55 protein-coding genes (1 of these 55 cut by a window edge) are annotated in these 55,045 nt (G+C 72.8%); 32 read left to right on the top strand and 23 right to left on the bottom strand.

The genetic code is table 11. The annotated features are described in order from the left end of the window. Positions 1 to 809, top strand: an 809-nt coding sequence (locus ACFQW6_RS19165; RefSeq protein ID WP_378549217.1) for a DUF222 domain-containing protein, incomplete at its 5' end; no start/stop codon positions are given. 9 nt (positions 810 to 818) lie between these two features. Here the strand turns inward: ACFQW6_RS19165 and ACFQW6_RS19170 are convergent. Together ACFQW6_RS19170 and ACFQW6_RS19175 are read right to left on the bottom strand one after the other, a co-directional pair. Continuing rightward, entirely contained in the window at positions 819 to 1,106 is a 288-nt protein-coding gene (locus tag ACFQW6_RS19170) for a hypothetical protein (RefSeq protein ID WP_378549219.1), read from the bottom strand. Positions 1,107 to 1,203: 97 nt separating this feature from the next. After that, on the bottom strand, positions 1,204 to 1,623 hold the full coding sequence (locus tag ACFQW6_RS19175; protein ID WP_378549221.1) for a hypothetical protein: 420 nt from the start codon (positions 1,621 to 1,623) through the stop codon (positions 1,204 to 1,206). Positions 1,624 to 1,743: 120 nt separating this feature from the next. Here ACFQW6_RS19175 and ACFQW6_RS19180 point away from each other — a divergent pair, with 120 nt between their 5' ends. Then, positions 1,744 to 2,913 (top strand): hypothetical protein, encoded by a 1,170-nt coding sequence (locus ACFQW6_RS19180; RefSeq protein WP_378549224.1) that lies wholly within the window; start codon positions 1,744 to 1,746, stop codon positions 2,911 to 2,913. A gap of 10 nt (positions 2,914 to 2,923) precedes the next feature. Here the strand turns inward: ACFQW6_RS19180 and ACFQW6_RS19185 are convergent, their stop codons facing one another. Together ACFQW6_RS19185 and ACFQW6_RS19190 are read right to left on the bottom strand one after the other, a co-directional pair. Further along, a complete protein-coding gene (locus tag ACFQW6_RS19185) occupies positions 2,924 to 3,751 on the bottom strand; it encodes an oxidoreductase (protein WP_378549227.1) in 828 nt (275 codons plus the stop codon). Between the two features lie 40 nt (positions 3,752 to 3,791). After that, positions 3,792 to 4,160: a hypothetical protein gene (locus ACFQW6_RS19190; RefSeq protein ID WP_378549230.1), complete on the bottom strand. Its 369-nt coding sequence runs from the start codon at positions 4,158 to 4,160 to the stop codon at positions 3,792 to 3,794. A gap of 66 nt (positions 4,161 to 4,226) precedes the next feature. On the opposite strand from ACFQW6_RS19190, the gene ACFQW6_RS19195 reads away from it, so the two are divergent. Genes ACFQW6_RS19195 through ACFQW6_RS19220 form a run of 6 tightly spaced genes read left to right on the top strand, consistent with a single transcriptional unit; the run spans position 4,227 to position 8,684 of the window. After that, on the top strand, positions 4,227 to 5,357 hold the full coding sequence (locus ACFQW6_RS19195) for a serine hydrolase domain-containing protein (protein WP_378549233.1): 1,131 nt from the start codon (positions 4,227 to 4,229) through the stop codon (positions 5,355 to 5,357). Between the two features lie 41 nt (positions 5,358 to 5,398). Then, complete coding sequence (locus ACFQW6_RS19200; RefSeq protein WP_378549236.1) at positions 5,399 to 6,073, top strand: hypothetical protein; 675 nt, start codon at positions 5,399 to 5,401, stop codon at positions 6,071 to 6,073. Positions 6,074 to 6,132: 59 nt separating this feature from the next. After that, the gene (locus tag ACFQW6_RS19205) at positions 6,133 to 6,372 is read left to right on the top strand and encodes a hypothetical protein (protein ID WP_378549239.1); all 240 of its coding nucleotides are present in this window, start codon (positions 6,133 to 6,135) and stop codon (positions 6,370 to 6,372) included. Between the two features lie 4 nt (positions 6,373 to 6,376). Continuing rightward, positions 6,377 to 6,877: a DUF664 domain-containing protein gene (locus ACFQW6_RS19210; RefSeq protein WP_378549242.1), complete on the top strand. Its 501-nt coding sequence runs from the start codon at positions 6,377 to 6,379 to the stop codon at positions 6,875 to 6,877. A gap of 60 nt (positions 6,878 to 6,937) precedes the next feature. After that, a complete protein-coding gene (locus tag ACFQW6_RS19215; RefSeq protein ID WP_378549245.1) occupies positions 6,938 to 7,159 on the top strand; it encodes a hypothetical protein in 222 nt (73 codons plus the stop codon). Between the two features lie 40 nt (positions 7,160 to 7,199). Beyond that, entirely contained in the window at positions 7,200 to 8,684 is a 1,485-nt protein-coding gene (locus tag ACFQW6_RS19220) for a cryptochrome/photolyase family protein (protein WP_378549248.1), read from the top strand. Between the two features lie 16 nt (positions 8,685 to 8,700). Here the strand turns inward: ACFQW6_RS19220 and ACFQW6_RS19225 are convergent, their stop codons facing one another. Next, positions 8,701 to 9,432 (bottom strand): matrixin family metalloprotease, encoded by a 732-nt coding sequence (locus ACFQW6_RS19225; RefSeq protein WP_378549251.1) that lies wholly within the window; start codon positions 9,430 to 9,432, stop codon positions 8,701 to 8,703. Between the two features lie 60 nt (positions 9,433 to 9,492). Here ACFQW6_RS19225 and ACFQW6_RS19230 point away from each other — a divergent pair, with 60 nt between their 5' ends. Continuing rightward, positions 9,493 to 10,251 (top strand): MOSC domain-containing protein, encoded by a 759-nt coding sequence (locus ACFQW6_RS19230; protein ID WP_378549254.1) that lies wholly within the window; start codon positions 9,493 to 9,495, stop codon positions 10,249 to 10,251. Positions 10,252 to 10,265: 14 nt separating this feature from the next. Here ACFQW6_RS19230 and ACFQW6_RS19235 read toward each other — a convergent pair whose 3' ends face one another. Next, positions 10,266 to 10,586 (bottom strand): WXG100 family type VII secretion target, encoded by a 321-nt coding sequence (locus ACFQW6_RS19235; RefSeq protein WP_378549256.1) that lies wholly within the window; start codon positions 10,584 to 10,586, stop codon positions 10,266 to 10,268. Between the two features lie 167 nt (positions 10,587 to 10,753). Here ACFQW6_RS19235 and ACFQW6_RS19240 point away from each other — a divergent pair, with 167 nt between their 5' ends. After that, positions 10,754 to 12,121: a GntP family permease gene (locus ACFQW6_RS19240; RefSeq protein ID WP_378549434.1), complete on the top strand. Its 1,368-nt coding sequence runs from the start codon at positions 10,754 to 10,756 to the stop codon at positions 12,119 to 12,121. Between the two features lie 70 nt (positions 12,122 to 12,191). Beyond that, positions 12,192 to 12,710 (top strand): gluconokinase, encoded by a 519-nt coding sequence (locus tag ACFQW6_RS19245; RefSeq protein ID WP_378549259.1) that lies wholly within the window; start codon positions 12,192 to 12,194, stop codon positions 12,708 to 12,710. A 12-nt stretch (positions 12,711 to 12,722) separates the two neighbouring features. Here the strand turns inward: ACFQW6_RS19245 and ACFQW6_RS19250 are convergent, their stop codons facing one another. Further along, positions 12,723 to 14,291 (bottom strand): methyltransferase domain-containing protein, encoded by a 1,569-nt coding sequence (locus tag ACFQW6_RS19250; RefSeq protein ID WP_378549262.1) that lies wholly within the window; start codon positions 14,289 to 14,291, stop codon positions 12,723 to 12,725. A 66-nt stretch (positions 14,292 to 14,357) separates the two neighbouring features. Here ACFQW6_RS19250 and ACFQW6_RS19255 point away from each other — a divergent pair, with 66 nt between their 5' ends. From ACFQW6_RS19255 to ACFQW6_RS19285, 7 genes are all read left to right on the top strand, one after another. After that, positions 14,358 to 14,918, top strand: a complete 561-nt coding sequence (locus ACFQW6_RS19255) for a helix-turn-helix domain-containing protein (protein WP_378549265.1) — start codon at positions 14,358 to 14,360, stop codon at positions 14,916 to 14,918. A gap of 41 nt (positions 14,919 to 14,959) precedes the next feature. Next, positions 14,960 to 15,172, top strand: a complete 213-nt coding sequence (locus ACFQW6_RS19260; RefSeq protein WP_378549268.1) for a DUF2945 domain-containing protein — start codon at positions 14,960 to 14,962, stop codon at positions 15,170 to 15,172. A gap of 225 nt (positions 15,173 to 15,397) precedes the next feature. After that, complete coding sequence (locus tag ACFQW6_RS19265; protein WP_378549271.1) at positions 15,398 to 18,718, top strand: ATP-binding protein; 3,321 nt, start codon at positions 15,398 to 15,400, stop codon at positions 18,716 to 18,718. Further along, positions 18,715 to 19,152, top strand: coding sequence for a roadblock/LC7 domain-containing protein (locus ACFQW6_RS19270; RefSeq protein ID WP_172255993.1), 438 nt, complete (start codon positions 18,715 to 18,717; stop codon positions 19,150 to 19,152). Before ACFQW6_RS19265 ends, ACFQW6_RS19270 begins: the two co-directional genes overlap by 4 nt. A 13-nt stretch (positions 19,153 to 19,165) precedes the next feature. Further along, positions 19,166 to 19,534, top strand: coding sequence for a DUF742 domain-containing protein (locus ACFQW6_RS19275; RefSeq protein WP_378549275.1), 369 nt, complete (start codon positions 19,166 to 19,168; stop codon positions 19,532 to 19,534). Next, positions 19,515 to 20,111, top strand: a complete 597-nt coding sequence (locus ACFQW6_RS19280; RefSeq protein ID WP_056906137.1) for an ATP/GTP-binding protein — start codon at positions 19,515 to 19,517, stop codon at positions 20,109 to 20,111. Before ACFQW6_RS19275 ends, ACFQW6_RS19280 begins: the two co-directional genes overlap by 20 nt. A 4-nt stretch (positions 20,112 to 20,115) precedes the next feature. Then, entirely contained in the window at positions 20,116 to 20,931 is an 816-nt protein-coding gene (locus ACFQW6_RS19285; protein ID WP_378549279.1) for an ABC transporter substrate-binding protein, read from the top strand. A gap of 89 nt (positions 20,932 to 21,020) precedes the next feature. Here the strand turns inward: ACFQW6_RS19285 and ACFQW6_RS19290 are convergent, their stop codons facing one another. Then, positions 21,021 to 22,190, bottom strand: a complete 1,170-nt coding sequence (locus tag ACFQW6_RS19290) for a calcium:proton antiporter (RefSeq protein ID WP_378549282.1) — start codon at positions 22,188 to 22,190, stop codon at positions 21,021 to 21,023. A gap of 45 nt (positions 22,191 to 22,235) precedes the next feature. Next, positions 22,236 to 23,240 (bottom strand): GTP pyrophosphokinase family protein, encoded by a 1,005-nt coding sequence (locus ACFQW6_RS19295; RefSeq protein WP_378549285.1) that lies wholly within the window; start codon positions 23,238 to 23,240, stop codon positions 22,236 to 22,238. 99 nt (positions 23,241 to 23,339) lie between these two features. Between ACFQW6_RS19295 and ACFQW6_RS19300 the strand changes: the two genes are divergently transcribed. After that, complete coding sequence (locus ACFQW6_RS19300) at positions 23,340 to 23,924, top strand: hypothetical protein (RefSeq protein ID WP_378549288.1); 585 nt, start codon at positions 23,340 to 23,342, stop codon at positions 23,922 to 23,924. A gap of 13 nt (positions 23,925 to 23,937) precedes the next feature. On the opposite strand, the gene ACFQW6_RS19305 is transcribed toward ACFQW6_RS19300, so the two are convergent. From ACFQW6_RS19305 to ACFQW6_RS19320, 4 genes are all read right to left on the bottom strand, one after another. Beyond that, a complete protein-coding gene (locus tag ACFQW6_RS19305; protein WP_378549291.1) occupies positions 23,938 to 25,380 on the bottom strand; it encodes a phosphodiester glycosidase family protein in 1,443 nt (480 codons plus the stop codon). Between the two features lie 46 nt (positions 25,381 to 25,426). Further along, a complete protein-coding gene (locus tag ACFQW6_RS19310; protein WP_378549294.1) occupies positions 25,427 to 26,635 on the bottom strand; it encodes a site-specific DNA-methyltransferase in 1,209 nt (402 codons plus the stop codon). Positions 26,636 to 26,645: 10 nt separating this feature from the next. Next, entirely contained in the window at positions 26,646 to 28,049 is a 1,404-nt protein-coding gene (locus tag ACFQW6_RS19315) for a wax ester/triacylglycerol synthase family O-acyltransferase (RefSeq protein WP_378549296.1), read from the bottom strand. Between the two features lie 104 nt (positions 28,050 to 28,153). Further along, positions 28,154 to 29,287 carry a glutamate--cysteine ligase gene (locus ACFQW6_RS19320; protein ID WP_378549299.1) on the bottom strand — a complete coding sequence of 378 codons (1,134 nt, stop codon included), beginning with the start codon at positions 29,285 to 29,287 and terminating at the stop codon, positions 28,154 to 28,156. Between the two features lie 106 nt (positions 29,288 to 29,393). On the opposite strand from ACFQW6_RS19320, the gene ACFQW6_RS19325 reads away from it, so the two are divergent. Continuing rightward, complete coding sequence (locus tag ACFQW6_RS19325; RefSeq protein ID WP_378549302.1) at positions 29,394 to 30,788, top strand: threonine/serine exporter ThrE family protein; 1,395 nt, start codon at positions 29,394 to 29,396, stop codon at positions 30,786 to 30,788. Here the strand turns inward: ACFQW6_RS19325 and ACFQW6_RS19330 are convergent. From ACFQW6_RS19330 to ACFQW6_RS19355, 6 genes are read right to left on the bottom strand one after another with little or no spacing between them, the layout of a single operon-like run. Further along, positions 30,766 to 31,335: a DUF402 domain-containing protein gene (locus tag ACFQW6_RS19330; RefSeq protein WP_378549305.1), complete on the bottom strand. Its 570-nt coding sequence runs from the start codon at positions 31,333 to 31,335 to the stop codon at positions 30,766 to 30,768. The two genes, ACFQW6_RS19325 and ACFQW6_RS19330, sit on opposite strands and share 23 nt — an antisense overlap. Before the next feature lie 46 nt (positions 31,336 to 31,381). Further along, positions 31,382 to 32,209 (bottom strand): SDR family NAD(P)-dependent oxidoreductase, encoded by an 828-nt coding sequence (locus tag ACFQW6_RS19335; RefSeq protein ID WP_378549308.1) that lies wholly within the window; start codon positions 32,207 to 32,209, stop codon positions 31,382 to 31,384. A 20-nt stretch (positions 32,210 to 32,229) separates the two neighbouring features. After that, positions 32,230 to 33,678: a sensor histidine kinase gene (locus ACFQW6_RS19340; RefSeq protein WP_378549311.1), complete on the bottom strand. Its 1,449-nt coding sequence runs from the start codon at positions 33,676 to 33,678 to the stop codon at positions 32,230 to 32,232. Next, positions 33,675 to 34,391, bottom strand: a complete 717-nt coding sequence (locus ACFQW6_RS19345; protein WP_378549314.1) for a response regulator transcription factor — start codon at positions 34,389 to 34,391, stop codon at positions 33,675 to 33,677. The genes ACFQW6_RS19340 and ACFQW6_RS19345 overlap by 4 nt, the downstream gene beginning before the upstream one ends. Before the next feature lie 48 nt (positions 34,392 to 34,439). Further along, complete coding sequence (locus ACFQW6_RS19350) at positions 34,440 to 35,639, bottom strand: RNA polymerase sigma factor (protein WP_378549317.1); 1,200 nt, start codon at positions 35,637 to 35,639, stop codon at positions 34,440 to 34,442. Positions 35,640 to 35,643: 4 nt separating this feature from the next. Continuing rightward, on the bottom strand, positions 35,644 to 36,048 hold the full coding sequence (locus tag ACFQW6_RS19355; protein WP_378549320.1) for a YciI family protein: 405 nt from the start codon (positions 36,046 to 36,048) through the stop codon (positions 35,644 to 35,646). Positions 36,049 to 36,214: 166 nt separating this feature from the next. Here ACFQW6_RS19355 and ACFQW6_RS19360 point away from each other — a divergent pair, with 166 nt between their 5' ends. The 5 genes from ACFQW6_RS19360 (at position 36,215) to ACFQW6_RS19380 (ending at position 43,357) form a co-directional block, all read left to right on the top strand. After that, positions 36,215 to 36,679 carry a hypothetical protein gene (locus tag ACFQW6_RS19360; RefSeq protein WP_378549323.1) on the top strand — a complete coding sequence of 155 codons (465 nt, stop codon included), beginning with the start codon at positions 36,215 to 36,217 and terminating at the stop codon, positions 36,677 to 36,679. A gap of 155 nt (positions 36,680 to 36,834) precedes the next feature. Beyond that, on the top strand, positions 36,835 to 40,713 hold the full coding sequence (hrpA, locus tag ACFQW6_RS19365) for an ATP-dependent RNA helicase HrpA (protein WP_378549437.1): 3,879 nt from the start codon (positions 36,835 to 36,837) through the stop codon (positions 40,711 to 40,713). Between the two features lie 30 nt (positions 40,714 to 40,743). Then, positions 40,744 to 41,340, top strand: a complete 597-nt coding sequence (locus ACFQW6_RS19370; RefSeq protein ID WP_378549326.1) for a hypothetical protein — start codon at positions 40,744 to 40,746, stop codon at positions 41,338 to 41,340. 133 nt (positions 41,341 to 41,473) lie between these two features. Further along, a complete protein-coding gene (locus ACFQW6_RS19375; protein ID WP_378549329.1) occupies positions 41,474 to 41,932 on the top strand; it encodes a type II toxin-antitoxin system PemK/MazF family toxin in 459 nt (152 codons plus the stop codon). 9 nt (positions 41,933 to 41,941) lie between these two features. Next, positions 41,942 to 43,357: an extracellular solute-binding protein gene (locus ACFQW6_RS19380; RefSeq protein WP_378549332.1), complete on the top strand. Its 1,416-nt coding sequence runs from the start codon at positions 41,942 to 41,944 to the stop codon at positions 43,355 to 43,357. 6 nt (positions 43,358 to 43,363) lie between these two features. Here the strand turns inward: ACFQW6_RS19380 and ACFQW6_RS19385 are convergent, their stop codons facing one another. Both ACFQW6_RS19385 and ACFQW6_RS19390 read right to left on the bottom strand, forming a co-directional pair. Further along, positions 43,364 to 44,707, bottom strand: a complete 1,344-nt coding sequence (locus ACFQW6_RS19385; RefSeq protein ID WP_378549335.1) for a ribonuclease D — start codon at positions 44,705 to 44,707, stop codon at positions 43,364 to 43,366. 4 nt (positions 44,708 to 44,711) lie between these two features. Continuing rightward, positions 44,712 to 45,332 carry a DUF3000 domain-containing protein gene (locus ACFQW6_RS19390; RefSeq protein ID WP_378549338.1) on the bottom strand — a complete coding sequence of 207 codons (621 nt, stop codon included), beginning with the start codon at positions 45,330 to 45,332 and terminating at the stop codon, positions 44,712 to 44,714. 71 nt (positions 45,333 to 45,403) lie between these two features. Between ACFQW6_RS19390 and hemE the strand changes: the two genes are divergently transcribed. After that, on the top strand, positions 45,404 to 46,465 hold the full coding sequence (gene hemE / locus ACFQW6_RS19395) for a uroporphyrinogen decarboxylase (RefSeq protein ID WP_378549341.1): 1,062 nt from the start codon (positions 45,404 to 45,406) through the stop codon (positions 46,463 to 46,465). Here hemE and ACFQW6_RS19400 read toward each other — a convergent pair. Next, a complete protein-coding gene (locus ACFQW6_RS19400) occupies positions 46,416 to 47,444 on the bottom strand; it encodes a LysR family transcriptional regulator (RefSeq protein ID WP_378549344.1) in 1,029 nt (342 codons plus the stop codon). The two genes, hemE and ACFQW6_RS19400, sit on opposite strands and share 50 nt — an antisense overlap. 166 nt (positions 47,445 to 47,610) lie before the next feature. Here ACFQW6_RS19400 and ACFQW6_RS19405 point away from each other — a divergent pair, with 166 nt between their 5' ends. The 5 genes from ACFQW6_RS19405 (at position 47,611) to ACFQW6_RS19425 (ending at position 52,802) form a co-directional block, all read left to right on the top strand. Further along, a complete protein-coding gene (locus tag ACFQW6_RS19405; protein WP_378549347.1) occupies positions 47,611 to 48,990 on the top strand; it encodes an acyl-CoA dehydrogenase family protein in 1,380 nt (459 codons plus the stop codon). Positions 48,991 to 49,163: 173 nt separating this feature from the next. Continuing rightward, positions 49,164 to 50,306: an LLM class flavin-dependent oxidoreductase gene (locus tag ACFQW6_RS19410; RefSeq protein WP_378549350.1), complete on the top strand. Its 1,143-nt coding sequence runs from the start codon at positions 49,164 to 49,166 to the stop codon at positions 50,304 to 50,306. Then, a complete protein-coding gene (locus ACFQW6_RS19415) occupies positions 50,303 to 50,830 on the top strand; it encodes an NADPH-dependent FMN reductase (protein WP_378549353.1) in 528 nt (175 codons plus the stop codon). Before ACFQW6_RS19410 ends, ACFQW6_RS19415 begins: the two co-directional genes overlap by 4 nt. Then, entirely contained in the window at positions 50,827 to 51,456 is a 630-nt protein-coding gene (locus tag ACFQW6_RS19420) for a flavin reductase family protein (protein ID WP_378549356.1), read from the top strand. Before ACFQW6_RS19415 ends, ACFQW6_RS19420 begins: the two co-directional genes overlap by 4 nt. Then, positions 51,453 to 52,802: an MFS transporter gene (locus ACFQW6_RS19425; RefSeq protein ID WP_378549359.1), complete on the top strand. Its 1,350-nt coding sequence runs from the start codon at positions 51,453 to 51,455 to the stop codon at positions 52,800 to 52,802. The genes ACFQW6_RS19420 and ACFQW6_RS19425 overlap by 4 nt, the downstream gene beginning before the upstream one ends. 137 nt (positions 52,803 to 52,939) lie before the next feature. Here ACFQW6_RS19425 and ACFQW6_RS19430 read toward each other — a convergent pair whose 3' ends face one another. Next, on the bottom strand, positions 52,940 to 53,812 hold the full coding sequence (locus ACFQW6_RS19430; protein WP_378549362.1) for an NYN domain-containing protein: 873 nt from the start codon (positions 53,810 to 53,812) through the stop codon (positions 52,940 to 52,942). Between the two features lie 56 nt (positions 53,813 to 53,868). Between ACFQW6_RS19430 and ACFQW6_RS19435 the strand changes: the two genes are divergently transcribed. Continuing rightward, a protein-coding gene (locus ACFQW6_RS19435; protein ID WP_378549365.1) for a protoporphyrinogen/coproporphyrinogen oxidase crosses the window boundary here: on the top strand, positions 53,869 to 55,045 show its 5' portion. 173 nt of this gene lie beyond the right edge of the window; 1,177 of the gene's 1,350 nt are visible here — the first part of the coding sequence; the start codon lies at positions 53,869 to 53,871; its stop codon lies beyond the right edge, outside the window.

Raw genomic sequence — 55,045 nt, forward strand, 5'->3', positions numbered from 1 at the left:
TCCTCGACGTCGTCGCCCCCGAGGTCGCCGAGGCCGCCGAAGCCGCCCGCCTGGCCGACCTCGAGGCCCACGCCGAGCAGCAGACCCGGTTGACGATGCGTCGCCTCGGTGACGGCACCACCCGGATCTGCTCCCGGGTCCCGGACGCCGCCGCGACCCGGTTCGCGACCTACCTCGAAGCGTTCAGCAACCCCCGCGTCGAGCGCGAGCAGCACGCCCCGTCGACTCCCCACCCCGGGCCCACGCCGGGTGACCCGGTGGCGCGGCCGGCGTATCCCAAGCGGATGGGCCACGCGTTCGTCCAGCTCCTCGAGTCCCTCAACCCGACCCGCCTCCCGATCCACGGCGGGGACGCCACCACGCTCGTGGTGACCGTCTCCCATGACGCGCTGAAGGCGGACCTCGCCACCGCCGACCTCCTGGGCGCCGGCCTCGTCCCCGGCGACGACCTCACCGGTGACCGCATCACCGCCGCCCAGGCCCGACGCCTGGCCTGCACCGCGAAGATCCTGCCCGTCGTCCTCGGCGGAGACAGTCTCCCCCTCGACCTCGGCCGGACCAGACGCCTCTTCACCCCGACCCAACGCAAGGCCCTTCTCGTCCGTGACCGGACCTGTCGTGCCGAGGGCTGCGACATCCCAGCCACCTGGTGCGAGGCCCACCACCTCGACCCTTGGCAGCGTGGCGGCCGCACCGACCTCGCCGACGGCGTCCTGCTCTGCAGTCATCACCACCATCGCGTGCATGACGCGAGGTACCGGGTCGAGCGCTCGCCGGGAGGCGCCTTCGCCTTCCACCTTCGCAGATAGGCCGGCGCTTCAGTTCCCGTCGTCGGTCCACCTCGCTCGACGTGCGTCCAGGGTCTCGCGTGCCAGCACGTCGTAGTGGTCGGGCGGCAGGTCGAGCGCCCGCCGGACGCGCGAGCGGCCCATGAGCGCGTACTCCTCCTCGAAGGCGGGAAGGTCCTGCTGCGGGTCGAGATCGCGAAGCCCGATCGTGAACCACCGCATCGCCTCGCGCAGCCGACCGACTTCCTCGAGGGCATCGGCGACCCTCTCGAGGGCCTTGTCTCCGCGGCCACCGCAGGCGAGGTACGCGACATGCACGGCCCTCAGGAATCGTCGTCCGAGGTGGGGCCAGCCTGGTCGAGCAGCGCGAGCGCCTCGTCGACCAAGAGCGGCATGGGCTCCTGGTCCTCAACTCTCACGCCGACGACTGCCGGATCCCGACCACATCGGCGGGGATCGGGCGGATCACCCCACGGGTGGCGAGGTGCACGACCTCGCACGGCACGGATGCGCGGCGTGCGGCGGCGTACAGGCTCGTCGCCCAGGCGCGGTCGGTGTCGGTGATGGTGTCCTTGCCCGGCCGGGAGCGGAGGAACGCGACGCGGAGGCCGGGTGCGACCTCGCGGTCGAGCATGGCCAGGAGCTTCGCGAGGCCGTCGAGCTCCTCGGGATGGGGTGGGTGCGCCGCGTCTGCGATCTCGGTGAGCTGTGGCAGCGGGCGGTCGTCGACGATGAGCATCATCCAGACGCTGTGGCCGCCGTAGCTCCACGGGCCCATCAGCTTGCGCCACGCGCGCTCCAGCTGCGACTGGGTGGTGAGGACTGGTTCGTACATGACGTCGAGAGTGCCCGCGGAAGAGGCGGGTGGCGAACGAGTCTCCACAGGGTCCGCGGCTGTCCACAGATCCGGTCGAGCGGGTTGTGGCGGCTATCGGCACGGGCCTTGGGTGGAGGCATGTCTCGGAACCACACTCCCGGCTTTCGCCGGCTGCCCCGCGTCGCCGACCGGATGACCAAAGCCCACCTCGACCTCGTGGCGCAGTCCCTCGCTGCCGAGCGGAGCGGCGATGCCGCCCGCGCCCTGGAGCTGCACTCCTCCGTCCCGGCGCTCAACCTCCGCAGTCGGCACCACGTGCTGCTCACCCAGCTCGCCTCGCTCGGCGATCACGTCCCGGAGTGGGTGTGGGCGCGCTGGATCGCCTACCAGGCCATCCGCTGCGAGGATCCCGACACGGAGACGGGGACCATGCAGCGGCTGGCGCTGAAGTACGCCATCGAGACCTTTCACGACGACCAGCTCGCAGACTGCCACGCCGATGGGGGCGACCCGGTCAGGGTGATCGCATGGGTCGCCTCGGAGTCGTGGCTGTTCCACCAGGTCCTCGTCCATGAGATGGGCGGGCTGGAGCGTTTCGTGGACGAGCTCGCGACGGGTCGCCTCGCCGAGCACGCCGAGCTGGCGCGGTCCTGGGTGGGAGCACGACTCGGCGGCTACGAGGTCGGCGCGAGCCTGCCCGGCGGGCGCCTGCGCGTCCACGACCCGGCTGCCGGCGCCTGGCTCGAGGTGCTCGACCTCGGCGCCCGGTCGAACGCCGGTGACGAGGGGTGGGTCCTCGGGCGTCTGGTGCCGAGCGGTGTCGACGACCTGCTCATGTTCGACACCCCGCCGCTCGCTGTGGCCGAGCACGTGGCCCGAGACGTGGCCGGAGCGCCGCAACCGTGGATGCGCATCAAGGAGGCGCTCGACGAGGGCAGGTTCGTGGAGCGTGACCTCATGCGCGCCGACCACGAGCTGGTGACCGACGTCCTGGGGATCGACCTGCTCAGGATCGGCACGGCGCCCGCCGACCTCGAGCGGGTCACCGCGCAGCTCAGGTCGGGACGCGACGAGATCCCGCGGGCGGCCTTCCGCATCCTGCGGCGGGCCGCCGACGGCGGCGTGAAGCAGTCCGACGCGTCGCACGTCGCGGCGGCGGTCCTCCAGCCAGGCGCGCGGTCCGACGCGCGCAGGATGCTCGTGCGCGAGGGCCAGTACGACGTCTGGGCGCGGTGGGCGACGCTGGTGCACGAGCCCGCGCGTGGCCTGCTCCTCGACTTCGCCGAGGCGTGCCGGGCCGCTGGATGAGAGCGGGCGGCTACCGCGTCCCGTAGGTCCGGCTGACGACCTCGTCGAAGACCCGGTCGGGCAGCAGGTCGCGCGACGTCGTGATCATCCGCGCGCCGCGGCCGACGGGGTAACGCGCGGCCGGCCGCTTCGCCAGCGCGGCCTTCACGATCTTGTCCGCCACCTCCTCGGGGGTCGAGGCACGAGACGGTTCGTCGAAGCGCTCCATGACGCCGTGGGCGTGACGGGCGTACGACGCGTACGGCCCGTCACCGGACCGCTCGAGCAGCGAGTCGCGGGCGATCTCGTTCCACTCCGTGCGGATCGGGCCGGGCTCGATGAGAACGACCTGGATGCCGAAGGGCCGCAGCTCCATGCGGAGGCTGTCGCTGAAGCCCTCCACGGCGAACTTGGTGGCGTGGTACCACGCGCCGAACGGCTCGTAGAACTTCCCGCCGATCGAGGAGATGTTGATGATCCGCCCCGACCCCTGGGCGCGCATGTGCGGCGTGACGAGCTGGACAAGACGGGCGAGGCCGAAGACGTTGACCTCGAACTGTCGCCGCGCCTCGTCGATCGGCACGTCCTCGACGGCGCCGTACGAGCCGTAGCCGGCGTTGTTGACCAGGACGTCGATGCGGCCCTGCTCGTCGACGATCCGGTCGATGCCGGCCACCATCGAGGCGTCGTCGGTGACGTCCATCGCGTAGGTGTGCACCCCGAGCTCGGACAGGGCGGCCATCCGGTCGACGCGGCGGGCGACGGCGTACACGACGAAGCCCTTGGCCAGCAGGGCGCGTGCGGTGCTCTCGCCGATGCCGGACGAGCCACCAGTGACGAGGGCGACGGGGGAGGTCATGGAGCGATCGTAGGCGCGCGTCCCACGGTCGTCCGTCGTGTCAGTCGCGCTCCCACGGGGCGTCGTCGCCCATTTTGGCGTAGTACTTCGCGAGGTGGCTCTTGACGCGGTCGACGTCCTTCGACGGCAGGTCGACCCCACCGCGCCCGCCCGCCATCACGTTGCCGGCCGCCATCACGCCACGCGGCACGGCGCGCAGCCGGCCGTCCACCACGTCGGCGACGAGCAGCTTGTAGGCGGTGAAGTTGTCCTTCTTGTCGGCGTCGTACCAGACGTGGGCGTCGCGGTACTTCTCGTTGGGCCCGTCCTCGGCGCCCGCCCACTCGCGCACGCGCTTCTCGGCGGCGTCGCCGTCCCACTCGCGATCGCGGTCGGCCAGCGGCAGGTCCTGGAAGCTCGTCACAGCCATGCCTCCACCGTGCTCCGCCGTCACAGGAGCAGCCACACCCGGAGGGACGGGCGTACGGTGCGGACCATGGCGGACCTCGAGGCGACGCTCCAACCGTTCGTGGACTCCGGTGACATCCCTGGCCTCGTCGCCCTCGTGGCGCGGGGCGCGGACGTCGAGGTCGTCACCCTCGGCACCCGGGACTCGAGCGGTACGCCGATGGGGCGCGACTCGCTGTTCCGCGGGGCCTCGATCACCAAGCCGGTGACGGCCGCGCTGACGATGGCACTGGTCGAGGACGGCCGCATCGACCTCGACGCCCCGGTCGCCGACCTGCTCCCCGAGCTCGCGGAGCCGCGGGTGCTGCGGACCCTGGCGAGCCCGCTCGACGACACGGTCGGGTGCGACCGGCCGATCACCGCCCGGCACCTGCTCGCCGGGACCGCGGGTCACGGCTTCTGCACGTGGGAGTCGGCGGTGACGTCGCTGCTGATGGAGCGGCTGCACCAGGCGGCGGACGACATCCACGAGGTCCCGGCGCCGGACGAGTGGATGCGCCGGCTCGCGACGATCCCGCTGATGCACCAGCCGGGCGACGGCTGGACCTACAACGCCTCCTACGACGTGCTCGGCGTCCTCGTCGCGCGCGCGACCGGGCAGGGCCTCGCCGACGTGATGGCCGAGCGGCTGCTCGACCCGCTCGGCATGGCGGACACGGGCTTCCACGTGCCCGCCGACAAGGTCGACCGCCTCACGACGATGTACGGCGCCGTCGACGGCGGGCTCGTCGTGCGCGACGAGCCAGAGGGGTTCTTCACGCGCCCGCCGGCCTTTCCCTCCGGGTCGGGCGGGTTGGTCACCACCGCGGACGACTGGCTGGCCTTCGGGCGGATGCTGCTCTCCGGGGGCGGCGACGTGCTGAGCGAGGAGTCGGTGCGCCAGATGACGACCGACCACACGACGCCGCGACACCGGGAGATGGGCGGCTTCTTCCTCGACGGCCAGGGGTGGGGGTTCGGTGGCGGTGTCGACACCGAGCTGATCGACCCGTGGAACGTCGTCGGTCGCTACGGATGGGTCGGCGGCACCGGCACGTCGGCGTACGTCCATCCCGACGGGACCGTCGCGGTCCTCCTGACCCAGGTGGTGCTCGGCTCGCCCGGCGTCGAGGAGCTGCTGAAGGCGTTCTGGACGGCCACGCTGGACACGCACGGCTGACCGGGGCGGGGGGTACTCTCCCGGCACGAGAGGGGGAGCCCATGCTGCGGAGCACGCTCGCGACGGCGGCGGTCGCGCTGGTGCTCGCGGGCTGCGGTGGTGAGGATCCCGAGAGCGGCGCGACGTCGGCGGTGACGTCGACACCGACAGCCACGCCGACCCCGTCGCCCCCGGCCGACGCCCCTCTGCCCTGCGTCCCCGGCGCCGAGCCGTTCACCGGCCCGGCAGCAGAGGAGTTCGGTGCGGAGCAGGTGATGGCGGCGTACTGCATGCTCGCGGACCTGGCGCTCGAGCAGACCCGGACCTCGCTCGCCCTCCCGGTCCCGGAGCAGGACGGGCGCGACCTGAGGAGCGTCCGGGTGATCCTGACCGACGCCGCGCGGAGGAAGCACGACGACCTGACCGGCCTGACGCTGCACGACGTCAGCCGCGTGCCCCGCGGCTACCGGCGCGCGGACGACCTGCCCCACGTCTTCGGCACCCGCGTGGGTCCGGCGACGGCCGACCTCGACGGGCAGGCGCTGGTGCTGGCCTTCGACCTGCAGACGGGGCTGGTGCTCGAGGAGCGCGGTGACGACAGTGGCCGACACCTGCTGCTGCCGGTCACCCGCTCCGGGAGGTACGTGCTGGTGCCGGATGGTGACGGGTGGCTGGTCGACGACTGGCGGGCGTCCTTCGAGCAGGGTCAGGTGGGGCTCGTGAGCGGGTGGTCGTGAGCCGCTGACACACCCCGTTGGACGGTTGTCCCGCCCTCGAGGCTAACTACCGTGGTGGCATGACCGACGAGAAGCAGCAGGCAGCGATCGAGGCCGCGCAGCGGGTGGTCGAGGAGGTCAGCTCCTGGCAGTACAGCGCCGACGACCCGATGATCGCCGACCAGCTCGACGAGGGACTCCGCAAGGCCGGCGTCCGGCTGGACGACGACGAGCGCTCGCGCATCCTTTCCGAGATCGACGACATGAAGGACGAGAAGTCCTCGGCTCCGCAGGTCCGGTCCGCGGCGCCGGTGGAGTGACGTCGTGGACGTGCGCGGGCTGCTGACCGAGGGCTTCGGTCGCATCACGGAGCTGTACGCCGGCATCACCGACGACCTCGACGACGAGACCCTCCACTACCGTCCGGGCGGCACCGGCAACCCGGTCGGGTGGCTGCTGTGGCACCTGGCGCGGGTGCAGGACGACCACGTCGCCGACCTCGCCGGGCAGCCGCAGGTCTGGGAGCGGTTCCAGGACCGCTTCGGCCTGCCCAACGGCACCGGCGACATCGGCTACGGCCACACCAGCGAGCAGGTCGACGCGGTGCGGATCGAGGACCCGGCGCTGCTCGCGGAGTACCACCACGAGGTCACGCTCGCGACTGCGCGCTACCTGCAGACCGTCGACGAGGCGGAGCTCGAGCGCGAGGTCGACCAGCGGTGGGACCCGCCGGTCACCGCGGGACAGCGGCTGATCAGCATCCAGGGCGACTGCCTCCAGCACCTGGGCCAGGCGGCGTACGTGAAGGGGCTTCTCCGGGGCTGAGAGCATCGATTCCGCCCGGGATGCCCCACAAACGGCTCGGGAGGGCCATACTTGGGGGTGATGACCACTCCGAGCGGCCGACGGCCGAAGCACCTTGCCAGCAGTCCGTTCAAGCCGGCTGTGGAGCCGGTCGTCGAGGTGTTCGAGGTCGGCGACCGCGTCACCCACGACATCTACGGCCTCGGGCAGGTGACCCACGTCGACAGCGCCGCGGTGACCGCGGACTTCGGGTCGAAGACCGTGCGGATCGCACACCCGTACCCCAAGCTGCACCACCTCTGAGGCGCTGCCGCCCGCTCGGGCGGCTGCCTAGGCTGGCCGCATGGCGACGCGGTGGCTTTTCGGCGACCAGCTCGGACCGCACTTCGTCGACGACCACCGCGGCCCACTGCTGATGGTGGAGTCGACCGGCGTCTTCCGGCGTCGGCGCTTCCACCGGGCCAAGGCGCACCTCGTGCTGAGCGCGATGCGGCACCGCGCCGCCGAGCTCGGTGACCGGCTGACCTACGTGCAGGCGGAGACGTACGCCGAGGTGGTGCGCCCCCATATTTCCGTCGGCGGTGACGTCCAGGTCGTGCACCCGACGTCGTACGCCGCACTGGGGCTGGTCGAGCGGCTCGGCTGCACCGTCCTGCCACCGCGCGGTTTCGCGACCGCCAGGGAGGACTTCGAGCGCTGGGCCGAGGCCCGACGCGGCAAGCGGCTGCTCATGGAGGACTTCTACCGGCGGGCGCGTCAGGCGCACGGCGTGCTCCTCGACGGCGGGGAGCCTGCCGGCGGCCAGTGGAACTTCGACCACGACAACCGCCAACCGCCGCCCAAGGGCGCCGACACCCTCGGGGTCACCGAGCCGTGGTGGCCGAGCGAGGACGCCATCGACGCGCAGGTGCGCGAGGACCTCGACCGCTGGGAGCGCGACGGCGAAGTGTCGTTCATCGGGCGGGACGGGCCGCGGATCTTCCCGGCGACCCGAGGCCAGGCGCTGGCGGCGCTCGAGCACTTCGTGGAGCACCGGCTCCCGGAGTTCGGAGCGCACGAGGACGCGATCCTCGAGGGCGACCCGTGGATGGCGCACAGCCTCATCAGCGCGCCGATGAACCTCGGCCTCCTCGACCCGCTCGAGGTCGTCGAGCGTGCGGAGGAGGCCTACCGCAGCGGCGCGGCGCCGATCGAGAGCGTCGAGGGCTTCGTCCGTCAGGTCATCGGGTGGCGCGACTACGTCTGGCACGTCTACTGGCACATGGGTGACGGCTACCGCCGTGAGAACGCGTTGGCAGCCCGGCAGCGGATCCCGCAGTGGTTCGCCGAGCTCGACGGCGCGGCGACCGACGCCCGCTGCCTCTCCCACACCCTCGACCAAGTGGCGGAGCACGGCTGGGTGCACCACATCCCGCGGCTGATGGTGCTGGGGTCGTACGCCCTGCAGCGCGGGTGGGCACCGGCGCAGGTCACCGACTGGTTCCACCGGTCCTTCGTCGACGGCTACGACTGGGTGATGGTGCCCAACATCGTCGGGATGTCGCAGCACGCCGACGGTGGTCAGATGATGACGAAGCCCTACACGTCGGGCGGCGCCTACATCAACACGATGAGCGACCACTGCGGGTCGTGCCGCTTCGACCCCAAGGTGCGGGTGGGGGAGGACGCGTGCCCGTTCAGCGCGGGCTACTGGTGGTTCCTCGACCGGCACCGCGAGAGGTTCGAGGGCAACCACCGCATGTCCCGTGCGGTCCGCGGGCTCGACCGGCTCAAGGACCTCCCCGATCTCGTCGAGCAGGAGGACGCGCGGGGCAACCGCGCCCCCTGACGTCGCTCTCCGGTCCTCAGCGGCAGGGGAGGGAGCCGAGGCGGGCGAGGCCCTCACGATCGCCGGGCCCGAGCTCGACCTGCCCGGTGTTGGAGGCGTACATCAGCTCCATCGGCTCGCTGACGTGACCGAGCCCGACGACGTGGGCGACCTCGTGGAGGACGATCCCCTCCATCACCCGCGGCTGCTGCGCGACGGTCGTGGCGGTGAACGCCTCGACGTCGAGGACGATGCCCCCGCTGACGAACCGGAGCCGGTCACCGCTGCTGCGCTCGGCGACCGCGCCGCCCACTCCGGCGACCTGGCCGGCGAGGTCGGGGTACTCCGTGGCGTCGGCCCACCCGATGACGACCGGGTCCGGACGCCCGAAGAGCTTCACGCCCCCGGGGAACGGCCGGTCGTCGGTCTCGCCCTCGTCGATGAAGGCCAGCCCGGTCGCCGCGCTCGCCCGGTCCAGTGCCCGGTGGACCAGCTCGCTCCCGCCGGGCGGCTCGTCGGTCGGGTTGATCCGGTAGCGGATCTCCTCGCACGGGTCCCAGGCCACCGGGTCGTCGCCGCCCGGCTGGGTCATCGCCCAGGTGAAGGTCCCGTTCTGCTGTACGACGCTCGGTGCCGGCAGCGGCCGCTCGGGCCCCAGTCCCACCGCGCGCCGCACGGGGTCGAGCTGCTCGGCCGGGTGCCACGCCACGACCGCAGCCAGCACCGCGGCGGTGAGCACCACGGTCAGCCGGGTCGAGGAGCGGGACACCCGGACAGTCTGGCCGAGTTCCGTCCGCGTCGAGCGTGGAAGGCGTGGAAGCATGGCCGCATGCCGGCCGAGCTCCTCGTACGCCAAGCCGGGTTCGCGTCGGTCAAGGGCACGCGGCACCTCGCCCTCGACGCGGTCGACCTCGACGAGCAGGGCGCCATCGGCGACCGGTCCTACTGCCTGGTCGACGTCGACGCCGCGCGCGTCCTGAGGACCGTGCAGCACCCGGCCCTGATCGGCGTCGTGGCGCGGGTGGACGGGGACGTCCTCGCCCTGACGCTCCCGACCGGCGCGTCCGCGGTCGCGCGGGCCGAGACGAACGGCCGGACCATCACCTGCGACTACTGGGGCCGTCCCGTCGACCTCGAGCTCACCGACGGTCCGCACGCCGAGCTCCTCTCCGCCTCGCTGGGGCGGCGCGTGCACCTCGCGGCAGCGCCTCGCGGCGGGGTGGTGTTCGGCGACCCGCTCACCGTCGTCGGCACGGCGTCGCTGCGTGAGCTGGCACGACGTACGGGTCAGGACACCCTCGCGGACCAGGCCTCCCGCTTCCGGGCGACGCTGGTCGTCGAGACCGACACGCCCTACGTCGAGGACTCATGGGCGGGCCGCGACGTGGTGGTGGGTGAGGCCACGGTGCGGATCGGCGGACCGGTCCCGCGGTGCGCCGTCGTCGACCACCACCCGCAGACCGGCGCGAAGGACGTCCGACTGCTGAAGGCCCTGGCACGCGAGCGCCCGACCAACCGGGCCGGCGAGCCGGTGCTGGGGGTCTACGCGACGTGCACCCGTCCCGGGCGGGTCACCGTCGTCCGCTGACCGGCCGCGCGTCGTCAGCGGTCGGCGTCGCGGCGGTCGACCTGACGCGGCACCGTCGGCCGGTGCTCGAGCTCTGTGAGCTCCTGGCGCGCGAGGTCCAGCGAGCCGAGGAGCGCCGCCAGCGCGTCGATGGCGTCGCGAGCGGCGCTGTCCCACTCATGCCAGCCCGAGCCCTGGTGCCGGGCGGTGCCACCCTGCCAGGCCGCGACCAGGGCATCGATGGTCGCCTCCGCGGCGCGCCGCCGGGCGTCGACCTCGGCGATGCGGGCGGCCGCGAACGAGGAGACCACGGCGCGGCCCGAACGGTCGTGCTGGACGTGGCCGGAGATGATCATGAACGACCACTACCCACGCCCGGGGTGGGCCTACACGCGCTTGACGAGATCTGGAGAGAATCGAGACGGGGCCTTTCACCCTCGGTGAGCCACCGCAGGCTCCGCGGCGGAGGTCCTAGGCTGGGTCGACCCCACCAGCCCACCTCGGAGGCTCCCACGTGGACACCATGACCCCCGTCTACAGCTCGGCGACGCTGCTGATCATCGCGGCCGTCGCCGTCGCCGTGCTCCTCGTCCTGATCATCGCGCTACGCATGCACGCCTTCGTGGCGCTGGTCCTCGTCAGCTTCGGCACCGCGGTCGCGGCCGGCGTGCCGGTGGCCGAGGTGCCGACCATCGCGATAGCCGCCTTCGGCAGCACGCTCGGCACGGTGGCGCTGCTCGTCGGGCTCGGCGTGATGATCGGCCGCCTGCTGGAGGTGACCGGGGGAGCGCAGGTCCTCGCCGACACCCTGGTCAACCGCTTCGGCGAGAAGCGGGCCCCGCTGGCGTTGGGCGTCGCGGCCCTGCTGTTCGGCCTGCCGATCTTCTTCGACGCCGGGCTCGTCGTGTTCCTCCCGATCATCTTCTCCGTGGCCAAGCGCTTCGGTGGCTCCGTCCTGATGTACGCCCTCCCGGCCGCGGGCGCGTTCGCTGCCATGCACGCGATCGTCCCGCCGCACCCGGGGCCGGTCACGGCAGCCACCGAGATCGACGCCAGCATCGGCCTCGCGCTGCTGGCCGGTGTCGTCGTCGCCGTCGTCGCCTGGTTCGTCGGCGTGTACGCCGTCACGCTCGCGTGGCTCGGCAAGGTCTACGTCCCGATCGACGACTCGGTGCTGACCGGCGGCCGCGAGGCCGACACCGACAACCCGCCGGCGTTCTGGCACGTGCTCGGCATCCTGCTCCTCCCGCTCGTGCTCATCGGCACCAACACGGTCCTCACCACCCTGCGGGCCAACGGCACGATCGAGGAGGAGGGCGCCTGGGCCGACGTACTCGTCTTCATCGGCCAAACCCCCGTGGCGCTGCTGATCGCGCTGCTCGTCGCGACGTACACCCTGGCCGTCCGTCGCTACTCGTTGGCCGAGACCGAGACGTTGCTCAACGACTCCCTCGGCCCCATCTGCGCGATCATCCTCATCACCGGCGCCGGCGGCATGTTCGGCGGCGTGCTCCGCTACAGCGGCATCGGTGCCGCACTGTCGGACTCGCTCGACGACCTCGGCCTGCCGCTCATCGTGAGCGCGTTCGTCATCGCCACCATCCTCCGCGTCGCGCAGGGCTCCGCGACGGTCGCGCTGACCACCACGGCCGGCCTCATCTCCGCAGGCGTCGCCGAGGCCGACCCGACGAGCCTCCAGCTCGTGGCGCTGGTGCTGGCCATCGCGGCGGGGGCCACCGTCCTGTCCCACGTCAACGACTCCGGCTTCTGGCTGGTCGGCCGGTTCTTCGGGATGGACGTGAAGACCACCCTGAGGACCTGGACCGTCATGGAGACCACGCTCGGCGTCAGCATCTTCGTGCTGTCCCTCGGCCTCTGGGCCCTCGGATGAGAACACCCCACGACGTTCTTCGTCTCCCCCGCTTCGCTCCTCCGTCGAACAACGCCGCGGGGACCCCGAGATGACGACCCCCGGTGGATCGCCTCTCCACCTCGTCTTCATGGGCGTCTCCGGCTCGGGGAAGTCCACCGTGGCGCGCGCCGTCCAGGAGCGGCTGGGCTGGGAGCTCGCCGAGGGCGACGACTTCCACCCCCCGGAGAACGTCGCGAAGATGAGCAAGGGCATCCCGCTCAAGGACGCCGACCGCTGGGGGTGGCTGGAGTCGCTCGCGGCGTGGACCGCCGAGCGCGACGCCCGCGGTGAGCCGACGCTCATCGCCTGCAGCGCCCTGCGCAAGGCCTACCGCGACGTGCTGCGGCGCGGGGGAGAGGGCACGTTCTTCGTCCACTGCACCGGCGACAAGCACATGCTGCTGGAGCGGATGAGCGCGCGCGACCACTTCATGCCACCGAGCCTGCTGGAGTCGCAGCTCGACACCCTCGAGCCTCTGTCGCCGGACGAGCACGGGATGGACGTCGACCCGGCGCTGCCGGTCGACCGCCTCGCCGCGATGGTGCTCGCCCGGCTCGGCCTCGCCTGACCGCCCGTCCGGTCAGGCGACCCGTCGCGCGCGGAGCACGGCGTCGGCGATGTCGATCTCCTCGCCTGTTTCCGGGTGGGCCTGCGACCGGGGCCGCAGCTCGCACACCTCCACCTCCCATGCGTCGTCGAGCGCCGGTAGCAGCTGGTCGGCGGTGTGCATGAACGAGTGGTGGCCGTGCCGCAGGCCGGTGTGGACGTCGCTCGGCGCGTGACCGACCACGAGCAGGGTGCCGCCGGGTGCGACCGCGTCCGCCAGGCGGCGCACGACGTCGACCATGCCGCCGTCGGGCAGGTGCACGAAGTGCGAGGTGACGAGGTCCCACGTCTCGCCGTCGGGCTCGAAGGTGCGCACGTCGATGCGCCTGGTCTCGACGCGGTCGCCGAGCCCGCCCTCCGCGGCGTGGTGGGCGACGCGTTCCAGCGCCGCGTCGGCGAAGTCGGATGCGGTGACCTGCCAGCCGTGCTGCGCCAGCCACAGGGCATCGCCGCCCTCGCCGCACCCGACGTCGAGCGCTCGGCCCGGCGCCAGGTCGGCGGCCTCTGCCTCGAGCTGGACGTTGACGCGCCCGCTCCAGACGCGGTCGCCCGAGTAGCGCTCCTCCCACGCCGGCTGCTCGAAGAAGTCGTCGCGGAGAGCCTCGACGGCCTTCGTCGCGTCGGCGTTGGCGAGCTCGGCGTTGATCCAGGCGCCGACTCGGTTGCCGTGGGCCGCCGAGGCCATCAGGGTCATCGCGATGTCGGTCGCGTTGCCGGCGGCGAAGATGCCGGGGACCGCGGTCGCACCGGTGGGCTCGACCGCGATGACGGAGCCGAGGACCGCGCCGGCCATCTCGAACGGCGTCGGCTCGATGCCGAGCGGACCGAGGAAGTCGGCTCGCACGTGAGGCTTCGTCGCGACGACGATCGCGTCCCGCTCGAGCAGGGAGCCGTCGGCCAGACGGAGTCCGACCAGCGCGTCGCCGTTGGTCACCACCTCACGCGGCGTGCCGTCGGCGAACCGCACCCCGATCGCGCCCAGCTTCTCGACCTCCTCGTCGGGCAGCTCGACGCCGTCATGGACGACCATGACCACGTCGTCGGAGAGCTGGCGGAAGAGCATCGCCTGGTGCCCGGCCATCGGGGTCGTCGCGAGCACGCCGATCGCGCGGTCACGCACCTCCCAGCCGTGGCAGTAGGGGCAGTGCAGCACGTCGACGCCCCACCGCTCGGCCAACCCCGGCACGTCGGGGAGCTCGTCGACGACGCCACCGGTGACCAGCACCCGCCGGGCGCCGTACCTCCGGCCACCCTCGGTGGTGACCAGAAAGGAGTCGGCCTCCCCGGACAGGCCGACCACCCGGTCGGTGACCACGTCGACGCCGTACGACCTCACCTCGGCCCGGCCGGTGGCGAGCAGCTCCAGCGGTGAGACGCCCTCGCGGCCCAGGTAGTTGTGGGCGTGGCCGGCGGGGGCGTTGCGGGGCTCTCGCGCATCGACCACCAGCACGGACCGCTTCGACCTGCCCAGCGCCATCGCACCGCTCAGCCCGGCCGCGCCGCCACCGATGACCACCACGTCGTACATCTCGTTCTCGCTCATGCCCCGAGCATGCAGGAGGGCGTGCGCGATTGACAAACAATCTTGCTGGAGTGGCAAAATGGGCGCATGGACGACGAAGGAGTGCTGCGCGCCGTCGGCCCGCGGCTTCGCCAGCTGCGGCTCGAGCGGGAGGCGACGCTGACCGACCTCGCCGAGGAGACCGGCATCTCGGTGAGCACCCTCTCGCGGCTGGAGTCGGGCCAGCGCAAGCCCACCCTGGAGCTGCTGCTGCCGCTCGCCCGGGCGCACCGCGTCGCCCTCGACGAGCTGGTCGACGCGCCGGAGACCGGCGACCCGCGAATCCGCTCCAAGCCGGTCGTGCGGCACGGACGCACCTTCATCTCGCTGACCCGCCGCCCCGGGGGCCTGCAGTCCTTCAAGATGGTGATGCCGGTCGAGAACGACCCGCGCCCGACCTTGCAGACCCACGAGGGCTACGAGTGGCTCTACGTCCTCAGCGGCAAGGTCCGGCTGGTGCTCGGCACCCGCGACCTCGTGCTCGAGCCCGGCGAGGTGGCCGAGTTCGACACCCGCACGCCGCACTGGATCGGCAACCCCGGACCGATGCCGGCGGAGGTGCTGGCGATCTTCGGCCCCCAGGGCGAACGGATGCACGTCCGCTCCTGAGGGGTGGGCCGGGCCCCGGCTCGCGGTGGCACGGTGGACCCATGGCGATCCGCACCGGCACGACCGTGAAGTGGAAGTGGGGCTCCTCGTGGGCCGAGGGCACCGTGAAGGAGGTCCACCACGAGGAGGTCTCCCGCACGACCAAGGGCGCGAAGGTGAAGCGCAAGGGCAGCGACGACGACCCGGCGTACGTCATCGAGCAGGAGGACGGCACCACCGTCCTCAAGTTCCAGAGCGAGGTCGAGCGCGCCTGAGCGGTCGCTCCAGATCGCGGCCGCCCACTCCGGGTGGTCGACGAACGGGTCGCGGTTGCCCGCGCGGCGGGAGGCACAAGGCCTCGATTTGTTCCTTACACCGCGGTGACCCGAGTTCTCGGAAAACGCCACGGAATGTCGCCGAACTCCTTAGGTTGAGCCTGCGCCGATCCCAAGGGCGCGTTCTCGACTTCGACGTAGTCGCTCACCTAACGCGAGGCACACATGACTCAGGATGCAGCCCAGGCCCGGAAGGGCACGGGTCTCTCGGTCGCCGGATGGCCACTGGGCCGGAAGATGGCCCTGGCTCTGGCGATCCCGCTGCTGCTCGCTGCCGTCCTCGGTGGCCTGCGTGTGGCCGGCGACTACGGCGACTCGCGCCAGGCTGCGCGAAGCGCCCAGCAGGTCACGATCATCCAGCCCGCGGTCGACTACCTGACCGCGTCCGAGACGGCGATGGTGGCCGCTCAGTCCGACAGCGCCGCCAGCCAGGGCGACCTGATCGACGCGATCAGCGACATCTCGACCAACGCCGAGACGCTGGTCCAGACCCGCGACGGGGCCGAGCTCGACGAGCTGCAGACCGCCCACGTCAACGCGCTGCTCGACCTCAGCCAGGCCATGCGCGGCGAAGGTGCCGAGACGCTCGGCCCGGCCACCTGGATCGCCCTCGTGCGTCAGCTCGAGTCCAGCGTCTCCCAGCTGATCACCAGCGTGAACGCCGCCCAGGAGACGCCCGAGCCCCGCCTCGAGCAGCTCTCCCAGACCATGAGCGGTCGGCTGTCCCTCGCGCTCCAGCAGGGCCTCCTGGCGACCACGCTCTCGCAGTCCAGCTCGCAGGAGCTGTTCTCCGAGATCGGCGTCGAGGCCGCGGCCATCGACCGTCTCGCGGGATCCGTCGACGGCGCGGACGACCAGACCGCCCTCCTGCGCCAGCAGAACACCCGCCACGCCGGGCAGATCCGCGACGACGCCGCCACCGACCTCGACGGACGCGACGCCTACGCGCCGTACGACGAGATCACCGAGACGCTCGTCACCGGTGTGACCGAGACCCTCGACGACGCGGCCGGTGCCGCCCAGCGCAACGCCCTCGTCGGCGCCGTGCTCACGCTCCTCGCGCTCGCCGCGGCGATCGCCCTCGCGTTCTTCATCGCCCGCAGCCTCCTCGGCCCGATCGGCAAGGTCCGCGACGGCGCCCTCGCGGTGGCCCGCCACCGCCTGCCCGACGCCGTCGCCCGGATCCGCGCGGGTCAGGAGCCAGAGCCGATCAAGACGATCGACGTCCACACCAACGAGGAGATCGGCCAGGTCGCGCGAGCGGTCGACGACCTCCACCGCCAGGCCATCCACCTCGCCTCCGGTGAGGCCCAGCTCCGCCAGACCGTCAACGCGATGTTCGTGACGCTCTCGCGCCGCTCGACCTCGCTGGTCAACCAGCAGCTCGCGCAGATCGAGCGCCTCGAGCACGACGAAGAGGACCCCAAGCGCCTCGAGTCGCTGTTCCGCCTCGACCACCTCGCCTCGCGGATGCGTCGTACGGCCGACTCCCTGCTGATCCTCGCCGACGCCCCGAACCGTGCCGCCGGCCAGTTCAGCCTCACGGTCGGCGAGGCGCTGCAGGCGGCCACGTCCGGTGTGCAGGACTACCAGCGCGTGCAGATCCTCTCCAACCTCAACACCCGCGTCGGTGACGAGGCCGCGCCGGACGTCGTCCACCTGCTCACCGAGCTGGTCGACAACGCGCTCAGCTTCTCGCCGCCGGCCGAGCCGGTGCGCCTGGCCGCCAAGCAGGGCCCCGAGGGCGTCACCATCACGATCACCGACTCCGGCCTGGGCGTGCCCCCGGCCGAGCTCGAGCAGCTCAACAGCGACCTCCGGCACGGTGCCGAGGCCACGCCCGACACCGCCCGCCGCATGGGCCTGTTCGTGGTGTCGCGCCTCGCCGAGCGCCACGACATCACCGCCCACCTGGCCCGCAACCCGGGTGGCGGCATGACGGCCAGCGTCGTGCTCCCGCCGTCGGTGCTGCCCGACGTGTCGCAGTCCGGCGCGCCCGCCGCCCCGGCCGCGACCACCACGGCTGCTCCGTCCAGCCCGTCCACCACGTCGACGGACTCCGCCGAGCTCGTCGGAGCCGCGGCAGCCGGCCCGGTCGTCTCCAAGCGCGAGGCCCGCAACCGGGCTCGCGCCGAGAAGGCCGAGGCCAAGGCCGCCGAGCGCGCCGCCGCCGCCGAGGCCAAGGCCAAGGCGAAGGCCGCCAAGGCAGAGGCCGACCTGGAGCCAGTCGCTGCGACCCGTACGACGACCGCAGCGGACGACGCGTCCACCCAGCCCGATGCCGCGCCTGCCGCACCGGCCGCCTCGGCCGCTGCCGCCTCCGCGTCGGAGCCGACCCCGGACCGCCCGCCGCTCGGCACCCTCCTGCCGCGCCGCGACCCCGGCGCCAACATGCCCCGCACGGGTGCCGACGCCTTCCTGCCGCCGGAGACCTCCGGCGCCACGGGCCCGCTCTTCGGCAAGCGCGCCGACACTGCTGAGCCCGCTGCCAAGGCTGACTCCGCCGGTGGCGGGGGCGCCGCGACCGAGCGCGCCGAGAAGGTCGCCCGCGTCGTCCCGATCACCGCCCTGGCCTCGCGTCAGCGTGCGCAGGCCGAGCAGGAGGCGCGGAGCGCCGAGGTCCCCGTCCAGGAGGCGACTGCTGAGCCGACCGAGGTGGCGGTGGCCGAGGAGCCGACCGAGCACCCCGTCGAGCAGCCGGTCGAGCAGCCCGCCCGGGCCCACGACCCGCTGTCCGACCCGCTGCCCGCCGACGCCTTCGACGAGCCCGCTGTCGCCGAGCAGACCGAGACCGAGCCCGAGCCCGCCGTCGAGCCCGAGCCCGCCGCCCAGGTCCGCGAGGTCGAGGTCGACGCCGACGACCCGCTGGGTCTCGGCACCCGGGCCCGCCCGGCGCAGCCGGTCAGCCAGCCCGAGCCGGAGCCCGTCAGCGAGGTCGCGGCCGAGCCCGAGCCCCAGCTCGAGGAGCGCCCGGAGCCCGAGCTCGAGCCGGTGCCGTCGTACGACGCCGCCGCGCTCCTCACGGACGGCCACGGCCTCAACGGCCACGGCACCAACGGCCACGGCACCAACGGCAGCAACGGCCACGGCAGCAACGGCTCGAACGGTCACGGCAGCAACGGTCTGTCGCACGGCGCCGAGCCGGCCCGCGCCGGCGGCGAGTCCCCGATCTTCAAGTCCATGCGCTCCGGCTGGCTCGCCGGCGAGGGCAAGGGGGAGTGGCACGAGACCGAGGTCGACCGTGGCTGGGAGATCGCCGAGCACGTCTCCGAGCCGGCGCCGGTCGTCGAGTCCACACCCGTCGGACTTCCGCGACGTGCCCCCGGTGAGCGCCTCGTTCCCGGTAGCGTGACCCCGCCCACGGCAGCCAAGACGCGTGACCCCGAAGCAATCCGCCGCCGTCTCCAGTCGCACACCGCAGGAGTCTCCCGCGGTCGACGAGCAGCCCAGAGTTCCACCCAGCACACGGAAGCAGGCCCAGCATGACTCACGACACCTCCGCCGCCCCCGTCGCCAGCACGGCTGGTGACGACCGAGACCTCGACTGGGTGATGTCGCGATTCGTCGACGACGTACCCGACGCGGCGCACGCGATCCTCGTGTCCGCCGACGGTCTCCTCATGGCCTCGAGCACCAGCATCCCGGGCGAGCGCGCCGAGCAGGTCGCGGCCGTCTCCTCCGGTCTGGCCAGCCTCGCGGTCGGCGCCGCCCGCCTCTTCGAGGGCGGCTCGGTGATGCAGACCATCGTCGAGATGGAGATGGGCTTCCTGATGCTCATGAGCGTCGGTGACGGGTCCAACCTCACCGTGCTCACGACCGAGGAGGCCGACATCGGCCAGGTGGGCTACGAGATGGCCCTGCTGGTGGACCGCGTGGGACGTACCGTCGAGGCCCAGGCCCGCGTCGGTACGGGCGGCTGACCGGACCCGCGCCATGACGCCGCCACCCGAGCCGGAGGACGAGGGCTACCGCCCTCGACTGATCCGGTCCTACACCCTCACCGCAGGCCGGACGGCCACGAAGGTCGAGCTGGCCTTGGAGGCCACGCTCCGCCTGCAGGCGGGTGCGGAAGCCCCTGTGCTCTCTCCGTCTGCTGCGCAGGTTCTCGAGGTCTGCGACCGGCGTTCCGTGGCCGAGGTGTCGGCCCTCACCAAGATGCCGATCGGCGTCACCCGGGTGCTGCTGGGCGACCTCATCGAGCAGGGCCTGGTCCGCATCCAGGCCACCATCACCGACAGCACGTCGACAGATGAGCGACTCGAGCTCATCGAAAGGACCCTCCGTGGACTTCGAAACTACTAAGGCACAGCGTGCGGCCGCGTCGACGAAGATCGTCATCGCAGGCGGCTTCGGCGTCGGCAAGTCGACGCTCGTCGGCGCCGTGTCGGAGATCGACCCGCTGCGCACCGAGGCACTCGTCACCAACGAGTCCGAGGGCGTCGACGATCTCGCCGCCGTGCCCACCAAGGCCACCACCACCGTGGCGATGGACTTCGGCCGCCTGACCCTGGCCGAGGACCTCGTGCTCTACCTCTTCGGCACGCCCGGGCAGCGCCGTTTCTGGTTCATGTGGGACGACCTGTGCCGCGGCGCCATCGGCGCCATCGTGCTGGTCGACGTGGCGCGCCTCGACGAGTCGTTCTCGCCGCTGGACTACTTCGAGTCCAAGGGCATCCCCTTCATCGTCGCCGTCAACGAGTTCGACGGCGTCCCGCGCTACCCCGCCGAGGAGATCGCCGCCGCGCTGGCCCTGCCCGCCGACGTACCGATCATCAGCCTCGACGCCCGCGACCGCGAGCAGGCCAAGGGTGCGCTCGTGAAGATCACCGAATACGCCCTCATGCGACTGCGCGAGTCGCTCACCGTGAATGCGAACTGACGCCATGACCCGCACCGTCCGACGGCTCGGCCCTGCCCGCACGGCCCTCGCCGCCCTGTCCTCCGTGGCCCTGATGGCCACGCTCAGCGCCTGCGGTGGCAGCGCCAGCGCCGACGAGGCCGACGCCCTGAGCGAGGTGTCGCTGGTCTTCAGCGGTGCCCTCACCGTCTGCACCGACATGCCCTACGCGCCGTTCGAGTACGAGGAGGGTGGCAAGCCCACCGGCTTCGACATCGACCTGGTGCGCGAGGTCGCCAAGGACCTCGACGCGGAGCTCGACGTGATCGACGTGTCGTTCGACGACATCACCTCGGGCAACTCGCTCAACAACGAGGCGTGCGACCTCGCCATCTCGGCGATGACGATCACCGGTGAGCGGGCCCGCGTGCTGGACTTCTCCAGCCCCTACTTCGACGCCAAGCAGGCACTCATCACGCCGCGCGGCTCCGGCCTGGACCAGCTCCCGGAGCTCGCCGGCAAGAGGGTGGGGGTGCAGAAGGAGACCACGGGCGAGACCTACCTCAGCGACTTCGCCCCGGAGACCACGCTGGTGACGGCGTACGACGACGCGGCGGGCCTGCAGGCGGCGCTCGCGGCGGGCGAGCTCGACGCGGCGATGCTGGACAACACGGTGTCCGGCCAGTTCGTCTCCGACAACCGCAAGCTCAAGCTGGCCCGGGAGTTCGACACCGGTGAGCAGTACGGCATGGCGGTGAAGAAGGACGGCAACATCGCGCTCCTGCGCGCCATCAACAGCACGCTCGCCGACCTCCGCGAGGACGGCACCTACGACAAGATCTACGCGACCTACTTCGGCTGACCCTGCCGCAGGTCGAGCGTCCACCCGAGCGGTGGCCCACCCACGTCCCGCAGTCGCGGGAGGTGGGCGAGCCACCGCTCCGGTGCGTCTCAGGGCGCGACGGTGAGGAACAGGAACGCCGCGAGCAGGACGAGGTGCACCCCGCCCTGGAGCGGCTTGGCTCGGCCCGGGACGACGGTGAGGATCGCGACGGCCGCGGTGAGGGCCAGCAGCACGACCTGCAGCTGGTTCAGGCCGAGCTCGAGCGGCCCGTCGAGCCAGATGCTGGCGACCGCGATGGCGGGGATGGTGAGACCGATGGACGCCATCGCCGAGCCGAGCGCGAGGTTGAGGCTGACCTGGACCCGGTTGAGGGTCGCGGCCCGGACGGCGGCGATCGTCTCGGGGGCGAGGACGAGGAGCGCGATCACGACGCCGACGACCGCCGGCGGGAAGCCGAGCGCCGCCACGCCGGACTCGATGGCCGGCGACTCGATCTTGGCCAGACCGACGACGGCGACGAGGGAGACGACGAGCAGGGCGAGGCTGGTCAGGGCGGCCCGGTCGGAAGGCGGGTCGGCGTGCCCGTCCTCGTCGTCGTCGACCGGCTCGTGCTCGAACGAGCCGCTGCCGGACGCGCGGGCGGCGGCGCCCTCCGCCTCGGCCGTGGAGGTGACGAGCGGCGAGTGCGAGTCCTGGGTCACCGGGAGGAAGAAGTCACGGTGCCGGATGGCCTGGGTGAAGACGAACATCCCGTAGAGGGCGAGCGACGCGATCGCCGCGAAGGTCAACTGCCCGCCGGTGAACTCCGGTCCGGGCTGCGACGTCGTCACCGACGGCACGACGAGGCACAGCACGGCGAGGGCGATGACCGTGGCCAGCGCGGCGCCGGTGCCCTCGGGGTTGAAGACGGCGAGGTGGTGCTTGAGCGCGCCGACGAGCAGCGAGATGCCCACGATGCCGTTGAGGGTGATCATCACCGCTGCGAAGACGGTGTCGCGCGCGAGCCCGGCGGTGTCCTTGTCGGTGGTGATCATCAGCGTGACGATGAGCGCGACCTCGATGATCGTCACCGCGACCGCGAGCACCAGCGACCCGTACGGCTCGCCGACCCGGTGGGCGACGACCTCGGCGTGGTGCACGGCGGCGAGCACTGCGCCGACCAGCAGGACCGAGAGCACGCCGAGCACGGGTGCGCTGTCCGGGTGCAGGGGCCAGGCGATCGTCAGTGCCACAGCGGCCAGCAGGGGAGTGACGGTGGTCCACGACAGCCGGGGCATGGCACAACCCTAGGGGCGCCCCGGGAGCGGACCGACTCCCGCCCGTCAGCCCTCGGGAGTGCTGAGCTTCTCCAGCCGGGCGCGCAGCAGCGGGACCCGGTGGCTGTTGCCCTCGAGGGTGACGTACTGCTCGCCGAAGATCGCGAGCAGGGCGTCGTCGAGGCGTCGTACGGCACCGGCGGGGTAGCGGTAGCCCATCCGCCGGATGACCGCGTCGGCGTCGACGGAGGTGAGCAGGTCGGCGAGGTCGTCGACCGTGTCGATGCCGAGCTGGGCGAGCAGGCCGGCGATCCAGTCGTAGTGGTCGGTGTGCGACCAGCCAGCGTCGCTGTAGTGGCCGGCCAGGAAGGTGGCCAGCTCCTGACCGACGATGTGGTCGGCATCGAGCTCCGCCAGGGTGCCGGGCGCGGCCGCCTGGATGCGCTCACGGATGGTGGCGAACTCGCGGTCGGCCAGCTCGATGAGCCCGGCGGCGAGGGTGAAGCGGCGGTCGAGGTCGGCGGCGGCGTCCTCCGGGACGTTGCCCTTGTAGCGGATGTCGTGCTCGAACTCCGCCCAGGCGTGCTGCAGCACGGTGCGTACCTGCACGCTGGCCCGCTCGCCGACGAGCTCGGGGTGCTGCTCGTCGTCGCCGGCCTCGGTGCGCACCAGCAGGTGGCGGCTGGCGTAGCCGAACCGGCCCGCCCGCGCCGTCTCCTCGCCGAGGTCGCGGTCGTCGAGGATGGAGAGCTCCTCGTCGAGGAGCTCGGCGACCGCCGCCACGTCGCTGTGCACGTACGTGATGACGCGGACGCCGATCTGGTCCGTCACCTCCTGCAGCGGGTCGGCGTACATCGGGCGGCCCTCCTGGGTGCGGTTGGCCTTGGCCGAGAACGACGCCACGCTCTTGGTGCGCCCCGTGACGCTGAGGTAGTCGATGCCCGCGTCGTCGAGCAGCGTGCGGATCAGCGTCACCCACCCGGCGGTCGCCGCCACAAGCTGCGGTTGCCGTGCGGCGTAGGCCCGGACGGCCTCACGGACCGGCTCGGCCTGGTTCTCGGGGCCACTCATGGCGCCAGCCTGCCAGTGCGGACCGCACGGCGTCGACGCGACGTCCCGCGTGCGAGCCTTCCGGCGGAGCCGGACGCCCGTCGATATCGTCGAAGCACCATGAGCCCCTCACCGCGCCGCTCGGGCGCCCGCACCCGGTCTGCCTCCGCCCTCCTCGCCGCGCTCGTCCTGGCGGGAGGGCTCTCTGCCTGCGGGGACGACGACGGCGGTACGGCGACCGACCCGGCAGGGACGAGCACGCCGAGCCCGTCCGACACCCCGAGCGAGACCCCGTCCCCCTCCGAGAGCCCGTCGCAGGACCCGTCCGCGAGCGGCGACGCCACGCCGGTCCGCGTCGAGGGGTCCGCCGGCGTGACCGACGCCGTGCTGGTCGACGCCACCGAGGGTGGCGGCTCGCCGTCTGAGATGGCCGTCGCGCTCGACACCGACCAGGCCGTCGCCGACTTCGGCATGGGCCTGCAGGGCGAACTGCCGGACGAGGTCGCCGCCGCGGTGAAGGAGCTGAGCGCGCCGGGCACGACCCCCTACGGCGCCGTCGTCTCGACCGGGTGCGAGCCTCCGCGCAGCGTCGCGATCGACGCGGGCGAGGCGGGCTTCCAGGTCGTCCCGGCGCTGCCGAAGAGCACCGTGCAGTGCCTCGCGCCGGTGACGTACGTCGTGGTCTTCGCAGCGCCCGACGCCTGAGCCGGGGCTCCGGTCAGGGAACCGGCGGCGGCGTCGGCGGCGGCGGCGTCGGCGGAGTGGTCGGGGGCACCGTGGGCGTGGGCGTCGGGGTGGGCGGCAGGATCGGCACCACCGGCGGCAGCTCGCCGTGGTGGACGAGGCCGAACGAGTTGGGCACCAGTCGCTCGCTGCCGTCGGACGGCTCGTTGACGATGCCGAACGCGCCGGTGCCGGTGCGGGTGTACATCGCCGAGGAGCCCCCGCCGTCGAGGTTGATCGCGTTCTCCGCGCCTAGGGCGGTCATGATGTCGGCGAGCTCGACCATCGTGTAGCCGCGGCTGACCGCTGAGCGGCCGTCCACCACGAGGATGAGCAGCTTGCGGCCGTCGGCGTCGATGCCGACCGCCGTACGCGGGTGGGCGATGGTGTTGTTGACGACGGTGCGGACGCCGTTCGTGAGCAGCGGGCGGTCGCCGCTGATCGCGACCGTCGGCTTGCCGCCGGCGATGCGCTGCGACAGCGTGATCCGCTTGCCCCGCTTGAGGTTCTTCAGCTTGGCGGCGGCGGGACCGGTGCCGATCAGCACCCGCTCCTTCTGCTTGATCTTGCGGCCGTCGGAGAGCTTCGGCTTGTTGGAGATGACGCGGTTCTTGCGGAGCACGACCTCACGGGCGCGCTTCTTGCCGTCCGTCACCTGGTAGCCCTCCGTGCGGTGCCAGTCGGAGGTGAAGACGCCGATCTGGCCCGAGGGCACGATCGGGTGGTTGACCCCGCTGACGGTCCACGCCCTGCGCTGGCGGATCGTCCACTCGAGAGCCAGCGGGCTGACGTGCGGGCCGGAGTCGTCGAACCACAGCGAGGAGTTGACGCCCGGGATCCAGCCCACGCGCGAGCCGGTGAGGACGCCCTTCTCGCGGTTGACCGTCATGCCCAGCGGGGCGTCGGTGCCGCCGATGTCGAAGAAGTCGCCGTTGACCGCGCCGAGGGCGTTGTTCCACCCGCCGAGCTGGCTGACCTTCTTGCGGCTGGTGACGTAGGTGGGCGAGAACTCCTCGAAGGTGATGTTGGGGGCGTCGAGGCTGACGCTGAGCAGGTTCATCCGTACCTGCCCGATCGGCTGGCGACCGTCGACCTGGTCCCACTCGCGCAGCACGACACCGGGCGCGATCTCGTAGCTGACGTCGTTCAGCACCGTGGCCGCGCGACCGCGGGCGTTGACCGGCGGGCCGACCACGATGCCGGGCTTGCCGTCCGAGGTCTGGTTGCGGCCCCGGTAGCCGCTGTCGCCGCCGTACGTCAGTCCGCGGCTCTGCGCCCTGCCCGTCCGGTCGCCGTCGTCCGCGACCGACGGACCGACGCCGACGTTGAGCGCGAGGCCGGCGACGAGGACGCCGGCGGTGGCGACCGTCAGCGCCCGCCCGCGAGCGGGAGCGGAGCGGCGTGCGGAAGGCTGTGAGCGGCGCGTGGAGGAAGACACGCGCTCCACAGTAAAGGACGTTGTGGGGCTGGTGGGAAAATTGGGATCAGCAGTTTCCCGAGCCGGCCAGCCGGTCGTGCACCTCGAGACCACCGCCGACGACCTCGGCGACGGCCGTGAGGCGGGCGCGGGTGATGTCGGCGACCGTGGCGAGGCCGGCGAGCTGCGCGTTGGAGCCCGCGCGGGTGGGCTCGGCGGAGTTGATGCTGATGCAGCGGCGGGTGCCGCCGTCGGCGGCGTTGGCGAGCGCGACGGCGTGACCGGTGGTGCCGCTGCCGGCGAACGGGTCGAGCACGACGACGTCGGCGGGCAGGGTGGACAGGATCCGGCGGACCAGGCCGGTGGGCTTGGGCGACTCGAAGACGTGGCCGACCACTGCCTTGAGCTCGGCGACGGCGGTGTCGGTCGAGCCGATCTCCTCGGCCAGCCAGATGGTGCGCAGCTTCTTGCGGCGCCCGCCCTCGCGGTGCAGCCAGTCGCGCTGGAAGATGTCGGTGCGCTCGCCGCTGCGGCCGCGGATCACCCGGCACTCCAGGTCGTCGGGACGCTCCTCCACGCGCGGCCTCGACCACCGCCACACCGCCGGGCGGCCGTCGCCGAAGACGGGCGTCAGCGCCGTGCTGCCGTCGAACGCACGGACCGACACCCGACCGGTCACCGGGTCGCCGTGCAGCGGGTAGTGGAGCGTCGGTGTGCTGACCGGGTTGAACTTCTTGTTGGTGTTGCGCAGCGGCAGGTAGCGGAACCGTCGCCCGTCGGGCGTGGTCAGCGGGAAGTCCGACTCGTCGACGGCCTCGGTCGACGCCCCGTCCACCGCGCAGGACGGCAGGTGGCGGGCGTACGCGAGGACGTACTCGTGGCTGGTGGCGAACCCGCGGCCGAGCTGGCGGCCCTTCGGGTTGAGGTTGACCACGACCTGGGCGAGGAAGTTGGCCTCCCCGAAGACCTCGTCCATCAGCAGCCGCAGGTGGGCGACCTCGTTGTCGTCGATGCTGACGAACACCGCCCCGTGCGGCGCCAGCACCTCGCGGACCGCCTCGAGGCGCGGACGCATCATCGCCGTCCACGCCGCGTGCCGCCCGGCGTAGGGGTCGGCGTGCGAGCCGTCGCGGAAGCGGTCGGCGTACGCGAAGTCGTTGCCCGTGTTGTAGGGCGGGTCGGTGTAGACGACGTCGACCGACACCGCCGGGAGCAGTGGCAGCACGTCGAGGTTGTCACCGACGTGGAGCGTGTTCCACACGGGCTCGTCGGGCACGCGCGCCAGCCTAGACGCCGGCGGCCCGCTCGAGGGCGGTCAGCTCCTCGTCGAGGTACTGGAGCAGGACCTGCAGGTGGGGGACCGTGCGGCGGCAGCCGGTGAGGCCGAAGCACATCTTGCCGTCGTAGGACGTGCAGGTGATGTTGAGCGCCATCCCGTTGATCGGGATCGACAGCGGGTAGGTGCCGGTGAGCCGGGCGCCGTTCCAGTAGTGGGTGGTGCGGGGGCCGGGGACGTTGCTGACGACGAGGTTGTAGGGCGGGCGCACGATGCCCTGCATCCGGAAGACCGGGCCGAGGATGGCGGGCGCCTGCCCGAGCGCGCTCATCGCCAGGATCTGCGTCGGCGTCATCGCCGAGAGGCTGCTCTTGCCGTCCATCATCGAGCGGTGGATCGCCGCGAGGCGGTCGGCGGGGTCGGGCAGGTGGGTGCCGAGCTGCACCATCACCGAGCCGACCGCGTTGCCCCCGTCGGCCGAGGCGAGCTGGGACTGCTTGGCGTTGAGGCCGACCGGAACCATCGAGATCAGAGTGGTGTCGGGCAGCGCGTCGAGCTCGAGCAGGTAGGTCCGCATCGCGCCGCTGACCATGGCGAGGACCACGTCGTTGATGGTGGTGCCGCTCGCGCGTCCGACCGCCCGCAGCCGCTCGACCGGCCAGTCCTGGGCGGCGCAGCGTCGGGAGCCGGTGATGTTCTGGTTGAGCATGGTGCGCGGGGCGTACAGCGACAGCGCGGACGTCTCATTCCGCACGCTCTTGTTGAGGGTGCGGACCAGCGCGCCGGGCATGCCGGCGGCCTCCGACGCGATCGCGAGCGCCGTACGCAGCGTGGCGGTCGTGACGTCGGACAGTGAGGCGTCGCCCGTGCTCGCGGGCTTCTCGCGCGGCATGCGGGGACGCATCGCCCAGGGGGCTGGCATGCCGCGCTCGTCGGGATCGGTCGACAGCACGCTCGCGAGCAGCCGCATCGCGGAGACGCCGTCGACGAGGGCGTGGTGGGTCTTGGTGTACATCGCCACGCGTCCGTCGCGCAGGCCCTCGATGACCGTGGCCTCCCAGAGCGGTCGCTCCCACGCCAGGCGGGTGCTGTGGAGCCGCGAGCAGAGCTCGAGCAGCTCGCGCACGCGGCCCGGCTTGGGCAGCGCGCTGTGCCGGACGTGGTGCTCGATGTCGAACTGCTCGTCGGGCACCCACACCAGCTGGCCCGCCGTACGCGCCGAGCGGTGCGGGTGCTTCAGGAAGAGCGGCGCCATCTGCTCGACGTCGCGCATCTGCTCGTACATCTCGCGGACGTAGCCGCGGCCGGCGCCGGCGGGCTTCTCGAAGAGCTGGAGGCCGCCGACGTGCATCGGCATGTTGCGGTTCTCGGCGAGGAGGAAGCCGGTCGCGGTCGGGTCGATCGGGTCCACCACTGGCTGCTCCTCCGTCTTGGCCTCGACGCCGTGCGAAGCGGAGAGGTCCGGGCATCCTCTCGCCCCGCGCCGCGCGCCACAAGGGCGTGCGTGGCGGAGCGCAGTCAGGACTCCAGCGAGTGGGCGAGCTCCGCGACGAGCGCGTCGACGACCGCGACGAGGTCGCCACCCGACTCGTGGGCGACGGCCCGCTGGCGCTGGTAGGACGCCCCGCGGACGGGGATGTCGGCGACGCTGCGCAGCTCGGCCTCGCAGTCGAGCCGCTTGGCCACCGGGGTGAGCCGCTCGAGCAGGTCGTCGAGGTCCTCGGTGACGAGCCGTTCGCGGTTGTGGTCGTCGAGGATGACGATCGCGTCGAGGCCGTAGCGCGCGGCGCGCCACTTGTTCTCCTGCACCTGCCACGGTGGGAGGGTCGGCAGGTCCTCGCCGGCCGCGAGCCGCGTGTCGAGGTCGACGACGAGGCAGTGGACGAGCGCGGTGAGGGCGCCGAGCTCGCCCAGGTCGGACATGCCGTCGCAGACCCGGTGCTCGAGGGTGCCGAGGTGCGGCGCGGGGCGCAGGTCCCAGCGGACGTCGGCCATCGAGTCGATGATCCCGGTCGTGGTCTGGTCGGCGATGCACTTCTCGAACTCGGACCACGTCTCGAAGGCGAAGGGCAGCCCCGCGGTCGGCAGCTGCTGGAACATCAGGGCTCGGTTGGACGCGTAGCCGGTGTCCTGGCCGGCCCAGATCGGGGAGCTCGCCGAGAGCGCGAGGAGGTGGGGGTACGTCGTCAGCATCGACGCCAGGACCGGCATCACCCGGTCGCGCTCGGGCATCCCCACGTGGACGTGGACCCCCCAGATCAGCATCTGGCGGCCCCACCACTGGGTGCGGTTGATCAGCTCGGCGTAGCGGTGGCCCTCGGTGAGCTGCTGATGCGACCAGTCGGCGAAGGGGTGCGACCCGGCGCCGAGGAGGTCGACCCCGAGCTCGGCCGCCGCGGGCGTGACGACGGCGAGGGTGTCCCGCAGGTCGGCCACGGCCTCTCCGACGGTGTCGCAGATGCCGGTGACGACCTCGACGGTGTTGCGCAGCAGCTCCTTGTGCAGCCGCTCCGGCCTCTCGAGCCGACCGCCGGCGAGCTCGTGCACCTCCGAGGCGATGCTGACGAGGTCGCGGCTGGCCCGGTCGACGAGCGCGAGCTCCCACTCCACGCCGAGCGTCGGCTCCGGCGACGCGTGGAAGTCGATGCGCATGCATCGAGTCTAGGGACGCCCCAGCAGGTGAGGCTCACCCCTGTGCCGGGTGGGATCCGGCCTTTGCCACCATGGCCGGGTGGACCAGCAGGACGGACGATCGCGCATGCACGACGAGGACGATCCGCAGGCCGAGCTGGAGGCCCGGCTCGAGGCCGAACGGGCCCGGGAGGTCCACCTGACGATGGACCTCTGCCTGCGCATCGGGGAGATGCTCCTGTCGTCCGGCGCGGGCGCCGCGGACGTGACCGCGACGATGCGCTCGGTGGCCGACCACCTCGGCCTGCGCTCGGCCGAGATCGACGTGACGTTCACCGCCCTGTCGATGAGCCACCAGCGCTCGTCGGACGACGTGCCGATGCTGATGCTGCGCCACGTGCAGCAGCGCGACATCGACTACGAGGACCTCACCGCGGTCGACCACCTGGTGCGCGACGTCCTCACCGACCAGGCCGACCTCTACCTCGCGCGGTCGCGGATGGCCACCATCGTCTCGCTCGGCCACGCCTTCCCCCGCTGGGCGGTGACGGTCGCGTGGATGGTGATGGCCGCGGCCGTCGGCGTCTTCCTCGGCGGTGGGCCGGTGGTCTCGGTCACCGCCGCGGTCGCGGCCGGTCTCATCGACCGCGTGCAGATCGTGCTGGCGCGACGGCGGCTGCCGTACTTCTACCTGCAGGTCGCCGGAGGCGCGATCGCGACGCTGCTCGCCGGGGCGGTGGCGGCGACGCCGATCGAGGTCGACCCGTCGCTGGTCGTGACCGCCAACATCATCCTGCTGCTCGCCGGGATCGGCCTGATGGGAGCGGTGCAGGACGCGCTCACCGGCTTCTACCTGACCTCTAGCGCCCGCCTCATCGAGGCGATGATGGCGACGGCCGGCATCATCGCCGGCGTCGCTCTCGGCATCTCGGTGGCCGACGGCATCGGGCTCGAGCTCGGCCAGCTCGTCCCGGGTGCGCTCGGTGTCTCGGAGCTCCCGGCGGTCCTCGGCGGCGCGGCGGTGTCGGCGGCCGCCTTCAGCATCGCGTCGTACGCCCCGCGGCGTGCGGTCGTGCCGATCGCCCTCACCACCGCTGCCGCGGCGTCGATCTCGCAGGGCGTGGCGCTGCTGGGCTTCGGCCGGGTCATGTCGGCGGGTGCGGCGGCCTTCTTCATCGGTCTGGTGGCCTACGCCGTCGCCGGTCGGGTGCGGGTGCCGCCGCTGGTCGTGGCGGTGCCGGCGATCGTGCCGTTCCTGCCCGGCCTGTCGATCTACCGCGGCCTGACGTTCCTCGCCGAGGGCGGCGTCTTCGTCTCCCAGGGCATCCTCGCGCTGATGACGGCGATCTCGGTCGCCATCGCGCTGGCCTCGGGCGTGATCCTCGGGGAGTACGTCGCCCAGCCGCTCAAGCGCGAGGCCCGCAGGCTGGAGGGTCGGCTGGCCGGGCCCCGCCTGGTCGGACCGTTCCGCGCGATGACCCGCGCCGAGCGGCGCGCCCTCAGGCGGACGTCAGACGAGTGAGCTCCGCCAGCCAGCGCTGGTGGGTGCCGTCGTACGGCGGCAGGCCGGCGTGGACGGCGCGGACGAGCGCGTCGCAGCTGGCCCGGGCAGCGGCGACCACCTCGGCGGGGTAGCCGTAGAGCACCTGGTGCTCGGCGAACTCGTCCTCGTCGTCGACGAAGACCTCGCCCGGACCGGCGGGCGGTACGTCCCACGGCGCGGACTCGACCACTGGAAGCGGGTCGGGCAGCCGGATCACGTCGAGGTCGAGGTCGACAGCCCGCAGGACGTCCGCCTCCCACACGGCCGGGGTCGTGACGTCGGCGTAGAGGTCGCACCAGATGCCGGGCGCCTGGAACGTCGGCAGGTGCCACCTTCCCGGCTGGACAAGCGTCACGCAGGCGACCGCGGAGTGGAACTCATGGCCCGGGCGGCGGTTGTGGGTGCCCGCCGGGAATCCCAGCCACTGGCCGTGGTCGTCCGAGCCGAGGAAGACGCCTTCGAAGCGCCAGTGCGGCCGGTCGCCCCACTTGGTCATCTCGCAGCGGATGGCGGTCCCGGGATCCATGGGGTCATCCCTATCAGCCGAGGCGGCGCCTCGACGCGCCGGCTCGTCAGCGGGTGCGGGCGGCGAGACGCGCGACGACGTCCTGGTAGCGGGCGCCCGCGATCCGGCCGAACTGGTGGATGAGGTGGGCGTCGAGGCCGACGAGGACGCGCGGCTTCCCGGCCAGGGCGCCGTCGAGGATGATCTCGGCGGCACGGTCGGGCGACATCTTCGCGAGCTTCTTCTCGAAGAGCGCGTCGATGCGGGCGGCGTCGAGGCCGGCCGCCTTGCGGCCGTGGCGACTGATGCCGGTGCGGATGCCGCCGGGGTGGACGCAGGTGACCGTCACCGGGTGGCGGTTCACGAGCATCTCCTCGCGGATCGCCTCGGTCAGCCCGCGGACGGCGTACTTCGTCGCGTTGTACGCCGACTGACCGGGCACCGACACCAACCCGAAGAGCGAGGAGATGTTGACCAGCGCACCGTCGCCGCTCGCGACGAGGTGGGGCAGGAACTCCTTGGAGCCGTGGACCACGCCCCAGAAGTTGATGCCGACGATCCAGTCGAGGTCGTCGTAGGTGAGGTCGGAGAAGTCGCCGGTGGCGCTCACGCCGGCGTTGTTGACGACGAGGTTGACGCGGCCGAGCTCCTCGACCACACCGGCCGCCCACGTCGCGACCGCAGCACGGTCCGAGACGTCGACGACGTCCTGGCGGACCTTCGTCGCACCGGCCTGCTCGGCGAGCGCGACGGTCTCGGCGAGGCCGTCGCGGTCCCAGTCGGACAGGGCGAGGAGGGCGCCCGCCCGCGCGCTGCGGAGGGCGAGGGCGCGACCGATCCCCGATCCGGCCCCGGTGACGACGACGACCTTGTCGGTGAGGGTGGTCAGGCTCATGCCGCCACCGTAACTGCCGTTTACGCGGTAGGGGAGAGCAGGCCGACGGCTATCGTGGTGTCGCCGGGCCGGCTGTCGAGCGTCACGGCGCCGCCATGGGCACCGACGATCGCCTCCACGAGGGACAGCCCGAGCCCCGCGCCGCCGCGGGTGCGGGCGGCGTCACCGCGCGTGAAGCGTTCGAAGGCGCGAGGTGCCAGGTCGGGCGCGAAGCCGGGGCCGTCGTCGTGCACGGTGAAGCCGGCGCCTGTGGCACCGGTCGTGCCGGTCACCGTCACCGTGCTGCCGGGCGGCGTGTGCTTGCGGGCGTTGGTGAGCAGGTTGCTCACGACCTGGTGCAGGCGCGCCTCGTCGCCGGTGACCGTGATGGGCTCGTCGGGCAGCGACAGCCGCCAGGACCGGGCGTGGTCGACCACGCGGGCGTCGTCGACGGCCTCGAGCAGCAGCCGGGAGAGGTCGACGGGCCGCCGCTCCAGCGGGCGGCCCGAGTCGAGGCGCGCCAGGAGCAGCAGGTCCTCGACGAGAGCGGTCATCCGGGCCGACTCCGTCTCGACCTTGTCGAGCGCCGTTCCGCTGGTCTCGGGCCGGTGGCGCGCCAGCTCGGTGTAGCCCGCGATCGTGGCGAGGGGCGTCCGCAGCTCGTGGGACGCGTCGGCGACGAACTGGCGCACCTGCTGCTCGCTGCGGTGCCGCTGGTCGAGCGAGTCCTCGACGTGGTCGAGCATGGCGTTGAGCGCGGATCCCACCTGGCCGACCTCGGTGCGCTCGTCGGTCAACCGCGCCGGCACCCGCTCGGTCATCTCGATCTCCCCCGAGGCCAGCGGCAGCTCCGCGACCCGGTGGGCGGTGGCGGCGACCTCGCGCAGCGGCGCCAGCTGGCGGCGTACGACGATCGTGCCCGCGGCGCCGGCGGCTGCCACCGCACCCGCCCCGACGACGACGACGATGGTCACCAGCCAGGTGAGCGTCTCGTCGACCTCCTCGGTCGGGAGGCCGGCCACGGCCGTGGTGCTGCCGTCGCCGGCAGCGAGGACCCGGTAGGTGCCGAGACCCGGCAGGTCGACGTCCCGCACCCGTCCGTCGGTGGGCACGTCCTCGAGCCGGTCGAGGACCTCGGCCGAGACGGGCAGCTCGTCCACGCCTCCCCGGGAGGCGTCCTCGACCACGACGCCGTACGGACCGCCCGTCGTGCTGGGGAGGACGGCGGTCAGGGTGCCGATGCGCTGGCCGCCTGGCCCACGATCGTCGCCGCGCGGACCGGGGCCGAAGTCGGTGGGCGGACCGAACTCGCGGGCGAGCGAGCCGCGGACCTCGTCGTCGAGCCGGTCGGTGAAGTAGTCCTTCATCACCACCGCCGTCGCGGTGCCGATCACCGCGGCGGTCACCGCGACGAGGAGCACGACCACCGCGACGAGCCGGGCTGTCAGCGTGCGGGGCACCACCGGCAGCCGGTCGGCGAGGGTGGTCACGACGCCGGCTTCAGGACGTACCCGGCGCCGCGCATCGTGTGGATCATCGGCTCGCGGCCGGCGTCGACCTTCTTGCGCAGGTAGGAGATGTAGAGCTCGACGACGTTGGCCTGGCCGCCGAAGTCGTACTGCCAGACACGGTCGAGGATCTGCGCCTTGCTCAGCACCCGTCGCGGGTTGCGCATGAGGAAGCGCAGCAGCTCGAACTCGGTGGCGGTCAGGGCGATCTCGTCACCGGCGCGGTGCACCTCGTGGCTGTCCTCGTCGAGGGTGAGGTCACCGACGACCAGCACGTTGCCGGCCTCGGCCTGCGCCGCCGTGCCGCCGCGGCGGATCAGTCCGCGCAGCCGGGCCACGACCTCCTCCAGCGAGAACGGCTTCGTGACGTAGTCGTCGCCGCCCGCCGTGAGGCCGGCGATGCGGTCCTCGACGGCGTCCTTGGCGGTCAGGAAGAGGACGGGTACGTCGCTGCCGTCCGCGCGCATCCGGCGCAGCACCTCGAGCCCGTCGAAGTCCGGCAGCATGATGTCCAGCACCACGGCGTCGGGACGGAAGTCGCGCGCCGCGGCGACCGCGTCGGCACCGCTGTGCGCCATCCGGAGGTCCCAGCCCTCGTAGCGCAGGGCCATCGCGAGGAGCTCGGCGATGTTGACCTCGTCGTCGACGACGAGGACACGCACGGGGGAGCCGTCGGGGCGGGTGAGCTGCTGCACGCACAGCATCCTGCCGGGGCTTCCTGTGGGGTTGCTGTGCGGCGCCTGTCAGCGGGCTGCCCGGTTGAGCCGGGCGGCCTCCCGGGTCAGGTGGGTCCGCTCGGCGAGGTTCGTCGCGAGCGCGGCGGCCTCGGCGTAGAGCCTCGCCGCCGCGACGAGGTCGCCGTCCTTCTCGTGGAGGTACGCCGACGCGGCGCGGTGGCGGGGCAGGGCGGGGTCGACCTCGGCCAGCGCCGCGAGGCCGGCGCGGGCTCCGTCGGCCTCGCCCACCGCCACGGCGCGGTTGAGCCGCACGACCGGGCTGCCGGTGAGCGCCAGCAGCTCGTCGTACCACTGCACCACCTGCACCCAGTCGGTCTCCGCGGCGCTGGGGGCGTCGGCGTGCAGGGCGGCGATCGCCGCCTGGAGCTGGTACTCGCCTCGTCGCTGCTGAGCGAGCGCGGCCTGCAGGACGGCGACGCCCTCCTCGATGAGCCCGGTGTCCCACCGTGAGCGGTCCTGGTCGGCGAGGGGGACGATCGTCCCGTCGTCGCGCAGGCGCGCGGGGCGTCGCGCGTGGTGGAGCAGCATCAGCGTGAGCAGCCCGTCGGTCTCCGGGTCCGGTCCGTCGGGTCCGGCCAGGGCGGCCAGCTGGCGAGTCAGTCGGATCGCCTCGGCGGCGAGGTCGACGTCCCCCGAGTAGCCCTCGTTGAAGACGAGGTAGAGCACGCGTCGCACGGTCGCGAGGTCACCCGGCCGGTCGAACGACTCGCCCGAGACGGTCCGCTTCGCGCGGCTGATGCGTTGCGCCATCGTCGCCTCGGGCACCAGGTAGGCCTCGGCGACCTGCCGGGTGGTCAGGCCCGCCACGGCGCGCAGCGTGAGTGCGACGGCCGAGGCCGGCGTCAGCGCCGGGTGCGCGCAGAGGAAGAAGACCCGGAGCGTGTCGTCGGCCGTCTCGGCCGGACCCCGCTCGGGCTCGAGGTCCACCGCGACCTCACGCCGCTGCCGCGCGGCCTCGGAGCGTACGACGTCGAGGAAGCGCCGCCACGCGACGGTGACCAGCCAGCCCTTGAGGTCGCGCGGCGGCTCCGAGGACCCGTCGCCGAACGTGCGCCACGCCTCGACGAGCGCCTCCTGCACGGCGTCCTCGGCCGTCGCGAAGTCGGCTCCGCGACGGACGAGGACGCCGATGACCGCCGGCACGAGCGGTCGCAGCGTCGCCCCGTCGAAGGGCGCCCGGACGTCGGGCGCGTCGGCCGGGGTCACCGGCTCAGGCGTCGGTCGCGGAGGGCGCGCCGTAGAAGGGGCGCACCTCGAGCCACTCGTGGATCGGCTTGCCGTCCTTGCCCGGGGCCAGGGACAGCTCGCCCGCCAGCTCGACGGCACGGTCCCAGCCGTCGACGTCGACGACGTACCACCCGGCGATGAGGTCCTTGGTCTCGGCGAACGGGCCGTCGGTGGCCGGCTGGCGCTGCTCGTCTGCCCGCACCCAGGCGCCCTCGGGGGAGAGGGCCTGCGCGTCGACGTACTCCCCGCTCTCCTCCAGCCGCTTGCCGAAGTCGGCCATGAACTGCATGTGCGCGTCGACCTCCTCGGGTGCCCACTGGTCCATCGAGACGTCGTTCACGGTGGCGGGCGCGCCGCGGTAGTGCTTGAGGATCAGGTACTTCGGCATGTCGGTGCTCCTTGTCAGGTGCGGCCCATTGTGGCTGCGTCCACCCCGGGGACGGAGCCGTGCGGGGCTCCTCGACATCGGTCCGCGAGATTTCTCGGGCCGGACCGGCAGCCGGCTCATGGCTGTGTCACAGGTCGCGCACAGGCCGCGGGCGCACGCTGCTGGCATGAGCGAGAACGACAAGCCAGGCGACGAGACGCAGCCCGTACGGCGCCAGGGTGAGCCGGAGCCGGCTCCGGCGTCCCAGCCCGCGCCCGAACCGGCACCGGCCCCGACCGGATCCGCATCCGCGTCCGGGCCGGCTCCCGGCCCGGGTCCAGCCACCTCCGACCCGGCGGCGGGGAGCCGCTTCCGGCGCTGGCGCAACCAGCAGCGCGGTGACCGGACGTTCGGGCTCGCCGCCCTGGTCGCCTCCGCCCTCGCCGGCGTCATCGTCGGAGGCCTCGGCACCGCGGTGGTCGACGCGGTCACCGACGACCACGACCGCGGCGGCTGGGTGGAGCGGCACGGACAGATGGGACGTGACGGCGACGACTTCGGTGGTCGTGGGCCGATGCACGGTGGCCCTCCGGGTCTGCCCGGCCAGGTCCAGCCGACCACCCCGCCGGAGGACGAGGACTCCACCTCCTGAGCCCCAGGGTGGCGGCACATCGCGGGTGGGATGCCCCGGTTCGTGCAACCCGCCGCCACCCTCACGGCGCGTCACCGGGGGGTGGCGGCACATCGCAGATCAGGGGTCCGGTCGGTGCAATCTGCCGCCACCCTCGGTGACCTCAGCACGGGCAGCTGGAAAAGCGCTTTCGGTCGTGGGCGAGAATGGCGCCCGTTGTGAAGATCACCTACCCGGCCGAGCTCCCGGTTTCCGCGCGCCGCGACGACATCGCCGCTGCCATCCGTGACCACCAGGTCGTCATCGTCGCCGGCGAGACCGGCTCGGGGAAGACGACGCAGCTGCCCAAGATCTGCCTCGAGCTGGGCCGCGGAGTGGGGGCGGCCGAGGGCGGCAGGCTCATCGGCCACACCCAGCCGCGCCGCATCGCCGCCCGGTCGGTCGCGGAGCGGATCGCCGAGGAGCTCGGCACCGAGCTCGGCGACGTCGTGGGCTACCAGGTGCGCTTCACCGACCGCACCAGCCGCGCGAGCCGGGTCAAGCTGATGACGGACGGCATCCTGCTGGCCGAGCTGCAGCGCGACCGCGACCTGCGCAAGTACGACACGATCATCATCGACGAGGCCCACGAGCGCAGCCTCAACATCGACTTCCTGCTCGGCTACCTCAGGCGGCTGCTGCCGCGCCGGCCCGACCTCAAGGTGATCATCACCAGCGCCACGATCGACGTCGACCGCTTCGCCGCGCACTTCAAGGCCCCGGTGGTCGAGGTCTCGGGTCGTACGTACCCCGTCGAGGTCCGCTACCGCCCGCTGCTCGCCCTTCGAGACGGCTCGTCCCTCGCCTCCTCAGGAACCGAAGAAGCAGTGCGCGACGAGGAGGGGGAGCTGGTCCAGCGCGACCAGACCGAGGCGATCCTCGACGCCGTACGCGAGCTGTCGGCCGAGGGACCCGGCGACGTGCTCGTCTTCCTGCCGGGCGAGCGGGAGATCCGGGACACCGCCGACGCCTTCGACGCGCTCAGGAGTGACCGCCTCGAGATCGTCCCGCTCTACTCCCGCCTCAGCGCCGCCGACCAGCACAAGGTCTTCTCCAGCCACTCGTCGGTCGTGCGCCGCGTCGTGCTCGCCACCAACGTCGCCGAGACGTCGCTGACCGTCCCCGGCATCCGGTACGTCGTCGACACCGGCGTCGCGCGGATCAGCCGCTACTCGGTGCGCACCAAGGTGCAGCGGCTGCCGATCGAGCCGATCAGCCAGGCCTCGGCCAACCAGCGGTCCGGGCGCTGCGGCCGCGTCTCGGAGGGCATCGCGATCCGCCTGTACTCCGAGGAGGACTTCGAGGCGCGCCCGGAGTTCACCGACCCGGAGATCCTGCGCACCAACCTTGCCAGCGTCATCCTCCAGATGGCCTCCCTACGCCTCGGCGACATCGCCCGCTTCCCGTTCGTGGAGCCGCCCGACCGCCGCAACGTCAAGGCCGGCACCGACCTCCTCGAGGAGCTCGGAGCGGTCCCGACGGCGGTCGAGGAGCGGGGGAAGGGCGTCCGCCTGACCGACGTCGGTCGTCGGCTGGCCCGGCTGCCGATCGACCCGCGGCTCGGCCGGATGATCCTGGAGGCCGAGCGGCTCGGCTGCCTGCGCGACGTCCTCGTCATCGCCGCCGCCCTGTCCATCCAGGACCCGCGCGAGCGTCCCGAGGAGCAGCGGGCGCAGGCCGACCAGCAGCACGCCCGCTTCAAGCACGAGTCGAGCGACTTCCTCACCTGGCTCAACCTGTGGCGCCACATCAAGCAGCAGCAGCGCGAGCTGTCGTCCAGCGCGTTCCGCCGGATGTGCAAGCGCGAGCACCTCAACTACATGCGCATCCGCGAGTGGCAGGACTACGAGTCCCAGCTGCGCCAGGTGGCCAAGGAGATGCGTCTCGACGTCGGCCACCCGTCGGACACCCCCGACGAGGACGGCATCCACCAGGCGCTGCTCTCCGGCCTGCTCAGCCACATCGGTGCGCTCGAGGAGCGCGAGAAGGGCAAGCCGGGGGAGCGGCGCCCGATGCGGGAGTACCTCGGTGCCCGCAACGCCCGCTTCGCGGTCTTCCCCGGCAGCGTGCTGAAGGGGCGCAACCCGGACTTCCTGATGAGCGCCGAGCTGGTCGAGACCTCACGCCTGTGGGCCCGGCAGAACGCCGCCATCAAGCCCGAGTGGGCCGAGCGCCTCGGCGCGCACCTCGTCAAGCGGACGTACTCGGAGCCGCACTGGTCCCGCAAGCGCGCGGCGGTGATGGCCCGCGAGCGGGTCACGCTGTACGGCGTCCCGCTGGTCGCCGACCGCCTCGTGCAGTACGGCCGGATCGACGCGCCGCTCGCCCGCGAGCTCTTCATCCGGCACGCCCTCGTCCAGCGGGAGTGGGACTCCCGGCACCGGTTCCTCGCCGAGAACACCCGCCTGCTCGAGGAGGCCGAGGAGCTCGAGCACCGGGCCCGACGACGCGACATCGTCGTCGACGAGGAGACCCTCTTCGAGTTCTACGACGCCCGCGTCGGCGCCGACGTCGTCAGCGGCCAGCACTTCGACCAGTGGTGGAAGCGTGCGCGGCAGAAGAAGCCCGACCTGCTCACCTTCGACCCCGAGATGCTCACCCACGACACGGCCGGGGAGGTGCGCGCCCACGACTTCCCGACCCAGTGGCACGACAGCGACGAGGCCGGGCTCACGTTCCCCATCAGCTACCACTTCGAGCCCGGGGCCGCAGACGACGGGCTCACCATCGACGTCCCCGTGGCCACCCTCAACCGCATCGAGGCCGACGACTTCTCGTGGCTGGTGCCCGGACTGCGCGAGGAGCTGGTCACCGAGCTGATCCGCTCGCTGCCGAAGAACCTCCGCGTCGCGATGGTGCCCGCACCCAACACCGCCCGCGAGTTCCTCGACGCGACCCCGCCGGGCGCCGAGCCGCTGCTCGACGCCCTCGAGCGGTTCGCGCGGAGCACCCGGAGCCTCGTCATCCCCCGTGAGGCGTGGGACTGGTCCAAGGTCCCGGCCCACCTGCGACCGACCTACCGGGTGGTGACCGAGAAGGGCGCCGAGGCAGCTCGCGGCAAGGACCTCGACGCGCTCAAGGAGCCGCTGCGGCCCACCTTCGAGCAGGCGATGGCCGACGTCGCGTCCGACTCGGGGGTGACCGCCACCGGCCAGACGGCGTGGACCTTCGGCACGGTCGAGGAGTCCTTCGTGCAGCGCCGCGCGGGTCACGAGGTCCGCGGCTTCCCGGCCCTCGTCGACGAGGGGTCGACGGTCGGCCTGCAGGTGCTCGCCACGGCCGACGAAGCCGCGGCGCACCACCGCCTCGGCGTACGACGCCTCGTGCTCCTCGGGCTCGGTCCGGCCGACCCGGTCGACGACGTGCTCGCCGCGGCCGGCCTCGACCAGCGCGCCAAGCTCGCCCTCGTCGCGTCGCCCTACCCGTCGGTGGCCGACCTCCTCGACGACGTGCGGGCCGGGATCGTCGGCGAGGTCGTCGACCAGCACCCCACGGTGCGTGACGAGGCGGCGTACGACGCCGTGGTGGCCGCCTCCCGCGAGGCCGTCGCGTCGGGGCTCGGCCCGGCCGTCCACGACGTGATGCGGGTGCTGGAGGCGTGGCGCACCACCGACAAGGCGATCTCCGGGCGCGCCGACCTGATGACGCTCCCGGCCCTGACCGACATGCGCGCGCAGGTCGGCCGGCTGATGGCGCCCGGCTTCGTGGGGGACGCGGGCGTGCGCCGGTTGCGTGACTACCCGCGCTACCTCGGCGCGGTGACCCATCGCCGCGAGCGCCTCGACGGCCAGGTCGCGCGCGACCGCCAGCTGATGGACCAGCTCGCCGGGCTCCAGGAGGCGTGGCTGCACGCCGTCGCGGCCCTGCCCGACGGGCAGCCGCTGCCGCAGCACCTGCGCGACGCACGGTGGATGCTCGAGGAGTACCGCGTCTCGCTCTTCGCCCAGCAGCTCGGCACCCGGGAGAAGGTCAGCGACCAGCGCATCCGCAAGGTGATGGCGCGCGCGTCGTCCTAGCCTTCTCCTGGCGCGTCCTAGGCTGGACCGGTGACCGGCCGCCAGCACCACCGCCCGATGACGCCCGGCGACGGGTTCTTCGCCGACATCGTGGGAGGGGCCGACCCCGCGCAGGTGCGCGAGGCCGGCGACCTGGCCGCGACCGTGCTCGTGCGGGGTGCCCGCGAGTCCGACGACCCTGAGCTGGCCGAGCGCGTGGTCCACCTCGCCGACACCGAGGGCCTCGAGACGCTCGCCGAGGTGTGGTCGGGCGCTCCCGCCGACACGCTCGCGGGCAGCCTCTGGCGGCTGTTCCTGCTCCGCTCGTGGGTGCACGCCGACCCCGACCGGGTGGTCAGGGACTACGAGGCGGGGCAGCGTCGCGTCGACGTCGCCCGGGTCGTCGCCGGGGTCGCCGACCCGCCCGGCCCCGACGAGCTGCGTCGCATGGTCGACGAGGTGCTGCGCGGGATCACGCGCGGAGACTTCGCGGTCACCCTCTTCCGCGCCGCGGCCTTCGCCCGCATCGTCGCAGCCGGCCGCGCGGCCCTCGGCAGCGCCACGCACGGGGAGATCACCCGGATGTTGACCCTGTCGGAGCAGCTCGAGGCCGCCGGACACGTGGAAATCAGGGACAAGCTCGTCTGAGGCGTTAAAATATCCGTGAGTGCGTCGGGCTGTGGCAGCCCCGGGTCCCAAAATTAGCCGCTACGAGCGGCCACGCGCCGTGAGGCGCTCCCGGTCCGGCGCACTCGCTCAGCTCCGGCCCTAGGCTCGCGCCATGAGTCTCCGCAGCCGGGTCGCCGGCCTGTTGTCGCGCGCCACCTCTTCGGCGCCCGTCTCGTCGCCGGTCCCGTCCGACACGGGTGCGCGCTACGCCCCCGAGCGCGACGGCGAGCCCGACCCCGGCGAGGTCGTGTGGGCCTGGGTGCCCTACGAGGACGACCCGAGCCAGGGCAAGGACCGGCCGGTCCTGGTCCTCCAGACCGACGGGGACGGCTGGGCCGGGCTGATGCTCAGCAGCCAGGACCACGACCGCGACGCCGAGGACGAGGCCCGCTGGGGCCGGCACTGGATGGACGTCGGCACGGGCGGGTGGGACGCCCAGGGCCGGCCCAGCGAGGTGCGCCTCGACCGGCTGATCCACCTCGAGCGCGACGGCGTACGACGGGAGGGAGCCGCGCTGGACGAGACGATCTTCACTGCCGTCGTCGAGGCCCGCCGTGGTCTGTCCGGATAGGGTCTGGCCGTGTCTCGCTCCTCCCGTCGCCGCAGTGTCCTCCTCGCCGCCACCCTCACGGTCGCGCTGGCGACGGCTGCCTGCACGGCGGACGCCGAGCCCGACCCCGAGCCGACCCGGTCGCCGACCGGGCAGTCCGGCAAGCCGACGGAGAAGCCGCGCGAGGTCACCTTCGGCGCCTACGGCACCGAGGAGGAGGTCGCGGCCTTCCAGAGCGTCGTGGACTCGTTCAACGCCTCCTCCACGACCCGCAAGGTCACCCTGCAGTCGTGGCCCGACCACGAGTCCGCCCTCGCCGACGTGCTCGCCGGCAACGCACCCGACGCCTTCCTGACCTCGCGCATCGACCTGGACGAGCTCGTCGAGGGCGAGGCGCTGCAGCCGGTGAGCCTGCTGCTCGACGAGCGCGGCGTCGACTTCGGGGACCGCTTCTCCCGCGACGCCGTCGACGCCTTCGCGATGGACGACGAGCTCCAGTGCATGGCCTACTCGGTGTCCCCGATGGTCGTCTACTACAACACCGACCTCGTCGACTTCGACAAGATGGAGCGGCGTGGGCTCGACGTGCCGGGCGTCACCGCCGAGGGCAAGCGCGAGCGCTGGACGCTGGCCGAGTTCGAGGCGGCCGCCCGGTTCGCCTCGCGGCGCGGCGACCCGCGCGGCGTCTGGATCGACCCGACCCTGCAGGGGTTGGCGCCGTTCATCTACTCCGGCGACGGGCAGGTCTTCGACGACGACCAGGAGCCGACGTCCCTGGCCTTCTCCGACGACAACACGCGCGAGGCGCTCAGCCAGACGCTCTTCATCCTGCGCGACTCGTCGCTGACGCCGACCAACGCCCAGCTCGCCCGGGCGACGCCCGTCCAGCTCTTCAAGCGTGGCGAGCTCGCGATGGTCGCCGGCTTCCGCAACCTCGTCCCGGAGATGCGCGAGGCCGAGGACCTCGACTTCGACGTGCTGCCGATGCCGACCATCGACACCCGCGCCACCGTCGGTGACATCAGCGGGCTGTGCATCTCGGCGGACTCGGAGGTGACCGGCGACGCCGCTGACTTCATCGCCTACGCCGTCTCCGACGCGGCCATCGCGACCGTCGCCTCGACCGGCTACATCGTCCCGGCCAACACGTCGGTGGCCGCCTCGCCGGAGTTCCTCGCGCCCGACGACGAGCCGGCCAGCGCCGACGTCTTCAACCAGAGCATCCGCTACATGGTGGTGCCGCCGTTCATCGACCAGCGCGAGGAGCTCAACGAGGCGGTCACGCCGTTGCTCGAGCGGCTGGTCACGGCCCCCGGCCCGCTGGACCTCGAGGCGGCGACCGAGGAGATCGACCTGACCTCCCAGGAGATCCTCTCGCCCGAGGAGCCCGAGGAGACCGAGACGTCCGAGCCCACGGAGGACCCGAGCGAGTCCCCGTCGCAGTAGGCGGCGCTAGTCGCGCTCGGCGCCGAGGATCGCGCCGACCAGCGCGCCGGTGACCAGCCCGGCCTGCCAGGGTCGGGCGCCGTACGACGCCAGCTGGGCGCGGACGGCCTCGGCCAGCTCGGCCGGCTCCCGGGTCGCCGGGGGCGCCCACATCAGCCGGCGGAGGTAGTCGGGGGTGAGGAGGTTCTCCACCGGGAGGTGGTGCACCTCGGCGAGGTTGAGCATCGCCTCGCGGGCGGCCTTGAAGCGGCGGTCGGCGACCGGCTCGCGCTCGGCCCAGGTGCGCGGGTGCGGCGGGCCGTCGCCACGCGGGGCGCGGGTGGGGAGGTCGTCCTCGTCCATCTCGCGGACCTTGCGCAGCGCCTCGACCCAGGCGGAGGCGTAGCGGCTCGCACCCCGGCCGTGGAAGCCCTGCGTCGCCAGCAGCGCCCGGCGGTCGGTCGGCATCGCCGTCGCCGCGACCACGATGGCCGAGTCGGGCAGGATCCGCCCGGGGGTCACGTCGCGCTCGGCGGCGATGGCGTCGCGGGCCTCCCACAGCGCCCGCGCAGCGCCGAGGGCGCGCCGCCCGCGCAACCGGTGCACCCCGGACGTACGACGCCACGCGTCGACCCGCACGGCCGGCTCGAAGCCCAGCAGGTGGTCGAACTCCTGGCGCGCCCACTCCGCCTTGCCGGCCCGCTCGAGCTCGGTGGCCATGTGGTCGCGGAGCTCGAGGAGGACCTCGACGTCGAGCGCGGCGTACTCCAGCCACGGCGTGGGCAGGGGACGCGTCGACCAGTCGGCCGCGGAGTGCTCCTTGCGCATCCGCTGCCCCAGCACCGTCTCGACCAGGGTGGCGAGACCGACGCGGGGGTAGCCGAGGAGGCGGCCGGCGAGCTCGGTGTCGAAGAGGCTGGTCGGGGTGAGGCCGACCTCGCGCAGGCACGGCAGGTCCTGCGTCGCGGCGTGCAGGATCCACTCGGTGCCCTCGAGGGCCTCCTGGAGCGGGGCCAGGGTCGTCATCCCGATCGGGTCGACGAGCCAGGTGCCGGCGCCCTCGCGGCGCAGCTGGATGAGGTAGGCACGGTTGGAGTAGCGGTAGCCGGACGCCCGTTCGGCGTCGATGGCGACCGGCCCGGTCGCGGCAGCGAGCGCGGTGCAGGCCTCCAGCAGGCCCTCGTCGGTGTCGACCACGTCGGGGAGGCCGTCACGCAGCTCGAGCAGGGGCGCAGGCGGTGGGGGCGGGGCGTCGTCCTCGACGGGCGCCCCGTCCAGCCCGGTCCCAGGCCCGGTCTCGGTGTCGACGGAGTCGTCCGGCTCGCCCTCGAGTCGGGCTCCGGCGGGGGAGTGGTCCGCGTTGTCGGGCATCGGTTCAGGTGCCGCGCTGTCCGCGCCGGCTGGGGATGGCCGTCACGCCCTCGGGCACCGGCGGGAGCCCGACTGCGGTGCACATCAGCTCGCCCCACGCCTCGACGTGCGCGGTCATGTCGAGGCCGCCCTCCTCGTCGACGTCGGGGGTCCAGGAGGCGCGGATCTCGACCTGGGCGGTGCCGTCCTCGTCGGCCATCCCGCCGAAGCTCTCGGTGGTGACGCACGTGACCGTGCCGGACGCGGCGTGGTGACCGGCACCGTGGGCGTCGAGCGCCTCGACCAGCCACGACCAGCCGACGGCGGCCAGCATGGGGTCGGAGCCGAGCTCGGGGTCGATGTCGGCGCGGGCGTAGGCCACGCAGCGGAAGGTGCCGTCCCACGCGTCGTTGCCGGCGGGGTCGTGCAGCAGGATCAGGCGCCCGGTGCCGAGGTCCTCCTCGTCGACCGTGACGTCGCCGCTCAGCGCCGACGACCACGGCGCGATGCGCTGCGGCGCGGGCATCTCCTCGCAGAACACCTCCGGGCGCAGCGAGGCCCGACGCATCGACTCCACAGCCGCGCGGAACTCCGCGGGCCCAGCCGCGGCAGCGTTGCCCGGGTGGGTCTCGTGACGGGCCACCATGAGGTCAGAGTAGGCCAGCGCCGGGTTCCGCCGATGTGCCGCCACGCCGCCTGACCTGCGAAGATTCGCGGGTGACCGACGCTGTGCGCACGCCCCATCCCGGACTGGCCCGGAGCCCCTTCCTCGCGGCGGCGCGCGGGGAGGTCCCGTCCCACACCCCGGTCTGGTTCATGCGGCAGGCGGGTCGCTCGCTGCCGGAGTACCTCAAGGTGCGCGAGGGCATCGGGATGCTCGAGTCCTGCATGGACGCCGACCTGGTCACCGAGATCACGCTGCAGCCCGTACGCCGCTACGGCGTGGACGCGGCGATCTTCTTCTCCGACATCGTGCTGCCGCTGAAGGCGGTCGGCGTCGACCTCGACATCAAGCCGGGCGTCGGCCCCGTCGTGGCCTCACCGGTGCGCACCCTGGCCGACGTCGACGCCATCCCCGACCTCACGCCCGAGCACGTCCCGTACATCTCGCAGGCCGTGCGCCAGCTCGTGGCGGAGCTCGGTGCCACGCCGCTCATCGGCTTCGCCGGCGCGCCCTTCACCGTGGCGTCGTACCTCGTCGAGGGCGGGCCGTCGAAGGAGCACGCGAGGACCAAGGCGATGATGTTCGGCGCCCCCGACGTGTGGGACGCGCTGATGCGCAAGATCGCCGGCATCGCCGCGGCCTACCTCCGCATCCAGGTCGAGGCCGGGGCCTCGGCCGTGCAGCTCTTCGACTCGTGGGCGGGCGCCCTCACGCCGGCCGACTACCGTGCGTCCGTCATGCCGCACTCCGAGCGCGTGCTCGCCGAGGCGGGCGAGCTCGGCGTGCCGCGGATCCACTTCGGCGTCGGCACGAGCAACCTGCTCGGCCTGATGGGCGAGGCCGGCGCCGACGTGGTCGGTGTCGACTGGCGTACGCCGCTGGAGCACGCGATCCCGCTGGTCGGCGACCGGGCGGTGCAGGGCAACCTCGACCCGACCCTGGTCTTCGCACCCACCGAGGTGATGACCGCGCGGGCGGCCGAGATCATCGAAGCCGGGCGTCGCGCCAAGGGCCACATCTTCAACCTCGGCCACGGCGTCATCCCCTCGACGGACCCGGGTCAGCTCACGGCGCTGACCGAGTTCGTGCACGGCTTCTCGCCTCGCCGAGGCTGATCGGCGTCACCGGCGTCAGGTCCGCGACCGCCGGGGCCTCGGTGGCCGGGTCCGACGCGGTGGCCGGCAGCTCGATCGAGGACAGGTAGATCCGGGCCTGGCGCACCAGGGCCCGCTGCAGGTCGCGCAGCGGCTCGGGCACCCGCTCGGCCCGACGGCGCAGCATCAGCAGCGTCACCGTGGTCTGGTCGGTCTGGATGGGACGCGTGGTGAGCACGCCCGCCTCGACCAGCGGGTCGGCGACGATCGAGAAGTCGGGGAGCACCGAGATCCCGAGCCCGGCGGCCACCATGGCCTTGCCCATCTCGGCCCCGTCGGTGGCGTACGTCGTGCCCGGCAGGCTCCCGGCGAAGAGACGGTGCGCGTAGCGGTGCATCACGAAGCCGGGCCGCATGAGGACGTGCGGCTCGGCGCGGAGGTCGTCCACGGTGACCCGCTCCCTGGCGGCCAGCGGGTGGCCGACGGGGAGGCACGCGACCGGCGTGCCCTCGATGAGCCGGTCGGCGACGAGCGTGGGAGGCACCTCGTCGCCGGGGAGCACGTTGACCAGGCCCAGGTCGAGCGACCCCTCGGCCAGGCCCTGCTGGATGTCGACCTGCCGGCCGTTGACCACCTCGACACCGCCGGAGCCGTGGCGGGCGTGCAGGTCCCGCAGCGCAGGGGCGAGGAGGCTGGCGGACGCGGTGACGACGGTCCCGATGCGCAGGTCGCGTCGGCGTGCGGACTGCTGCCCCGCGGCCTGGCGCAGCCGGTCGACCGCCTCGAGGACCTCGGTCATGTTCTGCAGGAGGTCGAGTCCCTGCCGGCTGATCCGCGACCCGGTGCGCCGGCGGTCGAGCAGCGTCGTGCCCAGCTCCTTCTCCAGCTTGGTCACGGCCTCGCTCAGCGCCGGCTGGGAGATGTGCATCGCCTCGCTCGCGCGGCGCAGCGAGCCGTGCTCGGTCACCGCCGCGAGGTACTCCAGCTGTTCGATCCGCACGCTCTGCTCCTGCCGGGGGGTCTGGGTCGGGCTGTCTGGGTCGGGCTGTCTGGCTGGGCTGTCGGGTCGCGGGTGGACGGAAAGACCTGCTACCGGAAGCTCGTGTCCGCGACGTCCATTCCCTAAAGTCTACTAAGTAACTATACAAAACGGGAGGAACTCACCCATGACCACCCTGCGTGTCCGGCCCACCCAGCGCCGCACCGACCGCTCCGACCGCAGCGCGAGCGACGACCACACCGTCCGGTCCGACCGGTCCGGCCACCGCGCGGCCCGGACCGGCGGTTCCTCCGACGACCTCCTCGCCGAGTGGGGACCGGTCCTCGACGCCATCGCCGAGGGCGCCCTCCAGCGCGAGGTGGACGGGGAGCTGCCCGTGGAGGCGGTGCGCCTGCTCAAGGCCGAGGGCTTCGGTGCGCTCCGCGTGCCGGCCGCGTCCGGGGGCGGCGGACTGGACCTCGTCGGCCTCGCCCGGTTGTGGATCGAGCTCGCCGCCGTGGACGCCAACCTGCCGCAGGCCTTCCGGGGGCACTTCGCCCTGGTCGAGGACCGGCTGTGGCACCACGCCCGCACCAGTGACCAGCGGGTGTGGTTCGACCGGTTCGTCGCCGGCGAGATGGCCGGCAACGCCTGGTCGGAGGTCGGCTCCGACATCGACCTGCCGCGCACGGTCCTCCGCCCGCGGGCGGACGGGTCGTACCGGCTCGACGGGACGAAGTACTACACGACCGGCACGATCTTCGCGGAGTGGACCGACGTGCACGCGCGCCTCGTACGGCCCGGGCACCCCGACGAGGTGGAGGACCCCACGGCGATCGCGCTCGTCGACACCCGCGACCCCGGGGTACGCACCGTCGACGACTGGAACGGCTTCGGCCAGAGGGGCACGGGCAGCGGCACGACGACGTTCGACAACGTCGGCGTCCCGGCCGACCACGTGCTGCCGTTCGAGGACCGGTTCCCCTACCAGACCGCGTTCTACCAGCTGAACCTCCTCGCCACGCTCACCGGCATCGCGAAGGCAGCGCTCCGCGACGTGGTCGACGCCGTCCGGAAGCGCACCCGCAACTTCTCGCACGCCAACGCGCCGCGCGTGCGTGACGACGCCCAGGTGCTGGCGCTGGTCGGCGGGATCGCTGCGGCGGTCTACGCCGCGGAGGCCGCCACCCTGCGGGTGGCGGGCACCATCCAGGCCGTCGCGGACGCGCCCCTCGCGAGCGCGGAGGAGATCGCGGGCCTCGTCGAGGCGAGCGAGATCGAGTCCTCGACCGCCCAGGTCGCGGTCTCCGAGCTGGTCCTGCGGGCCACCTCCGACCTCTTCGACGCCCTGGGGGCCTCCGCGACCGTCCGGCCCCTCGCGCTCGACCGCCACTGGCGCAACGCCCGGACGGTCGCCTCGCACAACCCGCGCATCCTCAAGGCGCGGGTCGTCGGCGCCCACGTCGTCAACGGCACGCCGCCGCCGTACGCCTGGTCGATCGGCGGGACGCGCCGTCGCCAGAACTGGGAGGACGCGCGACCCCGACCCGGCGACGCCGCCGGCTGAGACCGACCGGTCACGCACCGGCTCCGGAGGGGGTGGAGGGCGGTGCCTTGCGCTGCCTGCAAGGCACCGCCTTCCACCCCCTCGACATCCCCGGGTGACGCCGGTCCGCGGAGGAGGGATCGGCGCTGCTACCTTTGTCTACAAGATCAATAGAGTTTGTGTGGAGGAGAGCGATGAAGTTCCACTGGTTCCTGCCCACCAACGGCGGCGACGGCCGGCAGGTCGTCAGCGGCGGCCACGGCGTCTCCCACGGCGCCGGAGGACGCCCTGCGAGCGTGCCGTACCTCGGGCAGATCGCCCGCAGCGCCGAGCAGCTCGGCTTCGAGGCCGCGCTGACCCCGACCGGCGCGTGGTGCGAGGACGCGTGGCTCACCACCGCGATGCTGGCCCCGCTGTCGGAGCGATTGAAGTTCCTCGTCGCCTTCCGGCCGGGGATGACCTCGCCGACGCTGGCCGCCCAGATGGCCGCCACCTTCCAGAACCTCTCCGGCGGCCGGCTGCTGCTCAACGTGGTGACCGGGGGCGAGTCCCACGAGCAGCGCGCCTACGGCGACTTCCTCGACAAGGACGCGCGCTACGAGCGCTGCGACGAGTTCCTCGAGATCGTCCGCCGGCTGTGGACCGGGGACGAGGTGACCTTCGCCGGCCGCCACCTGCGGGTGGAGCAGGCGCGCCTGCAGCAGCTCCCCGACCCGGTCCCGGGCATCTACTTCGGTGGCTCCTCGCCCGCCGCCGGCCTCGTCGCCGCCAGGCACGCCGACGTCTACCTCACCTGGGGCGAGCCGCCGGCCGCCGTGGCGAAGAAGATCGCGTGGATCCGCGAGCTCGCCGAGCAGCAGGGACGCGAGGTGCGCTTCGGCATCCGCATGCACACCATCAACCGCGACACGTCCGAGGAGGCGTGGGCGGAGGCCGACCGCCTGCTCGAGGGCATCGACGACGCCGAGATCCGCCGGGTGCAGGAGGGCCTGAAGAGGTCGGAGTCCGTCGGCCAGCAGAACATGCTCGCCCTCAACAACGGCTCGCGAGAGGGCCTGGAGATCCACCCCAACGTCTGGGCCGGCGTCGGCCTGGTCCGCGGCGGCGCCGGCACCGCTCTCGTCGGCAGCCACGAGGAGGTGGCCGACCGGATCGAGGAGTACGCCGCGCTCGGCATCGAGGAGTTCGTGCTCTCGGCCTACCCGCACCTCGAGGGCGCCTACCACTTCGGGGAGGGCGTGCTCCCGGTGCTGGAGAAGCGGGGCCTGTGGACCAACCCGGCCCCGGTCGCCGCGAGCGCGTCGGTGCCCTTCGGCGGCCAGCGGGCCGCGTCATGAAGAGCCGGTCCGCGCTCGTCGCCGTCGTGGTCGGCAACCCCAAGCCACGCTCGCGCACGTACGAGTCCGCGCTGGTCCTGGCCGACCGGCTGGGCGGCGCTGACCTCGTCGTCGACCTCGCCGACCACGCCCCGGAGCTCTTCGACTGGGGTGCGCCGCGCGTCACCGAGCTGGTCGAGGAGGTCGCCTCCAGCCTGGTGGTGGTCGTCGCCAGCCCGACCTACAAGGCGACCTACACCGGGCTGCTCAAGGCGTTCCTCGACCGCTTCCCCCACCAGGGGCTCGGCGGGGTGACCGCGATCCCGCTGATGCTCGGCGCGTCGCCGGTCCACGCGCTCGCCACCGAGCACGGGCTCCGCCCGCTCCTCGTCGAGCTGGGCGCGTCCGTGCCGACCCGGGGGCTCTACGTCCTCGACTCCGAGCACGACCGGCCCGAGACGTACGACGCGTGGTTCGCCACCGCGCAGCACCTCCTGCCGACCCTGCCCGCTCCCGCCCCCTCCCTGGAGGTGTCGTCCGCATGACCGCACACGCCCACTCCCAGTCCCAGCACGGGTCCGTCCCGGCCATCGACCAGCGCACCCTGCGCGACGCCTTCGGCGCCTTCCCCTCCGGGGTCGTCGCCGTCGCGGCGTCGGTGAAGGGGCAGCTCACCGGGATCGCCGCGTCGTCGTTCACCTCCGTGAGCATCGACCCGCCGCTCGTGTCGTTCTCCATCGCCACCTCGAGCTCCACCTGGCCGCTGCTGCGCGAGGCCGAGCACCTCGGCATCAGCGTGCTGGCCGACCACCACGACGCGGTCTGCCGGCAGCTGGCCGGGGCGCGGGAGGAGCGCTTCGCCGGCCTGCCGTTCAAGGTCACCGGCAACGGGGCGGTGCTCCTCGACGAGGCCGTCGCGACCTACGACTGCTCCCTGCACGAGGAGGTCGTCGCCGGCGACCACGTCATCGTGCTGCTCGAGGTGCACGAGGTCGGCGCGGGAGGCGGCGAGCACCCGCTCGTGTTCCACCGCTCCGCCTTCGCCAAGCTGCACCGCGACGACCTCGACCCCGCCCGCCTCGACGGCCGGATCAACGGCGCCGACGTCGACCGGGGTGGCGAGGCCGGCTCCGCGACCGCGTCCCACGACGACGCGGAGGACGCGGCATGAGGACCACACGCACCGGCGCGGCCGCCGACGTACCGCCGTCCCCGCGCCGCGTCGCCCTGGCATCGGCCGTCGGCGCCACCATCGAGTGGTACGACTTCTTCCTCTACGGCACGGCTGCCGCGGTGGTCTTCGACAAGCTGTACTTCAACGGCCTGGAGGGACCGGCCGCGCAGTTCGCGGCCTTCGCCACGTTCGCCGTCGGCTTCTTCGCCCGACCGATCGGCGGCCTCGTCTTCGGCCACTACGGCGACCGCATCGGGCGCAAGCAGATGCTCCTGCTGACCCTGGTCATCATGGGCGTCGGCACCGCGCTCATCGGCATGCTGCCGACCTACGACCAGATCGGGGTCTGGGCGCCGATCGCGCTCGTGCTGTTGCGGGTGCTGCAGGGCATCGGCGTGGGCGGCGAGTACGGCGGCGCCGTGCTGCTCGCCGTGGAGTACGCGCCCGCCGGGCGTCGCGGCTTCTACGGCAGCTTCGCCCACATCGGCGTGCCCGGCGGGCTCGTCCTGGCCGCCGGCGCCTTCTCCGTGGCCGGCATGCTTCCCGAGGAGGACTTCCTCGCCTGGGGTTGGCGCGCCTGCTTCCTGGTCAGCATCGCGCTGCTCGGCATCGGCGCCTACATCCGCCTGTCCGTCATGGAGACCCCGGAGTTCGCGAAGGTGCAGGAGCGCAAGGAGATCTCGCAGCTCCCGTTGCGCGACCTGCTGCGCGAGCAGTCCCGGCCGCTGCTGCTCGGCATGGGCACCCGCTACGTCGAGGGCTTCACCTTCAACCTGTTCTCGGTCTACCTGCTCGCCTACGTCGCGACCAACCTCGAGCTGCCGCGCAGCTGGGCCCTGGACGCGATCCTGGTCGGGGCGGCGCTCGGGGTCGTGCTGGTGCCGATCGCCGGCGCCCTCAGCGACCGGGTGGGACGCAAGCCGGTCTACCGCGTGGGGGCCTGGATCGGGCTCCTGTTCGCCTTCCCGGCGGCCTTCCTCGTGCAGACCGAGAACCGCTGGGCCATCTCGCTGGTCTTCGTCGTGGGCCTCGGCGTCATCTACGGGACGGTCTACGGCCCGCTCGCGGCCTTCTGGTCCGAGCTGTTCGACACCCGTTACCGCTACACGGCGCTCAGCACGCTCTACCAGGTCTCCGGCATCCTCGCGTCCGGGCTGACGCCGCTCATCGCGGCGTGGCTGGTCACCCGCGGTGACGGGACCCTGTGGTGGGTCGCGACCTACAACGTGGCGGTGGCCGCGATCTCGCTGACGTGCGCAAGGTTCCTGCCCGAGACCCGCGGCCGCCGGCTCGACAGCGCCGATCCGACGCTGGAGCCCGTTGCCGAGCGCGTCCCGGCCTGAGGGTGCACACTGTCTGACGCGTAGACACGCGGACAGAACTCTCGGCCGAGCTCCCGTCCCACGCCTGGCGCCGCAGGCGTGGGACGGGTCATGTCCGCGTGTCTACGCGGCCGGCATCCGCGATGGAACCGTGCGCGTCAGGCCTTCTTGCTCGCCGCGCGCTTCGCCGTGCGCTTGGTGGTGGTGACCTTCGGCGGCGCCGCCTGGGGCGCCTCCTTGTCGGGCACGCTCTTGTCGGGCGCCTTCTTGTCGGGCAGCCGCCGGCCGGCCGGCTTGTGACCCTTGAGCCGCACCCGCAGCGCGTTGCCGTTGCCGGTCGTCTCCAGGTAGGGCTGGGCGGTGATGAGGGTGCTCAGCCGCGCGCCCGGGCCGGCGAAGTTGCGCGCGTCGAAGGACGGGTGGGTGCGGACCAGCTGGTTGCCCAGGGCGGGGAGGAGCGCCCAGCCCTCGTCGTCGGAGACCGCGTTGACCGCGCGGGTGAGCGCGCTCTGCAGGTTGATGGAGGGAGCGTCCGTCCCGCTGGCGTCGTCGGTGTCGTCGTCGGTGTCCTCGCCGTCGCCGGGCCGGTCGGCGACCACCGCGAGGTCGATGAACTTGTCGCAGGCGTTGCGCAGCGACTCCGGCGCCTTGTTCTCCCCGAGCACGTAGACCTTCTTGCCCGACTCGCGCAGCCGGTGGGCGAGGCTGGTGAAGTCGCTGTCGCTGGTGACCAGCGCGAACGCCTCGACGTTGCCGTCGTACAGCAGGTCCATCGCGTCGATCACGAGCGCGAGGTCGGTGGAGTTCTTGCCGGAGGTGTAGGCGTTCTGGTGCATCGCGCGCAGGCCGAGGCGGTTGAGCTTGCGCGCCCACTGGGTGAGGTGCGGGTTGGTCCAGTCGCCGTAGACGCGCCGGATGGTCGGGTCGCCGTACTTCGCGACCTCGCCCAGCACCTCGTCGGCGTAGGCCGGGCGCGTGTTGTCCGCGTCGATCATCACCGCGATCCGGTCGGCGGCTCCGTGGGACTCCATGCGTGCAGCCTAGGGCGCGTCCCGAGGGTCGCCACCTCCTCTGGCAGGGTGGTGGCGTGAGGCGGGACGCGGTGGTCGTGGGTGGCGGGATCGCCGGTCTGGTCGCGGCTCGCGGCATCGCCGCCACCGGCCGCGGCGTCCTGCTGCTCGAGGGCTCGCCCCAGGTCGGCGGCAAGCTCCGCAGCGCCGAGGTCGCCGGCCTGACCGTCGACGTCGGCGCCGAGGCGATGCTCGCCCGCCGCCCCGAGGGGCTGGCGCTCGCCGCGGAGCTCGGCGCCGAGGTGGTCCACCCGACGCCCGCGACGTCGGGGGTGTGGTCGCGCGGGTCCCTGCGCACGATGCCGCGCTCGCTCATGGGCGTTCCCTTCGACCTCGACCAGCTCGCCGCGAGCGGCGTGCTCAGCCCCGAGGGCCTGGCCCGCGCGAGCGCCGAGGCCGCCACCCCCGTCGACGACGACGTCTCGGTCGGCGACCTGGTCGCGGCGCGGCTCGGGGACGAGCTCGTCGACCGCCTCGTCGAGCCGCTGCTCGGAGGCGTGTACGCCGGCCACGCCCGCCGCATCTCGGCCGCCGCGGCCGTGCCCCAGCTGCTGGCCATGGCCCGCCGCGGCAGCCTGCTCGAGCAGGCCTCCGGTGTGCCGGCCTCGGTCGCCCCGGTCTTCGCCGCCCTGCCCGGCGGGATGGGCCGCCTGCCCGCCCTGGTCGCCGACGGCGGTGGCTTCGAGGTGCGCACCTCCGCGACCGCCCGCGCGCTGCGGCGTACGCCGTCGGGCTGGGCGCTGACCGTCGGCCCGACCACGAGCGCCGAGACGATCGAGGCGGACGTCGTCGTGCTCGCCACCCCCGCGGCGGCCACCGCCCGCCTCCTCGGCGGCGTGCTCCCGGGCGCCGCGGCGGAGCTCTCCGCCGTCGAGGCCGCCAGCGTCGCCGTCGTCACGCTGGCCTTCCGGGCCCAGGACGTCCCCGACGCCCTGTTCGACCGGTCCGGGTTCCTCGTGCCGCCCGTCGAGCGACGCACCATCAAGGCCTCGACCTTCTCCTTCGCCAAGTGGGCATGGGTGCGCGACCTGGACCCCGACGTCGTCGTGCTCCGCACCTCCCTCGGACGTCATCGCGAGGAGGCCACCCTCCAGGCCGCTGACGAGGGGCTGGTCCGGGTGTCGCTCGCCGACCTCGCCGCGATGGCGGGCATCACCACCCGGCCCGTCGACACGCACGTCCAGCGGTGGGGCG

Origin of the sequence: Nocardioides sp. GCM10028917 (genome assembly GCF_042666175.1) — a bacterium.
In the GTDB taxonomy this organism is placed as follows: domain Bacteria; phylum Actinomycetota; class Actinomycetes; order Propionibacteriales; family Nocardioidaceae; genus Nocardioides.

Excerpts from the sequence above, each read along its gene's own strand:
- ACFQW6_RS19175 (WP_378549221.1), bottom strand. The coding sequence starts at position 1,623 with ATGTACGAACCAGTCCTCACCACCCAGTCGCAGCTGGAGCGCGCGTGG.
- ACFQW6_RS19180 (WP_378549224.1), top strand. The coding sequence starts at position 1,744 with ATGTCTCGGAACCACACTCCCGGCTTTCGCCGGCTGCCCCGCGTCGCC.
- ACFQW6_RS19185 (WP_378549227.1), bottom strand. The coding sequence starts at position 3,751 with ATGACCTCCCCCGTCGCCCTCGTCACTGGTGGCTCGTCCGGCATCGGC.
- ACFQW6_RS19190 (WP_378549230.1), bottom strand. The coding sequence starts at position 4,160 with ATGGCTGTGACGAGCTTCCAGGACCTGCCGCTGGCCGACCGCGATCGC.
- ACFQW6_RS19195 (WP_378549233.1), top strand. The coding sequence starts at position 4,227 with ATGGCGGACCTCGAGGCGACGCTCCAACCGTTCGTGGACTCCGGTGAC.
- ACFQW6_RS19200 (WP_378549236.1), top strand. The coding sequence starts at position 5,399 with ATGCTGCGGAGCACGCTCGCGACGGCGGCGGTCGCGCTGGTGCTCGCG.
- ACFQW6_RS19205 (WP_378549239.1), top strand. The coding sequence starts at position 6,133 with ATGACCGACGAGAAGCAGCAGGCAGCGATCGAGGCCGCGCAGCGGGTG.
- ACFQW6_RS19215 (WP_378549245.1), top strand. The coding sequence starts at position 6,938 with ATGACCACTCCGAGCGGCCGACGGCCGAAGCACCTTGCCAGCAGTCCG.
- ACFQW6_RS19220 (WP_378549248.1), top strand. The coding sequence starts at position 7,200 with ATGGCGACGCGGTGGCTTTTCGGCGACCAGCTCGGACCGCACTTCGTC.
- ACFQW6_RS19230 (WP_378549254.1), top strand. The coding sequence starts at position 9,493 with ATGCCGGCCGAGCTCCTCGTACGCCAAGCCGGGTTCGCGTCGGTCAAG.
- ACFQW6_RS19235 (WP_378549256.1), bottom strand. The coding sequence starts at position 10,586 with ATGATCATCTCCGGCCACGTCCAGCACGACCGTTCGGGCCGCGCCGTG.
- ACFQW6_RS19240 (WP_378549434.1), top strand. The coding sequence starts at position 10,754 with ATGACCCCCGTCTACAGCTCGGCGACGCTGCTGATCATCGCGGCCGTC.
- ACFQW6_RS19245 (WP_378549259.1), top strand. The coding sequence starts at position 12,192 with ATGACGACCCCCGGTGGATCGCCTCTCCACCTCGTCTTCATGGGCGTC.
- ACFQW6_RS19250 (WP_378549262.1), bottom strand. The coding sequence starts at position 14,291 with ATGAGCGAGAACGAGATGTACGACGTGGTGGTCATCGGTGGCGGCGCG.
- ACFQW6_RS19255 (WP_378549265.1), top strand. The coding sequence starts at position 14,358 with ATGGACGACGAAGGAGTGCTGCGCGCCGTCGGCCCGCGGCTTCGCCAG.
- ACFQW6_RS19260 (WP_378549268.1), top strand. The coding sequence starts at position 14,960 with ATGGCGATCCGCACCGGCACGACCGTGAAGTGGAAGTGGGGCTCCTCG.
- ACFQW6_RS19265 (WP_378549271.1), top strand. The coding sequence starts at position 15,398 with ATGACTCAGGATGCAGCCCAGGCCCGGAAGGGCACGGGTCTCTCGGTC.
- ACFQW6_RS19270 (WP_172255993.1), top strand. The coding sequence starts at position 18,715 with ATGACTCACGACACCTCCGCCGCCCCCGTCGCCAGCACGGCTGGTGAC.
- ACFQW6_RS19275 (WP_378549275.1), top strand. The coding sequence starts at position 19,166 with ATGACGCCGCCACCCGAGCCGGAGGACGAGGGCTACCGCCCTCGACTG.
- ACFQW6_RS19285 (WP_378549279.1), top strand. The coding sequence starts at position 20,116 with ATGACCCGCACCGTCCGACGGCTCGGCCCTGCCCGCACGGCCCTCGCC.
- ACFQW6_RS19290 (WP_378549282.1), bottom strand. The coding sequence starts at position 22,190 with ATGCCCCGGCTGTCGTGGACCACCGTCACTCCCCTGCTGGCCGCTGTG.
- ACFQW6_RS19295 (WP_378549285.1), bottom strand. The coding sequence starts at position 23,240 with ATGAGTGGCCCCGAGAACCAGGCCGAGCCGGTCCGTGAGGCCGTCCGG.
- ACFQW6_RS19300 (WP_378549288.1), top strand. The coding sequence starts at position 23,340 with ATGAGCCCCTCACCGCGCCGCTCGGGCGCCCGCACCCGGTCTGCCTCC.
- ACFQW6_RS19320 (WP_378549299.1), bottom strand. The coding sequence starts at position 29,287 with ATGCGCATCGACTTCCACGCGTCGCCGGAGCCGACGCTCGGCGTGGAG.
- ACFQW6_RS19325 (WP_378549302.1), top strand. The coding sequence starts at position 29,394 with ATGCACGACGAGGACGATCCGCAGGCCGAGCTGGAGGCCCGGCTCGAG.
- ACFQW6_RS19330 (WP_378549305.1), bottom strand. The coding sequence starts at position 31,335 with ATGGATCCCGGGACCGCCATCCGCTGCGAGATGACCAAGTGGGGCGAC.
- ACFQW6_RS19335 (WP_378549308.1), bottom strand. The coding sequence starts at position 32,209 with ATGAGCCTGACCACCCTCACCGACAAGGTCGTCGTCGTCACCGGGGCC.
- ACFQW6_RS19355 (WP_378549320.1), bottom strand. The coding sequence starts at position 36,048 with ATGCCGAAGTACCTGATCCTCAAGCACTACCGCGGCGCGCCCGCCACC.
- ACFQW6_RS19360 (WP_378549323.1), top strand. The coding sequence starts at position 36,215 with ATGAGCGAGAACGACAAGCCAGGCGACGAGACGCAGCCCGTACGGCGC.
- ACFQW6_RS19375 (WP_378549329.1), top strand. The coding sequence starts at position 41,474 with ATGAGTCTCCGCAGCCGGGTCGCCGGCCTGTTGTCGCGCGCCACCTCT.
- ACFQW6_RS19385 (WP_378549335.1), bottom strand. The coding sequence starts at position 44,707 with ATGCCCGACAACGCGGACCACTCCCCCGCCGGAGCCCGACTCGAGGGC.
- ACFQW6_RS19390 (WP_378549338.1), bottom strand. The coding sequence starts at position 45,332 with ATGGTGGCCCGTCACGAGACCCACCCGGGCAACGCTGCCGCGGCTGGG.
- ACFQW6_RS19405 (WP_378549347.1), top strand. The coding sequence starts at position 47,611 with ATGACCACCCTGCGTGTCCGGCCCACCCAGCGCCGCACCGACCGCTCC.
- ACFQW6_RS19410 (WP_378549350.1), top strand. The coding sequence starts at position 49,164 with ATGAAGTTCCACTGGTTCCTGCCCACCAACGGCGGCGACGGCCGGCAG.
- ACFQW6_RS19415 (WP_378549353.1), top strand. The coding sequence starts at position 50,303 with ATGAAGAGCCGGTCCGCGCTCGTCGCCGTCGTGGTCGGCAACCCCAAG.
- ACFQW6_RS19420 (WP_378549356.1), top strand. The coding sequence starts at position 50,827 with ATGACCGCACACGCCCACTCCCAGTCCCAGCACGGGTCCGTCCCGGCC.
- ACFQW6_RS19425 (WP_378549359.1), top strand. The coding sequence starts at position 51,453 with ATGAGGACCACACGCACCGGCGCGGCCGCCGACGTACCGCCGTCCCCG.
- ACFQW6_RS19430 (WP_378549362.1), bottom strand. The coding sequence starts at position 53,812 with ATGGAGTCCCACGGAGCCGCCGACCGGATCGCGGTGATGATCGACGCG.